Below are 57671 nucleotides of genomic sequence, written 5' to 3'. Positions count from 1 at the left end.
CTTCAGGGCCTGTCGGGGGTGCGGGCACCGGTGGTGCGGGCCGGCGTCGGCATGGGGGGCTGGTTCTCCTACCGGCCGCAGATCCAGCCCGGCGAGCTGAAGCCGGGGGTGGACGTCGACGCCTACCTGCGACGGCTGCAGGACGCTGGGGTTCCGGCGCACTACCCGTCGGTCGGCTCGCTGGCCGGCATGCCACTGTTCGCGCATCCGGTCCCGCTGCGTGCGGCGGCCGGCACCTGGCGGCCGCGGCGGTGCGGGCCCTTCCGTGGCGAGAGCGCCTACAACGCGGGCCGGATCAGCGTGAGCGTCACCGGCGAGGACACCAAGGAGACGATCGACGCCTACGCCACCGCCTTCGCCGAGGCGTCGCAGGCCCTGGCCCGGCCGGTGGCGGCATGACCGCCCGGGCCGCCGTCCCCACGGCGCCCGCCGAGCCCGGCCGGACGGGCCTCGTACTTCCGGCGCGGCGCCAGCTGTTCGGCTGGTCGCGGGAGATGGCCGCGCAGCGCGGGGAGCTGGAGCGCGGGTGGACGGCGGCGCTCCAGGCCGGCGGCGCGATCAGCCCGCCGTCGGGTGTCGCGGCGGCGCAACATCTGGCAGACGGCGGCGGGTTCCGCCTTACGGCCGCACTGGAGAACCAACTTCCGGCAGCGGCGAGGGCGTTCTTCGACGACCGGGTGGTGCGCGAGGGCTGGGTGTATCTGCGGGGCTTCGGCTACTACGCGGCCGACGCGCAGATGTACCTGCCCGGCCGTGCTCCGGCGCCGGGCCGGAGGTTCGCCGCCGTCCAGCAGCGGTGGCCCCGGTACGCGGAGTTCGCCCGCCCGCTGGCGGAGCCCGCGGCGCGGGAACCGGCTGGGTGGTACGCGTGGTTGGCCTGGCTGGCGTTCCTGGAATCGGCGATGCAGGACGTGTGCACCGCGCGGTGGAGCGCCGCGGTCCTTGGCCACGGCGGGGCGGCCGGGGTGCTGGACGAGGTTCTGGAGGGGCTCGGCGCGCTGCTGGCCGAGGCGGCCTGGAACCGGTGGCAGCCGCAGGGTTGTCCGGCCGGTCCGTGCGAGCCGGCTACCTGGGCGGAGCGGGCCACCGCGTTGAGCTCCGATGCCCGGATCCCGGAGGTCCTGAGCGAGCTGGCGCGGGCGCTTCAGGGGCTCGAGGTCGCGGCGGACGCGGTGCGCGCCGTGCGCGAGGGCGACGTGCTGTGGCAGATCGCGGCGGTTGCCCAGACCCGTTGGCCGGCGCTGGCCGCAGCGCATCCGGGCGCGCCGGTGCTGCTGGTCAGCGAGGCGTTCGGCGCGATGGCCGCGGGCCCGGTGCTTGCCGGGATGCTGCCGGCCGGTCAGCGCGGCCGGGTCCGCCTCGCGCTCGCCCGGGGTTCGGTCCACGAGGAGGAGATGGCCCGGGTCTCGGGCACCGCGTGGCGCACCGGGCGCCTGGAGGCGGACGGGCAGGTGGTGGTGCACCTGGACGACAGCGTGTTCACCGGCCGCACTCACGCCGGACTGCGCAGGGCCCTGACCGGTGTCCCGGCCGCGGTGTACCTAGTGCCGCTGACGCTGGACGTGGGCACGCCCTTCAACCACCCGGAGGAGATCACCGCGCTCGGCCGCGGGGTCGGCGAGCACCTGGCCGGCCTGGAAGCTGCCGTGCGCGCCGTGGGCGGGGCGCTTCCGCCCGCGCCGAGCCTGTGGGCGCGCCGCAAGACTCCCACCCTGGCCCTCGGCGCCGCCGGCGGCGGTCCGGCGGACCGGTGGGAGGAGGCGTTCGCGCGGGTGGCGGGCGGCTCGGACCGGCTGCTGGCGCTGCTGTGGGACCGCTACGCCCCGGAGGTCCGCGATGCCTGACCGCCCGAGCCCGCACACCTCGGCCGAAGTGCCGGTAGACGAGCTGGTGTTCACCGCGGCGGCCGGCCGCCGGGCCCGCATGGTGTCCTGGCTGGCCTACCAGCAGATGGCCGCCGACGTGGCCGGGCAGATCCGCCGGGCCCACCCCGGGGCGGTGACGCTGGTGGGGATCTTGCAGGGCGGGTGGATCACCGCCCAGTCCCTGGCCGATCTCCTGCCCGGCTCGACGGTGCTGGCCGCCGCCGCCCGCCGCCGCGGCGAGCGCACTCACGGCCTGGAGCTGCTCGCCGCGGCCGACGGGCTCCTTGCCCCCGGTACGCCGCCGCCGGGGCAGCCGCTGATCGTGGTGGACGAGGTCGTCGACTCCGGCCGCACCGCCCGATTCTTCCTCGACCACCTCGCCCCGTATGAACCGCAGTTGGCGTGCCTGGCGGCCTCGGACACCGCGGACCCGGCGCCACACTTCACCGCCTGGTCCATGTCCGACCTGCCCGCACTGGTCCTGCCCTGGCGGGTCCTGCGCGACGCCGACCAGACCACCGGGTGCCTGCTGGCTGCCGGCCCCCTGACCACCGCCCAGCTCGACGAGAGGCTGCGTGACCTCGGCCATGACATCGACCCCGACCTCCTTGAGTCCCACCTCGACCATCTCGCCGCCCGCGACCGGCTCCACCGCGACGGGGGCCTCTGGCGCCTTCCCGGCGGGCCGGACGCTCCCTGATCCCGCGATCGTCAGCGGCGTCGAGCGTGTGGCCGCGTTCTACGACGCGGACCCCGAGCGGGAGTGGCAGCGCACCCGTTCCGGCCCCTACCACCGGCTGGAGACCGAGGTCATCCACCAGCAGGTCCTGGCCGGGCTGCGCCCGGGAAGCCGCATCCTCGACATCGGCTCGGGCCCGGGCGTCCACGCCCTTCAACTGGCCCGCCAAGGGCACATGGTCGCCCTGTCCGACCTGTCCGCGAACAGCCTGGACAGCGCCCGCGCCCGCTTCCGCCAGGCCGGTCTGGAAGGGCACCTTCTGGGCACACAGCACGGCCCGGCGCAGCACCTGACGCCGCCCCCGGGCCAGTTCGACGCGGTGCTGATGTTCGGCCCGCTCTACCACCTGCTCGACGACGCAGACGCCGTCGAGGCGGTGCGCCGGGCCGCGACCGCGCTGGCGCCGGGCGGCCGGCTCCACGCGATCTTCCTGACCCGCACCTCGGTACTGCGGGACCTGCTCAAGCGCGGACGCTTCACGGAGATGACCGCCCTGTCCGGCGGCGGATACCTCGACCACGGCCGCTACGAACCGCTGCCGGCGGTGTCGGCCGACGACTACATGCCGCCCACCCGCACCCACCGCCTCACCGAGGCCGAGGACCTGCTGGCCGCGGCCGGACTGGAGGTCACCGACCGGTACTCGCTGGAGGGCGTCGCGGCGTGGATGCGCCCCTACGTCGACCCGTGCGCCGCCGACCAGGCGGCGTTCACCGCGCTGAGCCGCGCGGTGCGGGAGACCACCCAGGTGAGCGAACTCCTCGAAGCGGGCGATCACTTCCTGCTGTCCGCCGCACCGGCCGGACTGCCGCGCCCTCGCCCCCGGTCCCGCACCGAGGCGGGACGGGCGGACGTCGTCGGGCGCCACCGCGGCGTGCTGGCCGGCGCCGACGGCCGCATCACCTTCGCCCCGGCCCTCATCCGCCACCGCGGCCGCCGCCTGCTGGCCGTGACCACCGGCCCGGCCGACGCCCGTACCTACATCCCCCGGCAGCTGCCCGGCCGCGCCCCCGAGCCCTGGTACACCGGTGGCCGCAACCGCATCGTCCTCACCGTCCTGTCCGAGCCAGTCGGGCCGGTGTCCCTGGACGGTGCCCGGCCGCTGCCGGTCCCGGACGGCTGCGACGACGTCACCGGCGTGAGCCTGGTCGTCCACCAGGAGTCGCTGCACGCCTACTTCAGCGCCCGGTCCGACGGCGGAACCTGGTCGATCCACCGCACCGTCAGCCGCGACGGCGGAACCACCTGGGCCGCCCCCAATCTCGCCCTCGCCCCCGCCGCCGAGGACGGGGCGACCGACGGCGAGCACGTGCTGCTGCCGGCCGTGCTGCACCGCGGCGGCGCCTGGTGGATGTGGTACGCCGGACGCGACGGCCACCACCGGCGCATCCACCTGGCCACCTCCACCGACGGAATCGTCTGGCAGCGCCACGGCGTCGTCGTCACCACCGGCCCGGCCGGAGCCCCGGACGCGTACGCCGCCGACTGCCCCGCCGTCGCCCCCGCCCCGGACGGCGGCCTGCTGATGATCTACGGCGCCGGCACCTCCCGCTCGCTGGCCGCCGCGCACTCCCGCGACGGCCTGACCTGGCGACCGCTGGGCACCGTCCTGCACCGCGGCGGCCCCGGCAGCCCGGACTCCCGCTACGCCTTCTACCCCGCGCTGCTGCCCGAGGGCGGCGGCCGGATCCGGCTGCTGTACGCGGGCGAGGACGACCAGGCGCGCTGGACGGTGCTGGACGCCGGACTGCTGGACGCCGCGCTTCTGGGCGAGCGTCCCGCTCCGCTGCCGCTGACCGACGAGATCGCCGCGGCCGTCGACCGCGTCCGCGACGAGGTTCCCGCCTCGTACTGGGACAGCCCGGAGGACTGCCACGCCCCCGCTCCCGCCTACGCCTCCCCCGACGGGACGCTCACCCAGCTGCGGCCGAGCAGCACGCCGGTGTTCGCCGCCCGCACGACCGCGGGCACGGTCGTGGTCAAGCCCGGTCGCGGCCGGGCCTTCGCCGAACGGGAGCACACCGGTCTGCAAGCCCTGGCCCGGCATCTGCCCGTGCCCGCCACCGCGCTGCACTACCGCGGCGAGGACGCGACGCTGGTCTCCCAGGCCGTGGACGGCTCCCCCCTGCGCGACCTGGCCGCCACCGACCCGGGGCGGTTCCTGTCGGTCCTGGGCGAGGTGGCCGCCCGGCTGGTCCACGGCGCCACCGCGACGCTGACCCCCCGCCGGGAGGACGACGTCGACCACTCGCTCCAGACGCCCGCGGTGCTGTCCGGCTGGGTGGAGGACCTCGCCCGCCGGCTGCGTCCCTGGGCGGATCACACGCTGCACCTCAACGGCGCGCCGACGCAGCTCAGCTGCCGCTCGCTCATCCACCTCGCGCGCCGCTCCCTCACCCCGCCCGCCCCGGGCGGCTGGCTGGTCCACGCCACCGGCGACCTCCACCTGGGCAACGTCCTCGTCCACCCGACCGAGCCGCGCTGGTGGGTGATCGACGCCGAGTTCGCCGGCCTGCACGACCTCGACCAGACGCTGGCCAAGCTGGCCGGCTCCTGCCTGAAACACACCGGCCTGCTCGCCGACGCCGCGGTCCGCGAACACCGCGGCGTCCTGGAGGTCACCTGCCCGCTGGCCGATCCGCTGGGCGGACAGCTCCTCGGCACGACCTGGCTGCTGGACCGGTTCGACGGCCTGCCCCTGGACCGGGCCCGGATCCTCGGCCTGCTCATGCCGGACTTGTACTTCCGCCTCACCCGCGACGAGAACGCCCCCACCGCCGCCGAGGGCCTGGCCGCCCTCGCGCTGGCCGCTCGGATGACCGGCCACGGAGCAGCCCAGTGAACCCCCACCCCCACCAGCCGACGCCGCCACTGCCCGCCGTCACCACCGTCCTGTTCGACATCGACAACACCCTGATCCCCACCCGCGCGATCTGGCAGCGCGCCCTGGACGCCGTCGCCGCCCGCCTCGCCGACACTCACCCCGGTGTGAGCGCGGCCGTCATCGCCTCCGCCTACCTGCACACCTCCGACCGACTGTGGAGCGACTACGACCGCGCCCTGGCCCCGCTCGGCTCGCACACCGCCGCCCGCCGCCACGTATGGGAAACCGCTCTGAGCGAGGCCGGGCTCGAACTGAGCGAACGGCAGCTGAACGCCCACGTCGAGGACTTCGCTCACCGGCAGATGCGCACGATCCGCCCTGTCCCCGCCACCGTCGACGCCTTCCGGCGCCTCGCGGAGGTCTACCAGCTCGGCGTCGTCACCAACGGCGACGCCGACCAGCAGCACGCCAAGCTCGAACAGGCCCGCCTCGACCCGTACTTCGAGACCGTGGTGTGCGCGCTGGGCAACGGCCACCGCAAGCCACACCCCGCGCCGTTCCACCGGGCCTGTGACGACCTGGCCGTCCGGCCCGAGCAGTGCCTGTACGTCGGCGACGAGTGGGACACCGACGTCGTTGGCGCCCGCGCCGCCGGTCTGCACCCGGTCTGGATCACCCCCACCGGGCAGCCCCCGCCCGGGTCGGCGCCGACCACCCGCTTCACCAGCCTCGCCTCCTGCCTGACCGTGCTGTGCGACCACGCCGCGCGCCGACCGATCCGCGAAACGGAGCCCACGTGACCACCACGGCTACCACTCTCCCGCCCCCGCCCCGGGCGAACACGGCCCACCCCGCCGACTCCACCCCGCCCGTCTCCGGGAGCGCCGTCGCCTGCGATCTGCTGGGCCTGGTCCGCATCCCCGCCGCCGAGCTGCACCTCGCGGCCAACGCCGGCCTGGACCCCGCCCTGCTGGACACCTTCCTCCCGGCCGCTGGCGGACTCCGGCCCGCGGCGGGCGCGCGCAACATCCGGCTCAGCCGGGGCCCGGCCTACTACCAGCCCCGTACGGCGCTGCCGTCCTGGGCGGCGCTGGGCGAAGCCCTCGGCCGCCTGGACCACCGGGCGCCGGGGCAGGCCCCAGCACTGCGGCACGCGCTGCTCGACAACCTCCACAACCTCGCCGCCGCCGGCGCCTACACCCTGTGGCACGGCCTCACCGACCGCCCCAGCCGCACCGACGATCCGCGCCCGGCCGCGCTGGAACGCCTGCTGGAGACCGCCACCTCCACCGCCGCCGCGCTGCACGGCCACCCCACCGCCGCTCCGTTCGCCCCGCACCCCGACGACCTCGCACTGCTGCACGCCCACGAGGCGGGCTGGCGGACTTTCCGGGAGCTCGACAACCCGGTCAAGATCGGCAACGAGCTGCGCTTCCTCGCCGAACACGTACTGGCACCCCGGCCCGACATCACCGCCGTCCTCGCCCCGCTGTACGGGTCGCTGTCCCTCGCGCTGGCCGCCCAGACCGTCCTTCCCGCCCTGCTCGGCCGACCGGTCGACGTGCACCTGGTCCGCCTTGGGTTCCACGACCAGGGCAACGTCGCCTACCTCGGTGCCGGCGGCACCGTCCGCCACCGCGCCACCGCACCCCGCGCCTACCGCGACCGCCTGACCGCCGCGGCCCGCGACACGACCGTGCTGGTCATCGACGACAACGTGGGCTACGGCGACACGCTACGCGCCAGCCGCCAACTGATCGAGCAGCTCGGCGGTCGGGCCGTCACCCGCAGCGTCGAATCCGCCTGGACCCTCTACCACCGCTCAGGCCGGCACGACATCGCCGACGCCGCCGACCTGCCGAGCCTGCGCCCCAACCTGCACCACAGCATCCAGACCCGCCTGACCGGACACCTGCTGTGCGGCGACACCGCCGCCTACCTGAGCGACGGTGCCCACCGTACGGCGGGCACGCTGCACCGGCAGATGGCCGCCAGCTTCGACCTCGCGGTGAGCACCGGCACCTGGACCACCGCCCAACTGGCCTCCATGCGGGCCGAACTCGTGCACGTCGCCTCCTGGAACGAACCGCCCGTCCCCCGCCCTGCCGCGCTCGCCGCCGCCTGAACCCGGAGGCGCCCACATGCCCACCACCCCCACCCCGGTGACCGCCGCGGCCACCCTGCCCACTGCCGCTCACGCCGGGCCGACCGGCCCGTGGCGGGTGAACGTCGACGTCCGCCACGGCACGGTCACCTCCCTCCCCGGCCTGCCGCCGGGACAGCTGCTCGCCGACCTCCTCGACGACGACGTGCCCACCGCCGTCATCGACCTCGACCGCTCCACCGGCACCAGCACCAGCACCGCGCTGCTGGAGACAGCCGTGCGCCACCACCCCGGCCGGCTGTGGGCCGGCGGCCGTCTGGCCCCGCGCGACCCGGCCGTCCGCCGCCTCCTGGACGCCGGCGCCGCCGGTGTCCTGCTCGGCTCCACCGGCCTACTCCCCGACGGCCGCCTCGACCCGCACGCCTGGCCGGACTTCACCACCCTCGCCGACGCCGGACAACTGATGCTGTCCCTCGACGCCGTGGACGGGCGGATCGTCACCGACGGCTTCACCCGCACCACCAGCGTGACGCTCACCGACGCCCTGGACGCCCTCCTCGACGCCACCGGCGGCACCCAGCCCGTCCTGATCACCGACGCCCGCGCGGCGACCCACCGCACCCCGCCCCCCTGGCAGGTCCTCGACCGCCTCACGGGCCGCCACCCGCGCGCCCACCTGTGGTACGCCGGCGGCCTGTCCGGCTGGGCCGACCTGACGCGCCTCTGGCACGCCGGCTGGGGCGCCGTCGTCGGCCACGCCTACCTCACCGCTCCCCGCGGCTTGCCCGACCCTGAAGGCCGCCTCCACCGCACCCCGCCCACGGAGAACCCGACATGACCCAGCCCGCCCCCGCGCCCGCCCCGACGCCCCACGGTGACCCGTGGTGGATCAGCAACTACCGCGGCACCGGCTACCTGGAGCGCTACGGCAGCCACGACGGCGCCACCACCCGACGCGACGTCGCCTTCCTCACCGCCCGCCTCGCCCTGAAGACCCATCACACGATCCTCGACCTGTGCTGCGCCTTCGCCCGGCACACGGCCGAGCTGACCCGCCGCGGCTACACCCACACCACCGGCGTCGACCTGTCCCAGGACCTCCTCGACCACGCCGCCGCCACCACCGCGGCGGACGGCGAGCGGATCAACCTGCTGCACGCCGACGTCCGCAGCCTTCCCCTAGGAGACCGCTGAAAATCTTGTCGAGGGGTTGTGCGGCCGCAGGCCGGACGGCCCCTTTCGCTATGCGGTGGCCGGGGCGAGATGCCAGATGTTGTTGGTGTGGGTGAGTCCGAGGGTGATCAGTCGGCGGAGGTTGAGAGCGGCGGCGCGGTGGTGGAGCCAGATGTTGTTGGCGATGACGCCCCGGTAAGGGACCCGGCGGTTGCCCTTGGCGACGAGCCAGGCGATGGCGCGTTCGACGGGTGGCCGCCATCGGCGGTACTCGTCCTGCCAGACGGTGTCGGTGGCGGCCTGGGCCCGGGCGGCGGCCAGCAGTTCGTACTGGGGGTGGACGTTGAGGGTGCGTCCGGTTTTGGAGGTGGTGCAACGCGTCCGAAGAGGGCAGCCCGTGCAGACACGCTTGAACTGGGCGGTGCGGGCGCCGTCCGCCTTGATCTGGCCAAGGCCGGCGGTGTGTCCCGCAGGGCAGGTCGCGGTGCCGGCGGCCAGTTCGATCCGGAAGTCGTCGATGGTGAAGCCGCCGGGGACTGCCTGCCGCAGCGGCGGCGGCTTGATCACCAGGGTGTGGCCGTCGGCCTGCAGTTGTGCGCGCAGATCGCCGGTTCCGTAGGCAGAATCGCCGAGCACGGTTAACGCCGTGCCCTCTTCCTCGTCGGCCAGCAGACCGCAGGCGACGGCGGCCTCGTGGTTGTCGGGGCCATAGCCGCTGGTCAGGGCGACGGCGGTGAACAGGCCTGCCTCCGGCTCGAAAGACGCATGCCCTTTGAAGCCGTCCTGGTGACGGCTGCGGTTCTTGTGGATGTGCCGTGCGTCGGGGTCAACGGTGGACACCGTCCGGTCGGCCACTGTGCGCTTGGCGATGCGCCAGCGTCCGTCGCGCCCGTCGGAGTCCTCGGCGGGTTCCACGTCCTGCCCGGCGACCAGGGCCAGCAGGCCGACCGCGTTCGCCGCCTTCTCGCCCAGGTTCTGCTCAGGCAGGTGTCCGAGCAGGTTGAGGGCGTCGGTGACCAGCGCGTCGACCAGCGCGGCGCGGGCCGTCTCGTCGTCCCAGGCGATCCTCGGTTTGCCCGGGTCGCTGTAGTCATGCGCCTGGCAGTGCTCCGCGGCCACTTCCCCGGCGCCGGGGACCTCGCGGATCACCCGGCGGACCGCGGAGATGATCTGGGTGACGGTGTCCTGGGTGGCCACCGCGTCATCGAGCACCGTGGAGTCCAGCGCGCGCCGCTGCTTGCCCTTGAGCACGCCGGTCGCGGCCACGACTTCCTTGACCTTGGTGAAGATCCGCATCGGGTCGGCCGAATGACGCAGGCGGCGCCGGAAGTACGTCAGCAGCGACGGATCAAACGCGGTGTCGTACAGCCCGAGCCCGCACGCGGCCTTCCACCGCAGGTCACACCGCAGTTCCTGGACCGTCTCGAAGTCCGACAGCCCCTGAAGGCTCTGCAGCACCACCGTCGCGGCCAGCACCTGCGGCGGCAGACTCGGACGGCCGTTGGACGACGGATACATGTCCGCGAACATCCCCAGCGGGAACAGCACCTCGCGATGTTCCGCCAGGAACGCGAACGCACTGCCGGCCGGAATCAACTCCCGGCACGTTTCCCACACATCCGGCCCGACCATCTCCCCGGCCCATTCCCCCTGCATGCCTACAAGATTGGCCCCGACTCCACCGAGCCGGGGCCAGAACCCGAGATTTTCAGCAATCTTCTAGACGACGGCTGCGCCGACGCCGTCCTGCTCCTGTTCAACTCCTTCGGCTTCCTCGACACCACCGACGAGGACCTCGGCGTCCTCCGCGAAGCCTTCCGCGTCCTGCGCCCCGGCGGCCGCATGGCCATGGACCACTTCACCCCGCACCCCGACACCACCGGCATAGAAACTCGCACCGTCCGCAGCGACCACGCCGAAACCACCCAGCACGTCACCTGGGCCCCCGCCACGCGCAGACTCAACCGGCACACCACCACCGCCTACGACGACGGCACCACCGACACCAGCCACAGCTCGGTCCGCCTCTACACCCCCGCCGAACTGACCGAACTGCTGCACGCGGCCGGCTTCGTCGTCGACGAGCAGTTCGGCGGCTACGACGCCCGCCCCCTCACCGCCGACAGCAGCCGCCACCTCGTCACCGCGCACCGCCCCTGAACCGCCGCACGCCCAGGACGGCCGTGCGGCGCCAGAAAACAAGGCCGGGCCCGGCCGCTTTCCGCGACCGGGCCCGGCGTCGTTTCCGGGAGGGAGCGTACTCAGATCAGGCGGACCGGGAGCCCGTACCGCTTGGCGAGCTCGGCCTTGATCTCCCCGACCGGGACGGTGCGCTCCATGCGCGGCGAGTACAGCAGCGAGCTGACGATCGCCGCTGACGCACCCGCTTCGGTGAACGCCGCCGCCGCGTGCTCGGCTGAACCGGCGCCGCCCGAGGCGATCACCGGCAGGTTGACCGCCTCGGCGATCCGGCGGGTGATCTCCAGGTCGTAGCCCTCGTGCGTGCCGTCCTGGTCGATGGAGTTGACGCAGATCTCCCCCGCGCCGAGCTCCTCGCCCCGGCGCGCCCACACGATGGCGTCCATACCGGTGGCCTGCCGGGCCCCGTCGATGAACACCTCGTACCCGCTGGGAATCTCGGCCGTGACCGGGACGCGCTTGACCTGCATGGACTGCACGATGCACTGGCGGCCGAACTCGGCCGACCCCTCGGTGATGATCGAGGGATTGCGCACCGCCATCGAGTCCAGACTGATCTTCTCCGCACCGGCGGCCAGCACCGCGTGCATGTCATCCAGCGACCGGATCCCGCCGCCCACCGTCAGCGGCACGAACACCGTCTCGGCGACCTTGCGGATCGTGGCCAGGTCCGCCTGGCGGCGCTGCGCGCTGGCGAGGATGTCGTAGAAGATGATCTCGTCGATGCCGTCCGCGTATACCGACGCAGCGACCTCGGCGGCGTCACCGACGTCGATGTTGTCCTCAAAGCGGCGGGCCTTGGTGACCCTGCCTTCGATGATGTCGAAGCAGGCGATCAGCCGGGTGGTCAGCCCCGTCGTCGTGCTCAGACCGGGCACAGTTCCTCCTGCGGGGTCTTGGCAAACCGCTCGAGGAGATCCAGCCCCAGCGGGCCAGACTTCTCGGTGTGGAACTGGGTGGCCATGATGTTGCCGCGCGCGACGGCAGAGGTGAACGGCAGGCCGTACTCCGTGGTCGCCGCGATGTCCCCAGCGTCTGCGGGGTCGGCGTAATAGCTGTTCACGAAGTAGAAGTGACCCGCTTCCGGCAGGCCGGCCAGGAAGGGATGGGTCGAGGTGCGGTGTACCTGGTTCCACCCCATCTGCGGCACCCGCACGTCGGCACCGTCGAACGCGCGCACTGTCCCGGGCAGCCAGCCCAGACACGTCGCATCCTGCTCCTCACTGGTCTCGAAGAGGACCTGGAGGCCCACGCAGATACCCAGGAACGGCGTGAGGCCCTCAATAACCCGGGCGTGAAGTGCCTCGGGCCATCCGGCCTCGGACAGGTAGGTCATCGTGGTCCCGGCTGATCCGACACCCGGAAGGATGATCCGGTCGATGCCATCCAGTTCCGATGGCGAGGTGAGCAGACGGTTCGGCACACCGAGGAAGTTCAGCGCGTGAACCACGCTCTGGCTGTTTCCGGTGCGGTAGTCGATCACGCCGACCACGGGTCGGTCGTCCTGCATGAACGCCTCAATCTAAGGGCCGCCGAAGGCGCCCCGGTTGAAGTAGCTGGCCGCCGTCACATAGACGGCAAAGGTCACTGTGAGTCTATCGGCGGCCACCAGCCGATGCTGCTTGTTCCGCCCAGGCTCTGCGAGTCAGGACGAAGAACTGTTCTCTTCACCACGCCGACCGGAGCCATCGAGGGAGCAGGCGACGTTGCCGACCAGTGGACGGCCAGTCAACCGGCTGCGCCGTGCTCAGTCTCCGGCACCGGGGGCAGCCAGTACACGCCATTGTCGGAGAAGGACGTGTGGATCGGCACCTCTGCCCCCGCCGCCCGCACCGCCAGCCCTCGCGTCATCGACGGCCACGGCACCCTCTACCACCGCACCCCCATCGCCGAGAACGCCGACACCGACTCCACCCGCTGTACCGGTCCGCTCAACCCGTACGCGGCCTCCAAGTTCGAGCTCGACCAGCAGATGCGCACCCGCCATGCCGCCGGTCTCGACTGGATCGGGCTGCGCTACACCAACGTCTTCGGTCTCGACGAGTCCGACAAGGGCCCCATGGCCTCGATCCTGTCTCAGCTCCTGCGCCAAGCCGCGGGCACCGGGCACATCCGCGTCTTCGCTGACTCCCTCACCGCCGCCCGCGACTACGTCTCCGTCGAGTCCGTCACCACAACCATCCTCCACCTCGCCACCACCCGGCTCCCAGTGTCCGCCGCGGTCTACAACCTCGGCACCAGCTGCGCCGTCTCCTTCGCCGAGATCGCCCAGTGGTGCGCCCGGCTACACCGCGAAGCCACTAGCCAACCGCTGCACGTCGAACTCGTCCCGAATCCCGTGCCCAGCGCCTATCAGTACTTCACCTGCGCGGACATGACCGCACTCGACAAGGCTCTGTCCGACAGGCCGACCGAGCCAGACGCCAGCGTCCAAGCGCGCGCCGCCGAGCTGTTCACGACATTTCGCAGCCGTGCGACAGGGTGAACCTGCCCTGCCAGGCTCGCCTGGGGCCGCTCAACCGCAGCGCCGGAAAGCCGTGTTCCTTGATCGAGACGGCACCCTGACCGAACCCCGCCACTATCCCGCCCGCCCTGACGACCTGGTTCTCCAACCGGACGTCGGCGCGCAACTACGCGCCCTCCAACACGCGGGCTGGGCTCTTATCGTCGTTACCAACCAGAGCGGAGTGGCACGCGGGTTCTTCACCATGACCACCATGGACGCCATGCACGAACGGCTCCGCGCGCTCCTCATCCGCTACGGAGTTCGCCTGGACGGCATCTACGCCTGCCCCCACCATCCCGATGGCACGGTGCCCAGCCACCGCAGGCGCTGCCCGTGCCGGAAGCCTGCGCCCGGCCTGTTCCACCAGGCCGACCATGACCTCCACCTCGACCTCACTCAATCGTGGACTGTCGGCGACTCGCCCTGCGATATTGAGGCAGGCCGAGTGGCCGGAACGCGCACCGCACTCGTCGGTAGACACCCGTACAGCAATGAATCCCGGGGCCTTCACTGCGAGACGACGACCGAGGCACTTCATGTCGTGCTTGGAGCAGACGACAGGGCGAAGTAGGCGGGCGGGAGTCCCACCGTTGGCGCCCGGGCCCCCTTTCGGAGGCGAACCACGCCGCCAGCGCGTACGGTGCGCGACTGGTACTTCCCCGGCCGCACGGCGGGCTTGGAGGAGTCCGTCGCTGCCGGCGCCTCAGCGTCCGCCGGGGCGGCCACGGAATCGCGTCCGTGCTTTTTCAGTGATGCTGGCATCACTGAGGAAAGGTCTCGCTCGAGTCCAGTGCTCGCGCAGCCCAGTTCGCTATCGAGGCGGCTTTCCATTCGGCGGAACGACCGAACCCCCTGCCTTCAGTGAGATGCCATCCAGCAGCCTTCGAGCTTCTTCCGGCAGCTACGAGCTCTTCGGAGGGAGGGGCGGGTATCCCTCCGAGCGTAGAAAGGCATCCAGAACCCAGGTGACCAAGTTCCCGGGAGTGGACTCACTGTCGTTCTCGACGCAGTACCTAGCCAGTCTTTGCTTGAGATCCAACACTTCCGGCACTGCGTAGTTGAGCTGTTCCCTTGGAACTCTGCTACGGCTCAAGAGGTCAGCGGTCTCGGGGTGAATCTTCAACCCCCCTTCGAGAGAACCCGCTTCCTCTTGCACTCGAATCAGCGCTACGAGCTCTTCGGCGCGCCGGAGGAGCGGGGACCTTTGTTCCATCTTGCAGTCCTTCTCTCTACACACCTATAACTAGCAACCTAGCTATAGAAACGGCTAGGGGCCTAGCCGTACGACTAGGCGTAAGCATAGCGATGGAACGACAGGAGCGCCCCTCATCGCGCAAGTGTCGGTGAGGGGCGCTCCTGAAGCGGGAGCACCTAGTACTGCATGACACGCAGCCATCGATCCACGGCCACGGTCACGATGTCCCCAACGGGGACCTTCGTGAGCCGGTTCATCACCCTGTACATGGCCAGCCTCTGGCCAAGCTGGAGAGCTGACGGCGTTTGCCACTTCAGCTGCTCTCGGTCAATGAATCGCTCTTGAAGGGCATCTTCCGCCTGCGCCACGTCCTCAGGCGTCCCCGGACCCACGTAGGTGTTCCACGGGGGGAGCATCTCGTCGGGCGTGGGCTTCCCGCCCCGAAGGAACCAGTCGACAGCGACCGCTACGAGGTCCGCCGGAGGGATGTGGTTTATCCCCGACACAACCTTGAGCACCTCGATGCGGTAGGGGATCTCCAGCTTCTTCGGGACCGAGGCGTTGAGAGTCTCCCGCGTCATGAAGCGCTGGTTCAGTACCTCTTCCGCACGTGGAACGTTGCTTGACGGTGGCACCGCATGGTGGTCCCACATCGCAGCATTGAACGAGACGGCTTGTGCACGGTTCGCGAAAGCCGCGACAACCAGGTCTCCATGGCTGACCGTAGGCGCAGAAGCTGAAACCGTCTGGGCTGCATCCGCTGGTGGCTCGGAGCCCTCGGATGGCCCAGACCCGCCGGTCTGCGCAGGGACTGTGTCCTTGGCAGCCCCCTGAGACCCGTCCTCCTGCGTCGTCGGCGCCCGCTTCGTGGTGCCTGCCGTCATGTCGGGGTGGGGCTCCACAACAGGCTCGACCTTCTTCGGAAGGTGCGAGGCGGGTACCGCAGTGCCCGGTGGCTCGGCCGTCACCGCCGGTTTCTGGTGAAACGGCCGCGGCGCCTCTCGCCGCACTCGCGTTCCCGACGCCGGAGAAGCGGCTGCTGATCCATCAGCGGCAACTTCCGACTTCGCTGTCGACGGGCTCTTTCGCTGGCTGGCAGCCCGCTTGGCTCGGAGGGCACCAATGCCGCCCCCCGGTACCTCCGTCTCTGGGGCTTCCGATTCCTGCTCAGCGGCCATAGTTGTCAACCGCCTTCGCAACAGCGTGCATTTCCTCAACGAAGGACGCGGTCCGTGCCGAAGGGGGGCTCGCGCAGATCGGAGTCCTGGTGCGTCGATTCGGGATCCAGCTGTAGTTGCTGACAGCCGGCCCAACCTGCGCCTTGTACTTCAGCGCCAAACGCTCGAGCTCGTCGAGAGCCCAAGCCGCAGGGCTGCGTCCAATCTTGTAGGGAATCAGCAGGAGCGGGTAGTCCGTGAGGGTACGCAGCAGCCCCTCCAGAGCCCGCAACTCGTCGTCACCGAGCACTACTGGAACCACTGTTACGCGAGCAGCCGCCATCGCACCGTAGGTGGACTCACTGCCGCCAGGGTGGGTGTCGACAACAAGGCGGCGTTCGAGGTCCGCGGCCCAGCGGATCAGCGACTCCGCCACGAGCTGTGCCTTGGGCTGGTTCCGCTCGAAGTCCGTGTGACCAGGGATCAGGTCCGGCTTGCGCCCGCCTCCGGAAAGCGGCTTCGGTGTCCGCCCCGTCCGAAACGCCTCCAGTAGTGGTGCCTTCTGGCGCGTCTCTTCCAGGTATCCCCAGGCACGGGTGACACCGCCCCAGTCCCACTCGAAGTCCGTCAGAACGGCCTGGAGGATGGCCGCCAACTCCTTGGCCGTACGGCTCTTCCCGACTCCGCCCTTGAAGCCAGCCACCGCGATGACGTCAGGTTCCTGAACGGGCGGCACGTAGGGAGCCGAGTTGGCTGCCGCTACACCTGCAGCCAGATCAGCAAGCGCTTCGTTCGTCACGTCTGCCCACCCCCGGTCAGGCGGTTATCGTAGGTGCTCACGACTCTTCTGCTCCTTGCGCTGGTTGAGGGTCGGCTTAGTTGACGCCCATCGGGGGCCACTTCCCCGGTGGGCGTCTTTTGTTGTCCGGCCGACAGAACGCCGACCGCACCGCGTCCATCTTGCCCGAAACGTCACACCCTTCGGATGCGTGGAGCGCGCTGTACGTGACTCTAGAGCAACCAGTGGAGCTGAAGTGGCACTCTGGAGGTCTCGCTTCCGTCTGCGTTCCCCAGCTGTGGGCCCTCGGCGAGCCGCACAGGTACGACCAGTGAGACATCTGGGTGAGCCGCCACCCTCGCCGGTGCCCCAGGCGCACACCTCTCGAGGTCGGGTAACCGCACCCTTTGGGCTGACCCAACCAATGGCCGGAGGCCGAGGCCTGCATCACCGAGCGGGTCCGTACACGTCGTGTACGGGAGACGCTACCAAGGGCGTGGTCGCCTACGGTCCCGCCGGGCCGTTGGAGTGAAGCGCAATTCGAGGTGCCGCAAGGTCCGGAGCGGCGCGGCAGACGGACAGACGAATATCGATAAGTAGACAACATGAGTGCGCAAAGGTGTCATCTAGTGTCGGGCGCCTGCTGGTCAAGCCCGTCCAGCACGGGTATGGAGCGTGGGAGAGCAGTGAACCTGCCGTACCAACGGCGCGTATCCCACAAGTTCGTCCAGCACTCGAAACCGCGAATGGTGACCCACCATCAGCCCCGGTAAGACAGACACACCGTGGGGGTGAATGCGCAGCGGTCTCGCAAACACGTCGTGTATGTTCAAGCCAGGTAGACAGGCCGCAGAACAGGCGGACCTGAAGCATGCCTTCGGCGCGTCCGAGGCCAAGACTGTCGTGAGGGGTATAGATGGGCAGGCCCACGTCTCGTCGCCTCTTGTCAGGTACCCGAGTCAGTGAACTCACGGGGCTGCACGGGGTAACCCTCGGCAAGCTCGTGAGTGAAGGGTTCCTCGAACGGGATCCCGGCTCGCTCAAGTACACCGGCATCGAGCTGGTGGTCGCCCAGGCTCTGGCCCAGCTCCAGACCCGAGCATCGAAGCCGGAGGCGGAGCGCGACCGCAGGGTCATCACGGTGATTCGCCAGGCAATGGCAGCAGGCCACATCGGTGACGCTACCGACGTTGTTGTCGCTGACGATTTCGTACAACTCGCCCACACCCAGGGAGAGCGACTCGATGCGACCGCCGGCCTTCGCGACTACCGCGTCCTCGGGGTGGGTGCCTGGATCGCCGAGTTCAAGCGTCGGGAGCCAGAAGCGTTCGACGTTGACGCCTTGATACCAGCTGCGTAGCCACCGAAGCCAAGGCAGCAGGCCCACTCCCGGGGGCCGAAGCTGATCTTGAGAAGTTCGCGTAGTACCGCCCTTCCGACATGGCGGAGCTACGGGCTCAAATGCTTGGGGCGGGCCCTCCCGAGGCCCGCCCCTACACACATGGGTGGGGTTTCCCCACCAGAAGGGAGCGTTCAGAGAACAGAAACCAAATCACTCGCCGTCGGCCCTCGACCTCGCCAGTCCAGCCGAACGGTTCGCTCAGTACGCCCTCATTGCTCCAGGAGCCACCTTAACCGTGACAGCCACGATTTCACTAGCGGACGCTGAGAGCTTCACTCCCACGGGACCGCCAAACGCAACATTTCGACCAAAAGGTGAAGATCATCTGGGGAACCCAGATGCGGTCCTCGCCTTCGCTCAGGCCCTGTCAGGGACCGGCCGTGGATTCTCCATTAATCCGGACAATACATCTGGGAAGTGGGCGAGTCTCGAGACGCTTGTTGGGAGCAGGACTGCGTTCGCCGTACGCCCACACCCCCGCTTCCTAGTCGTCGACCTGGACGTTGCGGGACTGGACCCCGAAGCCGCTCACCTCCGGCGTTCCGCCTTCGAACGGCTGCGCTGGGCTGCAGACATGGCGGACATTCAGCATGTCCTCGTACTCTCCGGCAGACCAGGGCACAAGCACCTCATCTTGCTCTTCGGGGCCAGCGCCCCATCGGTTCGGGCCGCGGTCGAACGCCAGTGTCGTCACGCCGGTTTGGACATCCGAGCCAAAGGGGTTCGCCCCCCGCTGTCACCTCACCGCTCAGGCTTCCCCTCGACGGTCGCCGGCAGTCGCGAAAGCGCCTTCTCTGTTCTCAGGTCTGGATCACCTGGTCGATCCCAGCTGGCTGCCTTGGCCCGGCATCTGGGCCTAGCAACACTTTCACAGCGCATGGAACGCGTTCTGCGTGAGGGGCACGCGGCAGGCGGGTACGAGAGCCCATCCAACGGTCGCATGGCATTTGCCCTCGCGGCAGTTGGCGCTGGCTATGGCCGTGAATATCTCAAGACAGCCCTCCAGGACCCAACCAACGCCCTCGGAGAAACTTTCCGCGCCAGGATGCCTCGCTGGCAGGACGCAGAGGTCGAGCGACTATGGAGCCTGGCCTTGTCGCGTTCGGATACGTGGGGAGCTCCCCGCATCCGAACGCGGAAGGAGGCTTTGGCCCGCGTTTCTCAGTGGATCGCATCACTTGATTCAGAAGCATGGAGAGGTGTTGCGGGCGGGACCGACAAAGCCGTTTGCGAGGCACTCGGCCGCATCGCCTACAGCCAGGGCGGGGTCGATTTTGCCGCTGGTCTCTCAGTTATCGCCATTGCGGCTGGAGTGTGCGAGGCCACCGCCAGGGCATCGCTGAAACGCATCAAAAGCCGAGGGTTTCTGAGACTCATCGAGACGCACACTGCCACCACTGCTGCCAGATACCGCCTGGAGATGCCGACTTTCTTCTCAGGAACCTCTGACGCTCAATCACTTGAGCCCCCTTGTGGAATCGACACCTCCACGGGAGTACCAACCGGTCTTTCCGATCACGTGGACCTGGGGAGTGACGCTGCTCGCTGGAGAGCGATCGGCAAGCCGGCCATGCTGGCGTGGCGTGTTCTTGATGGCGTCCACGCGGCGCCTGTGGCCTCTATCGCTGCAGCACTCCAGGTTTCGCAGACGGCAGCTCGGCTGCGCTTGCGCAAGTTGCAGCAGCATGGGCTGGCAGAGGTTGTCAATGGACTATGGATCCGCGCCTTCGGTGACCTCGACGTCCTCGCAGCCAAGTTCGGCACTAAGGGAGATCGGGCCCGGCAGGTACAGCGGCTCCTGCAGCATCGAGAAAATCGTCGCACTCTTCGTGAACTCTGGAGTTCCGCCTTCCGATTCTTTGTGCAGCGTGCGCGTACAGAAGGCCCTCCGGAGTCAGAAGCTGATCCACTTCCCGAATGGATCAGTCGGAACGTTCCTCAAAAGGTCATCTCCTCATGGCAGCTAAAAATTCACGTTCGTCAGGGGTAAGTGTCTGTTAGTCAGTAAATACACACACAAAATTTAAGATGATCTGTTGCATGTCTAGCTCGTTGGCCCTAGCCATCGGGCTCGAAGTGCTGCCCGAACTCAGTCCTTTACTCTCGTACCTTGCGCCCACCTTGGCCAGCAACTAGTGAAACTCGATCTGCACCCGTCCCACAGCAACCTCATCATCGAGGTCTAACCCCGAGATGGATAAGGAAAGGTTCTGACTTAGACCCCACCAGTAGCCCCGCGGGGGCGGGGGCGTGAAATAGGGATTGAAGTTGGAACCAGGAGCCTCTTTAGGGAAAGCGACGTTCTTCTTTCTGAGGGATATCTGTCCCTGAAATGGAGTGCCGCAGCCGTGGGGTTTGCTATGGGTACTTCGCGTGAAACGACGCCCATGAAGACGTGGCTCTACTGGTGGCGGCCTACGTAGCGGGAGCTTGCTCGGATGGGTGCTGTACAGGCGAGTGTGACGGCCAACCAGATTGCGCAGCTGAGGGCCAGGGTCGCGGCCACCGGGATCTGCCCGCCGAGGAGTACGACCAGGACCGCCGCGTTCATCAGGCCGGCTGTGGTCCCGGCTTCGTTGCGCGTCTGGTTGTGGCCGGTCAGGCGGGTTGTGATGGCGCCGATCAGTGCGGCGCCTCCGAGTAGTGCGGGGGAGAGGAAGGTGATGGCCGCCAGGACGCTCCACCACGGAGCGGGGGTCCACCACATGAGGTACACGCTGATGATGCCTGTGGCGGTGAAGGCTGCGAGGACGTTGCCGCCCGGTTCGGTGTCCGGCTTGGCGGGCGGTACGCACAGCATCCTCAGGCCGAGGCCGGCGGCTGCGGCCATGCTCGCGACCGCCCACCCGGAGATGTCGGTGAACAGGGACAGCTGTGCCCACAGTCCGGCTGTCCCGGCCAGGGTTGCTGCCCAGGCGCCGCTTGTTGCTGGGGCAGGCCGCGCCGGGGTGGCCGCAGGTAGGCCCGTGTCGCTGGCCGGGCGCGGGCCGGCCGGAGTGGTGGGGCAGGCCGGGGGAGTGGCGATCCATGAGGGGCGCCGCATCGCTGTCTGCGTCTCTGCGTTCCACACTTCGGTTGCCGTAGCGGACCGGGGCCGGATGGCGAGTGCGGCCAGGCGCTGCTCGGCCTCCGCGGCGAGAGGCCGGCTAGCCGGGTCGGCGCGCAGCAGCTGCAGCACCAGTTCCTCGAGGTCTGCGGGGACGTCGGGGCGTGTGCGGCGTACGGGCGCCGGTCGTGCGCCTTCGGTCCAGGCAGTGCCCGGGCCGAATGGCGGCTGGCCGGTGAGCAGTTCGTACAGCACACAGCCGAGGCCGTAGAGGTCACTTCGTCCGTCGGCCGTCTCTCCCCGCAGCTGTTCGGGCGCCATGTAGGAGGGGGTGCCCACCACGGTGCCGGGCAGGGTGAGCGTCTCGTTGCTGGTGCTGAGGTGGGCGATGCCGAAGTCGACGAGTGTGACCACGCCTTGCGAGGAGAGGATCACGTTCGACGGCTTGATGTCCCGGTGGACCACTCCTGCGGTGTGTGCATCCCGCAGCCCTCGCAGGATCTGCCGGCCCCACGACACCACGTTCGCGACGTCGGCCAGGCCGTGGGCGAGCACCGAGTTGAGGGGAGCGCCCTCGAGCAGTTCCATCACCAGGAAGCCGACCCGAGCGCCGTCGAGCATGCCCTCGCCGGCGTCGTGCACGGTCACCACGTGCGCGCTGCGGAGCCGTCCGGCAGCCAGTGCTTCTCGTTCGAACCGTGCGCGTTCTGCCTGGGGTGCGCAGGAGAGGTCGACGACCTTGAGGGCGACCTCTCGGCCCAGGCGGGCGTCGACGGCCCGGTGGACGACGCCCATTCCGCCTGTCCCGAGGACCTCGCGCAGCTCGTAGCGGCCGACCAGCTGCTTGTCCTTCACCATCACGTTCACCTTCCCGGCGACAGCGGTCCCGCGGCGTGGCCGGCGCGGTGACACGAGCCGCCGCGGGGGATGCCTGCACGGCGGCGGCAGCTCCCGACCGCGCGCCGGCGCCCCTTCTTCTGGGGCGCCCGGGCGGGGCCGGACTGTCTCCGCCGCGTCAGTGTTCCAGATAGCCCTCTGCCGCTGGTGCTACGTCTTCCACCGGGGTTCGGCCAGGCACTGGCTGTTGCGCCAACGGTGCGGCCGTCACAGCCTGGCGCCTTCCTTGCGGGCTCGGCCGCGTAGGAGCGGGGGAGAGGGATCAGGGCCGGGGTGGCGGTACGCCCGTCAGCTGTGTGCGGGGAGAGAATGCCCAAGAGGCGCTGCGCGGTGAGCTGCTGGTCTGCTCGCCGGTGTCCGAGCGAGGTGAGGAGTTGCGGTGTCGTATGAATGGCCGTGGACGGTGCGCCACGTCTACAGCGATGCGGATCGTGGGCTGCGGCCCTACCTTCGGTCGATGCACGGGATGCTGGAGCACTACCGCAGTGCCGGCCTGATCCGCGAGCACCTGGACCTGCCGGTCTCGACGGCCGGCGATCTCGTCGGGGCCCTGTCCGGGCCGGGCCCCGACGAGTTGCTGATCGCCGATCTTCACGGAGATGTGGGGCCGGAGGGGGCATGGCTGGGCCCCAGCAGTACCGGCACCTTCGTCCTCCTGGACAGTCTTCCGGCGCGTTCCTGGTCGGCGTCGGCCGTCATCCTGACCAACTGCTACGGGGCGCGCGAGCAGTTCCTCCGTGCTCTGGGCCGTCTGAGCACCGTTCCGGTGGCGGTGGCCGGTCACTTCGAGGTGGCCGCCAAGCGGGACACGACCCCTGTTGCGCTGGGCAAGGCGCTCTTGCAGCACAGTGACGCCGGAGACGCGGGCGGCGCCTTTAGTGCCATGGAGGTGGCGGGGCACAACCTGCGGCTGAGTTCGGCCAAGGCATGGGTCCCTGACCTGATCGAACCCGCGGATGTGGTGAGAGCGGCGTAGCGACCGGCGCGGGGACCCCGCGGAGCGGCACCCGCCCGTGAGGGACCCGTACGCCTGCAGATGCCTGCTCGCGGCCGGAGGATTGCCCTGGTGCGCCGGGGGTGCGCCCGCGCTGTTCTTCTACGGCGGAGGTGGGGTCGCTGTCGTCGCCGGCAGAGCGACAGGGCCGAGCGGAAGTGATCCGCTCGGCCCCGTCGGTGCGTGGGGGGTCAGGCTTCGTCGCGCAGTGCTCCGGGCCATCCGCCGCGCAGGCCGCTGAGTTGGGCTGCGGCGCGCACCGTGGCGGTGACGTAGGCCTCGGGGATCTCACCGAGCTCGGCCTTCTTGAGCAAGAGGACCGAGGCGGTGATGGTGTCGTCCCAGAAGACGGGGGCTGCGCAGCTGTGCCACTGGGCCATGCATTCCTGGTAGCCGAGTGCGTAGCCGCGGTCGCGGATCGTCTGCAGGGAGGAGAGGAGCTCGGCGTCGTCCCTGATGACGCCGGGGCCTACGTGCGGGGGGATCTCCTGCTCGATGACACGCCGCACGAGGCTGTCGCCGAGGTAGGCCAGGATGGTGCGCCCCGAGGCGCCGGTGCGCAGGGAGCGGGTGACGGACAGGACGGCGGCGGTGGTCATGTTGAGCTCTTCGAGGTCGGACTCGCCGACGCCCATTTCGACGCACTGGCGGCCGGGTACCTCTCCCGTGGCGCGGGTGTAGAGGAACGTCAGCCCGTTGTCGGTCTTCTCGTGCAGGCTCGTCAGGACTGCTTTGACCTTGTCGGTCGGCATCTGGGCGCTGTAGGCGTCGTCGATGGCGTTGAAGCCGATGGCCGCGCTGCCCTGTCCGAGTTGCCAGCGGCCGCGGGTCTTGCCCGGGGCGCGGCGGAAGATGCCTTCGTACACGCCGGCCGCGAGGATGCGGCTGACGGTGGCGTCGTTGAGGCCGGCGGCCCGGGCTATCTCGCCTGTGCCGTGGTCGCCAGGGCCGAGATCCTTGAAGGCGAGCTGGACCTGGAAGACCCGCTCGGAAGCGGTAACTCCGCGCACCACGCTGCTCTGTTCAGCCATAGACCATGCTCCCTGTGGGGGTGTGCTCCTCCCGCCGGAGCACGTTACGCGTCATGCGTTGCGGAGCCGGGTCTCCGCGGCAGGTGAAGATCCATCGAATCCTAACGGGAGGGGTCGAGGGAAAGTTTGCCGGTCACGGTGCGGCTGGCCAGGTCACGGTGCGCCTGGGCGGCGTCGCCCAGCGCGTAGGTCCCTCCGTTGATGATCCGCAGCTGGCCCTGCGTGATCATGGTGAAGAGGGACTTCGTGGAGAACGCCTGATGGGTGGCGTCGACGTTCGGCAGCCAGAAGCCGCTGACGGTGAGGGACTTCTTCAGCAGGGTCTGCAGCAGGTCCTCGCTCTTCAGGCTCGGCCAGATCCCGCTGGCGTAGCCGAAGGTGGCCACGCGTCCGTTGCGCTGCATGACGTCGAGCGTGGTGGCGAACAAGCTGGCGCCGGTCATCTCCAGGGCCGCGTTGATGCCGTCGCGGCGGTTGCCGTTGGCTTCCTGCGCGGCGGCATTGATGCGCTGGGCCAGGTCCTCCTCGGTGGAGGAGTCGACGACGGCCTTGGCGCCCAGGTCGAGTGCGAGCTGGCGCTTCTCCTCGGTGCTGGCCATCGCGATGACCTTGGTGCCGTTGGCGGCGGCGAGCTGCACGGCGAGGGAGCCGACACCGCCGGCCGCGGCCGGGATCAGGACGGTCTCGTTCGCCCGGATCTGCAGCTGGGAGAAGAGCAGATGGTAGGCGGTATTGCCCTGGAGGGCGACGGCGATCGCCTGGTCGTCGTCGACGGTGTCGGGGATCTCCCAGTACTGGTTGTTGCGGACTGCCGCCTTCTCCGCGTAGCCGCCGCCCTGTACGAGACCGGCGATGCGGCGTCCGTCCTCGGTCACGCCGACAACTTCATTGCCTGGAATGTACGGCGTTGCTACGGGAGCGAGATAAGTGTCATTTCTGACGTGTACGTCCGCATAGTTCACTCCTGCCCTGGTGACATTTACCAGTGTCCGTGCAGGAGTGACTTTTGGATCCGGTTCATCCGTAAGTTCCAGAACGTCCGGACTGCCGAAAGACTTCATGGTGACGGCGCGCACGGGGCCTCTTTCATGTGCAAAGGGATAAGACCTGTCTTGACAGGTTAGGCCAGGCTTCAAGGGCTTCTCACCTGCGGGGATGTCTCGTGGATCTTTCTCACACGCAACTCGGCCGAATTGGTGGAACCTGGGCAGGTCAGGGCTCCAGCTGTCTCGTCAGCTGCAATTCCCCGGGCCATTCCCATGGGGTGAGAAAGTTGAGAGGTGAACCTTCTCGCTGGGGGATGTAGATGGTTGCTATTTCGCGAAAGCGAGGGAGATAGTGAGTCCACCCGTGGCCGTAGGTGATCATGGAGCTGCGCTAGGTTGACTCTCCGCTGCCTGGAGGGGCCGGTCCGCAGGAGCCTGGGTGGGGCGAAAAATCTCAACGGAACAATCGGGCGCATGTTTGTATGGGGTCTGCGGGTGTGACCTGCAGAAGGGGCGAGGAGGATCTGGTGACCGGGCGGATCGATCGACCGAGATTCGACGGTGGTGCCGGCTGCGAGGCGCGGCACGGCAGCTACGACGAACGCCAGCAGCCCAGAAGCCGGTGGAGCGGAACCCTCGAGCAGTTCGCGATCCAGCGCGAGCGACGGCGCACCGGCCGGGCCATCCGCCGGGACATGGGCCTGTCCGGGGTCCGCGACATCGACGGCCTGGTCAAGGTGGTCTCCGAGCGGCGCCAGAAGCCCATCACCGTCTCCTGCAGGCCGCTTCCCGCGCAGATCAGTGCGGCATGCGGATCCAGCCGTGATTTCGACTTCATCGTGGTCGACGCGCAGTCCAGCAAACTGACGCAGCTCCACGCCACGATGCACGAACTCGGCCATCTCCTGTGGGACGACCCGGACCGAAGGCTCCAGGGCCCCGGGGAGGCGCACCGGCGCATGCCCGAGGAGCTCGTCCGGGAGCTGTTCCCCGGGCTGAAGCCGGAGGCGGTCACGGCGTTCTTCATGCGTTCGCACTACGCCGACCAGCAGGAGCGTCGCGTCGAGATCTTCGCGACCGTCATGCTGGAGAGCCACCTGAGCTTGCGCGGCTCCACCGGGGACTTCCTCAGGTCGACCTTTGCGCACCGGAGGGCCGGTGTCTGACCTGATCACCACGGCCGTCTACCTGCTCATGGCGGTGGTGTTCCTGGTGATCGCCGGCTGGAAGGGGCTGGCCTTCCTTCGCGAGCCCAGCCTCACCCTCGCCCTGATGACGGCCGCCTTCTTCCTCGGCGGCCTCGTCTACGCCATGGCATCGCCGGCCGGCTACCGCTACATCGGCGACGTCTTCAACCAGCCCTGGGCCGCTACTCTGCCGATCTACGTCGGCATCCTGCTCTGCTACGCCGACACCCACATCCTCACGCTGCTGTGGACTCCGGCGAGTAGGGCACCGCGCAAGCGGATCCGTCAGCTCGTCGCCGCCTGGAGCGCCGCCTACGCAGTCGCGATCGCGGCGATGACCCTGACCTTTGTGCACGCCCGGCTCGACGGCCCGGCGGACCCGATGAAGTTCAACACCCAGCAGGCCAACGACCCGGCCGCACTCGCCTTCCTGGCGATCCTGCTGACCGTCCTGTCCTGCGGCACGCTCAACACGTTCCTGCGCGCACGCCGAACCGTCCCGGAGGACCCGAGAATCGCGTATGCCATGCGCTGGTTCGGCGGATCCATGCTCGTCACCTTCGGCTACGTCATCTGCTCCGCGCCCGCCATTACGGCCGCAGCACTGGGGTACCACCAGCTGGAGGGAGTCGGCGTCGCCGGGGCCGGCTTCGGCATCCTCGGCTGCCTGGGCACCTGCTACGGCATGACAGGTGCCGCCGTGACGGCCTGGCTCAAGGAGCGCCGCGATATCCGGCTTCTGCAGCCTCTGTGGGACCTTGTCGTGCGCGACGTCGACCAGAGGTTCGCCTTCAGCCCGGCCAGCGCCGAGCCGCCGCGGTGGGTCAACGTCCGCTTCGGTCTGCACCGGAGGATCATCGAGATCCTCGACGGCATCCGCGAACTGCGTTCCTGGGCCGATGCCGAGGTGGGCCAGACGGTGAGCGATGTCCGGGATGAACGGCTCGCGGGGCGGGACCTGGAGGCGATCAGGACGGCGGCCATCCTGTGGGACGCCGTCGCGCGCTACCAGGCATCCCGGACCCCAGAGTCCTCCGCGCACGACATCGCGATGCCCGGGCCGGCCGCCACCGCGCAGGATCTCCCGGGCGCAGACATCGAAGCCCAGGACGAACGCGACCGTCTCGTCCTGGTCGCCCGCTACCTCAACCACCCGCTTGTGGCCAAGGCCGTGGACCTCGCAGCGCAGCGCCGCAAGGCCGGCCCCGCCGCCCCGGCGCCCACCTGCGGCGCTGCTCCAGAGCGTCGGTAGGGTCACTCGGGCTTCTGCCACGGCGCGCGACCACCGTGCCAGCAGCCAACGGCCGTCAGGCCCGAACGAAGGGGGACACCCGTGCGCCGGGCCGTCGTACTCGGAGGATCTTTCGCGGGGCTTCTCGCAGCCCGGGTTCTCCACGACTTCGCCGAGGAAGTCACCATTGTCGAACCCGACCACGAACGGGCACCTGCCACGCGCTCCGGCGCACCGCACCGCGATCAGCTGCACGCTCTGCTGGCGATGGGCCACGAACAGCTGGAACGCCTCTTCCCCGCCCTGACCGACGAGATGGTCGAAGTCGGCGCGCAGCTGGGCAGCGGAGAGCAGATCCAGTTCTACACCGACGGCAGACTCAAGCCCTCCGTCCCCGACGCACGCATGATCGGCGCCACCCGCACCTTCATCGAAGACCACATCCGCCGACGCGTCCTGGACCTTCCCAGGATCAAGGTCCTGCCGCACCGCTCGACGGGGGTGCGCGTGCACGCCGGCCGGGTGGACACCGTCTCCTACGTCACGGCCGAGGGCCACCGCGACGAACTGCCTGCCGACTTCACCGTGGATGCGATGGGACGCTCCAGCCGGCTGGGCCGGTGGCTGGAGAACGAAGGGTGGCCGGCCCCACGGGTCGAGCGCATGCAGATAGACCTCGGCTACGCCACCGCCCGCTTCCACCGCGGCCACGAGCTGCCCGACACCGTCGTCGCGCACTCGACCCCCGGCCCCGCCAGCAACTACCTGCCGTCCGTGTGCGAGCCCGGGGCCCTGACCGCCGTCGAGAACGACCGGTGGAACGTCGTCCTGGCCGGGTACACCGGCTACCGGCCCACCAGCAACCCTGCCGCCTTCCTCACCCGCATGCGCCGCTGCGTGGCCCCCATCCAGCAGGTCGCCGACCTGTGCGAGATGGACGGCGAACCCACCACCTTCCACGTCCGCGACAGCCGACGCCGCCACTACCAGGACGTGCCCCGACTGCCCGGCGGTCTCGCCGTGGTCGGCGACGCATTCGTCTCGGTCAACCCCATCTACGGGCAAGGGCTCACCCTCAGCGCCCTCCATGCCTCGGCCCTCGACCGCTACCTGCGTACCGGTGCCAGCCCCCACCGGCCGGCGACCGGCTACTTCCGCCGCGCCAACACCGTGGTCAACGCCGCCTGGACGCTGTCGACCACCGCCGACCTCGCCCAGCCGCACGTCACCGGCCCCTACCCGCTCGGCTACCCCGTCGTCCGCTGGGCCGCCGACCGGGTCACCGAAGCCTCCATCGTGGACGCGCAGATCAACCGCACCTTCATGGACGTGCTCCACATGCGCCGCCACCCCCGCGCCCTGACCCACCCCCGCATCCTGCTGCGCACCGCACGCACGCTCGCCACCCGCACCGCTTAGGGAAGTCCCATGCCCACCTGGAAGAACACCCTGCGCGCAGCCGGCATCCTCCGACCCGACCTGTGCGACGACTACACCCAACAGCGCTCCCTGGTGAAGGAGTTCGCCAAGAAGGAGTACCTGGCCGTCCGTCTCCTGCTGCCCGCGGCCCTGCATCCCCCGGTCATCGCCGCAGTCGCCTTCATGCACGCGACCGACGAGCGCATCGACACCGGCGCCGTCAGCGACCGCAAACACGCCCTGACGGAATGGAACGCAGCCACTATCGCGGCCACCGACGGCCCCCATCCCAGCGCCATCGCGACGCTCCGGACGCTCGCGGACGCCGTTCAACGCCACCCCGGCCTGCGCCGACGCATCGACACGTTCCTCAGGGGCGCGCACCTGGAAGTCGACTACACCGGCTTCGCAACAGAGCAGGACCTGCAGACGTATGTGGCCGGATACTCACTGCCTGCCTTCATGCTCACCGCCGGTTTCCTCGCCCCCACGCACCCCGGCGGCGATCAGGCATCCTTCGAGGCCGCCTGCCGGGCGTTGATCGAGTCCATGCAGCGCGCCGACTTCCTCGACGACCTGGCCGAGGATGGGGCCGGCGGCGTGATCGGCATTCCGCACCAGGACCTGGCACGCCACCAGCTCACCATCGCCGACATCGCCCCCGGTGCGCCCCACCCGGTACGGCGCTCGCTCACGGCGCTCGTGCACGAGCAGGCGGACCTGGCGCAGGACCAACTGAACGCCTCGGCCCACCTTCCGCAGCTCGTCGAGCCCGCGGTGCGCCCCTTCGTCACCGCCCTGTGGCAGCTGCAGAACCTGAAGCTGTCCGCGGTCCGCAACAAGGGCGGCAACCTGGTCGACGGGGGAGCGGAGGCACCGATGCCCGCCGTCCTGAAGATTCTGGCGTCTCAGTACTGGATCGCGCGCCGCGCACCGGCGTAGGCACGTACAGGAAAGTCCGGGCCGGGCGGCAGCGGTCAGTTGCCGCGCCGGCGCCACATCTTGGCCGAATGCATCACCATGTCCTTGAAGGACGTGCGCTCGGCCTCGGGGATCCTGCGCATTTCCTCGCCGATCTCGCGGGCCTCGAGAATCTCGGTCGGCGCCGCGCGGCGCTGCGCCTCGGCCTCGTCCAGCGCACTGCGGACAGCCTTCGCCAGGGCATCGTCGCCGACCAGCGGGCTGCCCCCGCGCAGGGACAGGTTGGTGAGTTCGATCCCCTTGAGCTCGGCCATCAACATGACGCCCTCGACCGTGCGGTCCAGCGCACTGACCAGGGCGTCACTGCCGTCACGGGAGAGCCGCCCCGCCGGGACGTCGAAGAACGTCTCCAGCTTGCTCGCTACGTCGAGGCCGGGCTTGCGCGTACCTCGCAGGAGGTTCTGGATGGTGGCCACCGTGACGCCGACGTAGTCGGCGATCTGACCCTGCGTGTAGCGCTTGCCGTCCTCGCGCAACTTGGTCGGCAGGAGGTACTGAAGGCGCTCAGAGAAGGGCAGGTCGATCTCTTCGGCCGCAACGGCCTCGCCGGCGAAGAGACGACGGATGACCTCCTCGGGGAGCGCGGCCCGCTTGGCCACTTCCGGGAAGTCGAGGAGCTCGTCGACCGTCATGCCCAGCTGCTCGATCTGGTTCTTGAGCGTGGCTACCTTCTCGGCGACGTCGTTCACCCCGCCAGTGGCGCCGGATGTTTCCATGGACGGGCGGTCTCCTGCTCGTTGCTCGAAAAGTGCCGTGATCTTGGCGTCAGCACCTTAACCCCGGCGACAGCACTCCACATCACGAAGCCCAGCTTTTGTATGCCTACAGATGCTGCGCGCGCCACAGTACTAACAATTGTTGACATGGCGTCTCGTGTGCAGCATGATCGCTGTCCGTGGCCGAACTGTCCACCCCGGTCCGCCGGGGCGTCAATTTTCGGTCACGCGCTGATACCCGCGAGGCATCAACTGACGACACGTCGCACGTCGGGCCTGGTGGAAATCGGGTCAGGGAGAAGAGATCGGCAAGGCGGATCGGATCCGCCGTGAACGGGCAGGGGGTGCCGCGACCGCATGGCTGCACACACGGGGAGTGAGCGCCGCCAGGCCGCGGTCGTGGGCGAATGCCGTACCAAGCGTGCCCTCATGGACCTCCCTCGTCTCCGGGCCGATAGGGCCTGTTGTGCCCCTTCCCTCAGACGCGCCCGGCACGCAGCCCCACGAGTGGCCGGCTGACATGCGGCGCCTGCACTAGTTCGAGCAAGATCTGCTGAGGCCATCGCGTCCGGGTACGGACCGCAGGGGTGCCTCGGCACGGGGAGGGGGACAACATGAGCCGTTCTGCAGTCATCGCGCACCACGGCGCGACGGGCGGCGCCCAGGTCAGTCGGATCTGGGGGAGGGGCGAGAAGGCCCAGCGGGTCGCCGAGGCCTTCGCCTCGACCACCGGACCCGCTCAGGGCGAGATCCTGATGCGCAGCGTACCGAGGCCGGCCCGGCGCCTGAGCGACGCTCTCGCCGAGAACACCCTCCTGGCTACCGCGCCCTCGTACCTCCCCGGTGCTCCCATCCCCGACGGTGGCGGAGCGGGCGTGGGCCTCTAATCCTCCCGCGGGCAGACAGGGCCGGGCCCCCGCACCCGGCAGCCGCAACCGAAGGATCCTCACCACATCGCAATCTCGCCAGAACAGGCCCGGAGCCGCGGGCCCGCAACGAGGAGAGCACATGCCGACCCTTGGCTCGGTGCCCACCGAACAGCCTGAACTCGAACTCACGTTCGCTTGGCCGCGTTCCGCGGCGCCCCACCAAGCGAAGAAGATCACCGGCCTGACGACCCTTTCCCTGGAAGCGCTGCTGGAGAGCGGGCCGCCGCGCACCCTTCCCGCAGGTGCTCTGGTCCTGGTCACCGGAGCCATCCCGTTCCGGATCCGAGGCCGCGTCGCAGTCGCCCTGGAAGGGCTTCTGCAGCAGATGGCGCTCGACGAGTGCACCGCCCTCGTCGTCTCCGCCGCACAGGGAGTGCACCAGCCCTTCTCCCAGTCGATCCGGGATATGTCCGACCAGATCGACATTCCACTGCTGATCACGCACGCGCCTGCCGCGCAGTGGGCAGGCCTGCACGCCAGCATCCAAAAGCGCCGGCTCGTGGCCGCCGAACGCCGGGCCGCCCAGTTCAACGCCCTCGTCCAGCAGATGCCCGCCCAGCTGGCCGACCCCAAGGCCATGCAGCGCATCGCGGACTGGCTCGCCCGCGCACTCGACGTGCAGGTCCTGGTAAGCGAGCCGGACCGGGTTCTGGCTGCGTCGCCACCCACCGCCGCCGAGCACCTGGTGCAGGCGATCGTCCGCCAGTCGGTCGGGAGCAGCATCGCCGAGTCCCCCTCCACCCCTCACACCCAGCTGATCTCCCTGGCGCCGTCCGCCGGTGCCGACACCTTCCTGGCTGTCGCCCGCCGTACGCCGTTCGAGGAGACCGACCTGCGCCTGCTGCGGCACGTCGCGAAGCTGCTCGGCCTTATCGACCAGGCGCGCCGCGAGTACCGCGCCGCCGCCGAGGCCTCCCACGCCGCCCGCACCGCAGCGGTCGAGCTGCTCCTGGACGGCGAGGTGGACAAGGCGCGCAGGGTGATGGCGAATCTGGCACCCGGCCTGCTCGAGCCCGACACAGCCCGGCTCTTCGTTGTCGAGAGCGAGCCCGCCCGCCGAACCGTCGCCGTGCGGTACTGCGAGACGGCCACGGCCGGCCACGCCCTGGTGATCGCCGACCCCCGTGAACCCGGCCGGATCCTCATCATCCAGCCGGTCCGTCCGGGTGCTGAGCCCGATGAAATCGTGGCTGCCGAACTCGTCCGCCTGGTCTCCGCTCCCGGCCCGGTCACGTCCCTGGGCGGCAGCGGGGTGTACTCCATGTCGATGCTCGCCGAGGCCCGGCACGAGGCGAGCACCGCCCAGCGCTTCGCCCTCTACCAGCCCGACTCCGTCGCCCTGTCCGTCCAGGACACGGACCTGGTCGGCCTGCTCTCACAGCACGAAGCGCAGCGCTGGGCACGTCACCTTCTTGAGCCGCTCATGCAAGACGACCAGTGGGAGCAGCTTCGCGAGACTCTGCTCACGGCCCTCGCCTACCCCTACACGGTGGCCGCCCGCCGCCTGAAACTGCACCGCAACACCGTGACCCGCCGAGTGGCACGCGCTGCAGAACTGCTCGGCATGGACTTCAATGCCATCGGCGACCGCATCGCCGTCGGTCTCGCGCTCGAACTCGTCACCCACCGGGAGCTGCCCGCGGCCCCCCGCGGCGGCGAGGCGCCCACCCTCCGGACTCTGCTCGAAGCTCCGCAGCTCCACGCCTGGGCCGATACCCTGCTGCGCCCTGCCCGCGACGACCGCCGGGACCTGCTGACCACGGCGACGGCCTGGCTCACCTTCGACGCGCACCTTGAGCCGACCGCGCGGGCGCTCGGGTTCTCCGAAGTCACGGTCCGCTCCCACCTCAGGGCTCTGGAAGTCCACACGTCCCGCGACCTCTCGTCCCTGAGCGGCATACGCGACCTGCAGTTCGCCCTGCGCATCGCCACGGGCGAGCCGAACATCACGGACGGCGGCCGCACACTGTGCGCGGCCGCCTGAGCCGGGCCGCGGTTGCCGTATCTCCGCAGCGCTGACGGTGCGCGCCGGATCCGACCGGCCGGCCACGCGCCCCAGTCGTCCTGATGGTCGACGCGGGCGCCTGACACGGTGCCAGTCGGCGAAGGCCCCTGCGGCGAACTCGGGCGGAAACGGGCCCAGTTGGCGTTCGGGACGCGTCCACCCAGGTGACGCAGTGCACGCCCGCGGCGAGCCCTCGGTCAGGCCGCACCGAGTGCGAGGAGCGGAGCCCCGCACCCCGGCCGCACCCGGCGCGCGCACCGAGAGTATTGCGGTCACGATCCCGGCCCTGGTGTACCCAACGCCCCCATAAGTTCTCAGCGTTGTCACGCGGCGGAAGCAGGGGCCCCGGATGACGACCTCACCGGGCGAACGGCTCGCGGCGGCAGCACCCACGCGGCTCCGACTCGCAGAGCTTGAACCGTCAACTACCGTGTTCGGCAGGCGGATTGGGGTGCTTTCTGAAGCATCATCGGGTGGCAATTCTCTGCCAATGGTGGAACCAATGTGCATTACCGCTCGGTCAAAGCTCCTGATAGTGCACCTTGTGACCACGACCGACGCTCATGGTGCACAACCCATAGGTTGTGCCGGTCAGATGGTGCATGTGCTCAATGGTGGTGCTATCCGCATATGCCTAAAGTTGCCAGTGCAAGCCCAGCCGGACCCGCTCTTCGAGGTCGAGCAGGCAACAGCCGAGCAAGACATGGCGTACCAGGCGGCCGCCCCGTACATGGGGAGTGCCGTCGGGCGGCGGGCTCGGAGAACGGGGACGGGGGTCTGCGGCGAGCAGACAAGGTGCGAGCGGCGGGGAGACCGCGGTGAGCACCAGGAGGCGGGGCCGGGGGAGTGGTTGGAGCCACCCCACCCGACACCCGCACTCGCCAGTGCGTGACCAGGCCCTTGTACCGGGCCTGTGCAAAACGACTCTCAGCAGAGTCACCACCAGCAGATCTGAGGAACTACTGGGGCCTTCCACCGGCGTGTTGTCGCACGCCGGCGGAGCTCAGGATAGACCAGCGCGGCCCGCTGCAACAGCGTGGACCCTGGCTTCTCCTGGCATCAAGGCCCCCCGAGCCAGCGGGGCGGACAGCATGATCAGCAGGCACACGAACAACCAGCCGGCGCGACGCATCGCCGTGACGGCGCACAGCGGCCGACACTCCTTTCCGGAGCGGGGCCGCATCCACGAACTCGGCGCTGCTGAGCTCGGCGGTTAGCTCCCGCCGACGCCCGACGGCGCGTCCGAGCCGCTCACGGATTACCAGATCCGTGACTGGCCTCCGCCCGGGGAGGATCTGCTTCCCCTGAGCGAATGCCGCGCGGCAGGAGTGAAGCGGCCTCCCAGCAGCTGCTCCTGCCGCGCGCCGCACCCCTGACGCCCGTCGCCCAGTGCCCGACGTCTTCATCCCGGCGCACGCCCTGCCACCCCGCACCGCAGCAGCGCACAGCCCTCTGCCTTGCCGGGGCCCCGGCCGTGCTGCCTCCTGTGAGCACGCGCGCACCGAACCTCGTTCGGATGCCCGCTGAGGCGGGACGACCGCTTCCCCCTCGCGCCGTGAGGTGCTCCCGCACCGGCGGCTTCCTGTCCATATCTGCGACATAAGGACCCTTATGCAGCTCCGAGCTTCCGCACGCCTGGCTGCCTCCGCAGTTCTCGCGCTTTCGGTGACGGGCGGACTGGCCGTCACTACGGCCCCGGCGGCCAGCGCGGCCCAGATGCCGTCCAAGGGCTCGCTCTACAGGCACGACTGGGGCAAGAAGGTCGCCTCGAAGTCCGGCTGGATCAAGCTGCAGCTCGGCCAGAAGTCACGCAGCGGCCTGGCTAAGGGTTCCACCGGCTGGGTCGCCTCGAAGTACCTGTCCGACTGCGTCCCCATGCAGCTCGACTGACGCACATCTCCTCCCCACCTCTCGCACCCGTGCCGGAGAGATCCGGGACACCCCAGCCCCTTTGGCCCCTCCTGACGAAGGACGCCCCATGAAGCTCCGTGCCCGTACCCCCGCGCGGCTGATCACCTCCGCCGCCATCGCCCTGTCCGCGACCGCCGGACTGGCAGTGGTCACCGCACCGGCCGCACACGCGGTCGGTGAGAACAGCAAGTGCACCGTGAACTGGTCCCACGGCGAGGCCGGCACGGTCTCGAAGAACGGCTGGAACCTGCGGACGGGGCCGACCACCGGCTACGTCAGCCGCGGCGTCCTCTACCGCGGGGACACCGTCAAGCTGCTGTGCAGCCGCGGCAACTGGGACTACACCGAACTTTCCAAGCGCTCGAAGTCCGGGATGGCCAAGGGCACCCGCGGCTGGGTGCGAAGTGACGGCCTCTACCAGCTGGGCGGCTGACCGGCCCCGGCCCCCACACCCACTCGTTCTTCCGGAGGATCATCGCCATGCCCGCGCTCAAGCGCACCGCCGTCACCCTGCTCACTGCCGCCGCGGTCACCGGCGCCACACTCGCCACCGCCACCACAGCCTCCGCGGCGAGCTACCACTGCAAGACCAGCAGCGCCTCCGTCGACAACCCGGCCTACTCCGGCCCGTGGGCGGACAACTACAACTTCGACGTCAAGCTCTGCGCCAAGCGCTCCGGCGGCTACATCTACACCTACGCCAGAGTCGACTTCGAGGGGCCCGTCTCCTACGTCAACATGACCGACACCCTCGATGGCGCCCGCTTCCACCTCCAGACCAAGAAGTCGACCTCCGGCACCGACCCCGTCGTGAAGTCGGCGAACTACACCGGGATCGAGTACAAGCTCGAGCACGGCAACACGGCCGGCAACGGGAGCTACACGACCGGGACGATCAAGTACAAGGCCGGCTCGGGACGCTACCTCGCCGACGGCTACATCCAGCTGGACTGGAACCGCGACGGCCGGGGCTACGGCAACACGTACTTCAGCGCCTCCCCGACCGTGTAGAGCCGCCCAAATCCCCGGCCTGAGAGCGCTCTTCGCTCCGGACCGGCACCAGGCGCAGCCAGGCCCCTCGCTTCCACCCCCCTGGGGCGATCCCCCGTGCCCTCCGGCACGGGCGCGGGCCAGCTGCTCAGGGGGCGTCGTCCGCCCACGACGACGCCCCCATCTCCCCCGTCCGGCGCCCGAACCAGCTGACGCCGGCCGCCCCACCAGGAACGTCTCGCATCCGCCTTCCCTGGAGCGTCTGTGTCAGCCACCACCGTGCCCGCCCCCACCAGCATCGCCCCCTCACCACAGGTTCCGCCGGGCCGGTTCCCGCCCGCGATCTGGGCACTGCTTTTCACCACCCTGATCGCGCGCGCCTTCGGATTCGCCTATCCGTTCCTCAGCTATCACCTCAAGGACCTGGGCTACAGCACCCAGAGCGTCGGACAGGCTCTCTCCGTGTTCGGGATCGGCTGGCTCATCGGCCAGTTGATCACCGGCTGGGCAGCCGACCGGATCGGCCGTCGGCGCACCCTCGTCATTGCCATGCTCGCCTCCGCGGTCTGCCTGCCCCTGATGGCGCAGGCACAGGCGTTCTGGGCGGTGTGCGCGGGAGCGATGGTCGCCGGCATCGTCTACGACGCTCCCCGTCCCGTCGTGTCCGCCGGAATCGCCGACCTGATCACCGACGACGGTCAGCGGGCGGCCGTCAACGGCTGGCGCCACGGGGCGGTGAACATCGGCGCGGCCGTCACCGGAGCCGCAGGCGGCCTCCTGGCCGGACTGCTCGGCTTCACGTCCCTGTTCTACTTCAACGCCGCTGCCTGCGCCGCCTGCGCGCTGATCGCCCACCGCTACCTGGACCGCGATGCCCCAAGGACAGCACGCACCAAGGGGCCGGTTACCCGCACCCCGCTCGGTTCCGCGCTGCGCGACGGACGGCTGTGGCTGCTCTGGGCGGCCAGCGTCGCCGGTCTGACCTGCGCCGCTGGGATGTTCAGCGCGCTGCCCATGCTGATGGAGAACGACGGGCTGTCCGCGGACGCCTACGGGTGGTCGCAGGTCGCCAACGCCGGCGCCGTCGTGGCGCTCACCCCGCTCCTCAACCCGTGGCTGCGCCGCCGTTGCCACGGTCCGGAGCCCACCGTCGGACTCCTCGCCTTCGGGGCTCTTCTCCTGGGGGCCGGCATGGGCGGCGCCGGACTCGCCGACACCACGCTCGGCTACAGCATCGCCGTCGCCGCGGCCGTCCCCGGCGAGATCGTCTTCTTCATCGCCGCCAACGACATCGTCACCAAGATCTCTCCGCTCGATGCCCGCGGCCTGTACGCCGGGATCTGGGGCACGAGCCTCGCCCTCGGAGTGATCATCGCCCCGGTCCTCGCGGCCGCATGCCTGACCTCGGGCGGCGACGGCCTTGCCGCGCTCAGCACGCTCGCCGTCGGCGCCCTGGGGGCGGCCCTGTGCCTGCCCCTCCTCGGGCTCACCCACCGCCGCACGGCCACCGCCGCCCGCCCCCTTCCGGCGCCCGCCGCATCCTGACCGCCGAACCGGAGACCCACCCATGTCCCTGATGACCCTGCGCCCCACCTTCCGCACCGTGACCAGCTCCTGGCACTCCTCGGTCGCCGCTCTCCCCGCCGAACGCCGCCCGGCCACCCCCTTCCACAGCCGCGAGTGGGCCGCCGTGTGGCAGTCGGTACGCACCGAACAGGTCCGTGGCCGCCACCACCTCTTCCTCCAGGACGGCCCGCGTCAGCACCGCATGTCCTTCTACCAGGTCAACGACAGCCCGCTGTGGCGTGCCATGGAAGGTGACGCCGGCGTCAAGCACCCCACCTTCGACGCCGAGGTCCTGTACGCGCCGTCGATCTACGGCGAGTACGGCGGCCTGCCCGGTGCGACCGTGCCGGTCCTGGCCGAAGCAGCCGACCGCGGCCGCGCGCTCGCCCGTGAGCTCGGCACCGAAGCCCTGGTCATCGCGAACATCCCGCCCGCCGAGCGCACTCTGTGGCGCGAAGCCCGCACACCCGACGCCGAAGTCGTCCTCTCCTGGGCCCACCGTGCCCGCGTCGGAGACTCCGTCGAGGAGTTCATCGCGAACTTCCCCTCCAGCCAGACCGGGCGCGAATTCCGCGAGCAGCACCGCCGCGGCACCGACGCCGGCCTCACCCTCAAGATCGCCGGCGGCACCGAACTCCTGCCCCTGTTGCCCGAGTTCACCGCCCAGGCCCGTGCCACCAGCGAACTGCACGGCCCCGCCCTGTACGGGACCGACATACTCGCCCCCCTCACTCGCGTACCCGGCGCCGTCGCACTGCTCGCCGAACACAGCGACGGCACGCTCGCCGGCGGGTTCCTCTGCTTCCGCTACGGCTCGGCGCTCTACCTGTGGGCCACCGCCGTCGACCAGTCCCGCACCGAAGCCCTGCACACCTACGACTGGCTGATGTACGAGAGCGCCCAGTACGCCGTCGCCACCGGCGCGAACGTCCTGGACGCCGGCCGCGGCAACTACGCCTACAAGGCGCGCCTCGGGATGCTCCCCGTCGCCCTCACCTCCGCGGTCTACCTCACCCGCCCCAACCCGCACCTGATCAGCCGCCTCGGCGCGCTGCACGCCGGCCTCAACGAGCACGTGCTGCGCGCCTGGAACAAGGCCTGACCCCTCCTTCGCGTTTTCCCGCGCCGAGCAGTCCCCCCGCTCGGCCACCGGCCCGGCCGCAGGCCAGCGCCGCCCGCCCACGCATGTCAGGACATCACGTGCCCCACGCCTCGCACTCCCCGAAGTCACCGCTGCTCGTCGTCCTGGGAGCCGGCAGCCGTACGTATCGCGGATACGGACTGCAGCACATCGCGGCCCGCTACCCCGTAGCCCTCCTGGACGAGGCGCCCCCCGCATGGGCCGAGGAGCACGTCGCCCTCTCCCGCGCGGTCGACCTGACGGACGGGCAGGCCGTCCGCGAAGCGGTGGAGATGCTCGCCGCCGAACGCGGCGTCGCGGGAGTGCTCACCTACATCGAGAACCACGTCGTGCTCGCCGCCCGGGTTGCGGGCCACTTCGGGCTGCCCGGCACCACCCCGGCATCCGTGGATGCCTGCCGGGACAAGTACCTCAGCCGCTCCCTGCTCGCCGCAGCCGGTGTGCCCTCCGCCCGTTCCTACCTTGTGGCGGACGTCGACACCGCCGTCGAATACGCCCAACTGCTGGGCGGGCCGGTCGTTCTCAAACCGCGCTCCCTGGCCGGCAGCGCCGGCGTCCAGCGCGCCGACACCCCCGAGCAGGTCCGCGCCGCCTTCCAGACAGCCAGGGGAGCCGGCCTGTTCGGCCTGGAGCGTGCGAGCACGTCCGGCGTGCTGATCGAGGAGTACCTGGAGGGCCCCGAAGTCAGCGTCGAGTGCGTGGTCCTGGGCCACGGCACCATGCACATCGCCGCGATCACCCGCAAGTACCTCAGCGACGAACCGTTCTTCCAGGAGACCGGACACCTCGTCGACGGCGCCGACCCGCTCCTTGCCGACCCCCAGATCCGTGCCGTCGCCCAGGCGGCCCTGGAAGCCGTCGGCATCTCAAGCGGCGTCATGCACGTCGAAATGCGCCTGACCCGCGAAGGCCCCCGCATCATCGAGCTCAACGCACGCCTGGGCGGCGACCTCATCCCACACCTGGTTCTCCTGGCCACCGGGCTCAACCTCCCGCAGATCACCGCCGACCTGGCCGTCGGAGCAGACCCCGAGCTGGTGCCCAGCCACAGCCAGAGCGCCGCCGTCCGCTTCCTCTTCGCAGATATAAGCGGCCACGTCACGGCCGTGAACACCGGTGTCTTCGCCCCCTGGCTCGACCGCTTCGAGTGGACTGCCGCCCCCGGCAGCCACGTCACCGCACCGCCGCACGCCACCCTCCACGACCGGACAGCACTCGCCGTCGTGACCGGTGCCGGCCCGGACATCTGCCACCAGCGACTGCACCTGGTCGAGCAGCGCAGCGGCATCCACATCCAGCCCGACACCACCACCAACGCCTGCGTCGCCTGATCCGCAGCGCCCCACCCGACCCACCTTCCGGGAGTACCGCACCATGGCCCTCGCCGCCCCCGCCCCCGCGGCGGCCCCGCCCGCGCACCGAAGCCGCACGGCCGCCGTCGTCGCACCGGCCGACGCCGGCGACCTCTACCTGCCCGCGCTGGCCCGGCACGGCTGGACCTCCGTGGCGGTCACCACCCCCGCCGCCCACCCGCCCGCAGACGGCTACCTCCGACACCTCACCCACCGCGGAGGCCTGCGACGCACCGCCGCCCACCTCGCCAACCTCGGCGTGCAGGCCGTCATCGCAGGATCACCGGCCGGAACTGAACTCGCCGACCGGCTCGCCGACCATCTCCACCTCCCCGGAAACGCTCCCGAGTCCGCCGGCATCCGCCGCGACACCGGCCTCACCGGCGCCGCACTCCTTGACGCGGGGATCACCGCCCCACGCAGTATCCGCACCACCCGCCTGACCGACGCCCTGAACTGGGCCGCGTTCATCCAGGTGAGCGGACTTCTCCTCCAGCACCCGGACCCCGCCCACCAGCACCCCGGCTACTTCTGCCGCACCACCGAAGACATCACCTATGCCTGGCACCGCCTTCAGCACTCCACCAGCCAGCCGCTCGTGCTGCGCGAGCACCTCACCGGGACCCAATACCGCATCCACACCCTGACCGGGCCGGGCCACGACGGCAGCACCGACCACACCATCAGCTCGATCTGGTCCGAGGTCCGCACCCCCGGCCAACAGGTCTGCCGCGCCGACCTGTTGAGCCGCAACGGGCTGCTGGCCCGCGCCCTCGCCCTCTACACGATGCGTGCGCTCACCGCCCTGGGCGTGCGCTACGGCCCGGCCCACGCCACGGTCACCTTCATCCCCGACCGTGGACCTGCCCTGCTGTCCGTGCGCACCGACCCCTACACCGACTTCGCCTCCGACGTGCTGCGCCGGGCCACCGGCCACGACCCCATACGCGACACCGCGCTGCTGCTGACGACCGGCCGCCGCTACGAGAACCCCCCGCAGCGCCAGGCCCACGTCACGAAGGTCGCGCTCCTGCCCCAGCGCGACGGCGCCCTGGACCCCGCCCTGCTGCGCACCATCACCACCCTCCCGACCGTGGCCGTCACCACCGAACTGCACCCCGGCACCCCCGTCCTCCCAGGCCAGATCGCCGGATGGCTCCTCCTGGTCGCCGACGACAGCCGCGCCATCAACCAGGACCACCACGTGATCCGAGCCGCCGAGAACCTCGGCCTGTACGGGAGCCCCGCATGACGTCACCGCCCCTGACCCACGCCTCAGTCCCGGACACCGTGCACCTGCCTCCCGAGCTGCACATCGGGGATGCCCCGGCCGACCCGGCCGCGGACACCGCCCAGCTGCTGGACCTTGCCGGCGCCCTGCGCAGGGAAGCCCCGCGCGTCCTCGGCTTCCCCGGCAACCTCGCCTTCGACTTCTCCGACCTCGCCCCGGCCCTGTCCGTCCTGATCAACAACGTCGGCGACCCGACCAGCCGCGACGCGAGCGACGTCCACACCAAGGCCCACGAACAAGCGGTGGTGCGCTTTTTGGCGCAGACCGCCGGTGCCGACCCCGATGACATCTACGGCTACGTCACCACAGGCGGCACCGAGGGCATCCTCCTGGGGCTGGCCACCGCACGCCGTCACCTTCCCCACGCCCACGTCTACGCCTCCGACCAGGCGCACTACAGCGTGGCCAAGGCCGCAGACCTCCTCGGGCTCACCCTGGTCACGCTGCCCAGCAACGACGACGGCACCCTGGACCCCGAGTCGTTGAAGGTCGCCTCTTTCTTCCACCGCCGTGTACGCGCCTACGGCGGCCGCGGGCCGGGCGCCATCGTCGTGGCCACTATCGGCACCACCATGCGCGGCGCCTACGACGACGTCACCGAACTCCGCAAGTGGGCCGGGTCGGCCGGCGACGTCTACGTCCACGCGGACGCCGCCTCCGGCGGACCGATCGCCGCACATGCACCCTCCGCTCCGCGCTGGGGCTTCGCCCACGGGGCCGACTCGGTCAGCATCAGCGGCCACAAAATCATCGGCGCCCCCGTGCCCTGCGGCGTCGTACTCATCCGCAAGAACCTCGTCGCCGCGCCGACCATCGCGAGCGAGTACACGAACGCCTCCGCGCGGACACTGGGCTGCTCCCGCAGCGGGCTCGCCGCCCTGTTCCTCTGGTCCGCGCTGCGCCGGCTCGGCCACACCGGGCTGCGTGCCCACATCCTGCGCTGCCTGGAAACGGCCCAGTACGCCGTCGACCAGCTCACCCGGGCCGGTGCCCGCCCCACACGTACCACCGACTCCCTCACGGTCTGCATCGACCGCCCCGCCGAGTGGGTCGTCCGCAAATGGCACCTCGCGTGCGAGGGCGACACCGCCCACCTGATCACCGTCGGCCACGTCACGCGCACCGCCATCGACGAGCTCTGCCGCGACCTGCGCACGCCTTGACCAGCCCGCCCGGAACCCACGAGGAAGACCTGCCCATGCCCCTGAGCACACCGAACACCGCTCAGCGCAATGTGATCAACACCTGGCTCGACAACTACATCACGCGCACACACCCCCTGCTCGGCCGCGAGGGCGCCGTCTGCCCCTACGTCCCTGCGGCCCGCCGCCAGGGATCCGTCCAAATCCAGGTCGCCACCACCCTCCCCGCCGGAGACCCGCGCCCCCGGGACCGTTTACTCACCACTCCCGACGCCGCCCGTACCTGGCTGCGATCCGTCTTCGACGCCGCGCTCCAGGAGTTTGAGAACCACCCCTGGCCGCCTCGGGCCCGCCAGCTGAACTCCCTGGTCGTCGTACTCCAGGACCTCGCTCCCGAGCACTGGGGAGGAAATCGACCGCACGCACGCCGAGGTCAAGTCCGAGGTCATGGCGCGCGGCCTGATGGCCGGCCAGTTCCACCCGCGCTGTCCGGCCCCGGCCGCACGCAATCCGGCCTTCCCGGTCAACCGCTCGCCCGTGCCCCTCATCGTCATCCGCCGGATGGCGCGCCACGACCACCTCTTCGCCGAGGACCCCGTGCACATCCGGGCCTACGAACGCCCGCCGTGGCCGGAGCAGCCGGCGGCTCCTGGCTCGTCCCCGCCGCAGCCGCGGCCTGCGCTCTGCTCCTCGCCGTCACCCTGCGCCCCTTCCTCACCCCGGCAGCCGCACCCCGAACGCAGACGTCATGACCACACAGCCCCGCCCCCGAGGCCCGCCGCCCCGCCTGCGGCCTCCCCCCCCACCCACACCCAAAGGAAAGGTCAACATGACCCCCCTGAAGCACATCGGACGCCTCGCGGCGGCCGGCGCCGTCGGTGCCGCCCTGCTCGCCACCAGCGTGGCCATCGCCCCGGCCGCCCAGGCCGCGGACTCCAGCACCGGAAAGATCTCCTGCTCCGCCGCGAAGGTCCGCAAGAACCCCACGAAGAACTCCACCGCCAACGGCATCGCATACCGCGGCGACAAGATCGTCTACGACCAGTTCGCGTACCGGAAGAGCGAAAAGGCCTGGTACACGCGCGGAACGGTCACGCGCAAGAGCGACGGCGCCAAGATTCGCGGCTTCGTGCCCTATGGCTGCGCCAACCCCTACGGCACCAACCCGGCCCCCACGCCGCCCATCCCGAAGTAGGCCCCGGCCGCCCGCGGGCGTGCGACACCTGCGCTTCCCAGCGCACACCGCACGCCCGCACCCGGTCCACACCCTCACCCTCACCGAACAGGAGTCCCACCCCATGCGCATCACCCGCACCGTTGCAGCCTCTGCGGTCGCCGCGACCGTCGCCCTCGGCGGGGCTCTTTCCCTGGCCGCGCCGGCCCAGGCTGCGCCGACCACCCAGTGCAAGACCAGCACCAAGAGCTTCAACCTTCCCGGGAAGCCCGACGTGACGGTCAGCCTCAACATCTGCAGCAAGTACACGGGCACCAGCGGCGGTTACCGCCACTACAAGGCCTGGCTCAACAAGGCCTCCTGGAACGGAACCTCCTGGTTCACGGGCGGCACCCGGTTCAACGGCTTCTCGATCCTCATGTACGCGAACAGCGGCTCGACCTCGAAGAAGAACTGCAGCTACGGCATCTGCGAGCAGCGCGAGATCAGCTCGGAGATCAACAACTCCGAGAGCGGCTCCAGGACCTACCCGACCGGAGCCAGCGGCTACGGCGAGGTCTACGTGACGACCAAGCAGAGGAACTGGAGCGCGGACGCCATCGCCTACTACGACATCACCGACGACGGGAAGAACGGCTACTCCTGGAATCTGGCCAACACCGCCGCGGTGTCCTGACCGCACCGCACAGGCCCGTCCGGTGCCGGGGTGCCGTCCCACCCCGGCACCGGGCTCCTCCCGCCAAGACCGATTGAAGGCCTCTCATGAACCGCACCCGGCAGACCGTCGTCGCCACGCTGATAGCCGGATCCGCCCTCCTCGGCGTGGCCGCCTGCTCCGACAGCGACGGCAACGACACCACCGCAGCCGCGAAGGCCAGCCCCGCCAGCGCCACCTCCAGCAACGCCGCCGCACCGGCCGCATCCACGGCCGAGAACTCTCCGCAGGCCGCCGACGGGCCGGCCGTCGCCCAGCTCAAGGGCGGCAACGGCATCGGCGGACAGGTACACAGCGTCCAGCGCAAAGACGGCATGGTCATGGTGAAGTTCGAAGTCACCAACCGCAGCGACGAGAACTACCTCACCGTCGACTGGCGCGACGGAACCGAGGTGTACACCCTGGCCGGCTCCTCGATCGTCGACCGTGCGCACAAGAAGCGCTACATGGCGCTGGTCGACACGAACGGCCGCTGCCTGTGCAGCGAGCACACTGCCTCTATCGACAAGGGGCAGACCCGGCAGCTCTACGCACAGTTCGAGGCACCGTCCAACGACGTGAAGCAGGTGGATCTCGCTCTGGGCACCCTGAGCGTCGTCACCGTGCCCATCCAGGAGGGCTGACCGGTGCGCTCCCGAACTGCCGTATTCGCAGCGCTGCCCGCCGTCCTCCTCATGTCGTCCGCGCACGCGCACGCGGACGACCGGAAGAACACCGCGGACATCCCGGCCCGCCACTACGACATCGTCTCGCGCGTCGAGAGCCTGGACGGCGCCGAGCGAACCGTGGACCAGGACAAGCGGGTCACCTACGGACTGCAGTCGAAAGTCCTCTTCGCCAAGGACAGCGCCCAGCTCTCCGAGCAGGCCCAGAGCCGCCTGGGCGACATCGCCTCGAAGATCGCCACATCAGGGACCGCCCAGCCGGTCCTGGTCAACGGCTACACCGATGACCTCGGCAGCGCCGAGCACGGGCTGACCCTGTCCCGCAAGCGTGCGGAAGCGGTCCTCCAGGTCCTGGCCAAGGACCCACGCCTGGCGACGATCCGCTTCAAGGCCGCCGGGTACGGCGAAAAGCAGCCGATCGCCGACAACAAGGACGAGAGCGGACGCGTCAAAAACCGGCGCGTAGAGATCGTCGTCACCCGCAGCTGACCAGCCCTCCCCCCCCCCGAGCCACCGGCGCCGACACCGAGTGGCCGCGCGCCCGCCGTCCTCGACACACGCAACGGACCTCGCCATGCCTCTTCCCCTGGAAACACCAGGACCAGCAGCGCACGCCCTCGACCGGATCTTCCACACGGCCCGGTCAGGGCAGCGTGCCGCACTCGCGGTGTACTACCCGGTCGGCTTCCCCGACTTCGAGCAGAGCCTGCACACCCTGCAGGCCCTCGCCCAGTACGCCGACGTCGTCGAGGTCGGGCTGCCGTTCAGCGACCCGATGATGGACGGTCCCACGATCGCGCAGGCCACCCGCCAGGCGCTGACGTCCGGATTCCGGCTGGCGCACCTGTTCACCGCCATCCGTGAGATCCGCGCCAGCTCCCGTGCCGCCGTACTCGTCATGACGTACTGGCAGCCCGTCGCCCACCGCGGCGCGACACGCTTCGCGGCCGAACTGGCCGAAGCCGGCGCCGCGGGAGCGATCATCCCCGACCTCCCCCTCGAAGAAGCCGGCCCCTGGCTCACCGCCGCCCGCCACCACGGCCTCCATACCGTGCCCGTGGTCGCACCCAACGCGAGCGATGAACGCCTTGCCCGAATCTGCACCACCGCGGGCGGCATGATCTATGCCCCGGCCGTCGCCGGCGTCACCGGCCATACGGGTCCTCTCGCCTCGGGCCTTCCCGCCTTCGTCGCCCGGCTGCGCGCCCTCACCGGCCTACCCATCAGCGTGGGCATCGGGGTGTCGAGCGCCGCACAGGCCCACCAGGCCGCCCAGTACGCCGACGGCATCATCGTCGGCTCCGCCCTGATCCGCCACATCCAGAACGCCCCAGGACCCCGCGGGACCCGCGCCGCCCTCGCCCTGGCCCGCGACCTCGCACACGGCGTGCACCGCCTGCCCGCCGCCGCATAGCCCCCGAACCCGTACACCACACAAAGGAGCTCACCGGCGTGCCAACCGCGACCGCACCGAGCCTGCCTCTGGACAAAGAGGTCAGCTCGCCCGCCCCCGGCGCTGCAGCAGGAAGACTGCGCCGCATGGGCCAGGGGCTCGCCCTGCCGATCGCCGCCATGCCCGCAGCCGGTCTCCTGCTGCGCCTGGGCCAGGACGACTTGCTCGGCCGGTTCGACTCCTGGCACCGAGTGGCGGCGATGCTCTCGGCAGCGGGCGGAGCGGTTCCTGGCGATTGCTCCGCTGGCCCACAAGAAGGAGAGCCTGGTGAAGAACTCGGCCCTGCAGATAACCCCCGGCGACTCCGAATCGCTCTACAACAAGACCCCCCGTGCGGTCGTGGTCACCAGCTTCCAGGGCGAGGCCGTCGTCCACCTTCCCCTCCAGGGCAAGCCGGAGATCCTCGACTACCGCTACTCCCTGGTCGATTCCCGGTGACCGTACCCAACTCACCACGATCAAGGGAGACTGCGGTGCCCCTGGCCCTCTCGCTCACCACCGACATCCACGAGACGATCATCGTTCTCCCGGGCGGCGGGATCCACGCCCAGGGCCTGCTGCACGAAGGCCCCGAGCCGGCGGAGAGCCTCATCGAGGATGTATGCAGCCCGCTGCGCACCGCGGCCGCCCAGCAGAGCAGGACCATCCGTCTGAGCATCGGTCATCCCGACGGCCACGTCGAGCAGCACCAGATCGCAGCCGACGGCACGATCCAACCCGCCCATCGTCCGGAGCCGACCGCCAACACCACCGATCCGATCTGGGCCCAGGGCATTCCGGAGGGCACCGATCTCCTGGACACCGTTCGCGCAGCCCATCGGGCCGGACAATGGCGCGCGGCACAGCAAGCCGCCTACCGTGCCACTCAACACCTCGCCGCCCAGTACGGACGCGACCACCCGTACGCGGGCATGGGCGTCGAGCTGCAGGCGTACTTCGCCCTGATGGCCCAGGACCACGCGGCCGCGGCCACCCTCTACACCGAGTCCGCCGTGGCGATCCACCGGCTCGGCGGCCCTCCCTCGCAGAGCCGCCACTGCCTCGCGAGTGCCGTCTCTGCCTGGCTCCACTCCGATCGCGACACCCGTCCCGGCGGCACGGGCTTCGCCCTCGCCCATGCCCTGATCCGCATCACCCCCCGCGACGATGCAGCCCTTGCCGCCCTGCTGCGCCGGCTCTCCAGGGAGCGGTCGTGATGACCGTCTCCGCGCCGCTGCCGCTTGGCTCCCACGCCCCGCGCTACCGGAACGTCACCGGCGGCGGTGGGGTCCGCACGGGACGACCGCGACGCCCCGATCCGCTCACACCGCCGGACACGCTGACGCCACGCTTCACACACGCCGCCGCGCAGCTCCCCCGGATGACTCAGCACGCTCCGAGACCGAGCGCCACTCCCTTCACCGAGCCCGCCGCCGACCTGGTCATCGAGCCGGTCACAGCGTGGCCGACACGCAACAGCAGCTGGCTCAACAGCCCCTTCCGCGTCCCGATGGACCACCTCGCGTGACTACGTCTGCACACATCACACCTTTTCCGGCCCCGACTTCCTCCCGGGAGGACTCCCCATGACCGCTCCAGCCGCGCAGCCCAGCCCCTTCGACCCCGCGTATGCCGGTCAGGATGGGGTTCAAGCGCCCGCCCATCACCCCGGCTGGCAGCCGGCCGTGCCGGCCTGCCGTCTCTGCGGCGCGCAGCCGGCCGCTGCTGTCGCCGTCCGGGCGCACCAGGGACTGCTCCTGATGATGCGATTCCACAAGATCGACGGTCCGTTCTGCCGGTCCTGTGGCACCGCTGTCGTGCGTGAGCTGACGACCAAGACGCTATGGCAGGGATGGTGGTCCCCGTTCTCTCTGGTCTTCTTCAGCCCGTTCACCCTGGTCTGGAACCTTCTCGCCAGCCGCAAGCTCGCTGCCCTGCCGGCACCTGGGCCGCCCGCGCTGGGAGCCGCCCGCGTTCAGGAGGGGAAGCCCGTCCACCGGCGGCCGATGGCGTACGTCGCGATCGTTCCCCTGATCTGGGCGGTGTGGTTCATCACCGGCATGATCACCCACGCGTGAACGCCCGAGCGCGCAGGCCGTACGCATCCTGCCCCTGCTCGAGAACCAGGGACAGAAGCAGGGGCGAGGTGCGGGGCGGTGCCAATTTCGTAGAGAGCGCACGCAAGCGCCAGTGAAGGCGTGGAGGACAGGACAGTGAAGAAGAAGGCGGCGCCCATACCCGGCACGGCGGCGGTGCCCGTCACTGACCCGGGCCTTCCCGAGAGGGCGCAGAAGTTGCTCCACGAGGCGCAGAGGCATCCGTTCCGCTACGCAGGCGGCGAAAGGAGCCCTTTGCGAGCAGCAGTGCCCCAGTTGGTCCGCGGCGCCATTCTGATGGCAGCGGTCGCCCTGATGTGGTGGATCACCGGCAGAGGCCAGGCGCAACCCGACGAAGTACGGGGGGTCTCCGATGTCTTCGACCAGGCCGTGCAGGACCTCTTCGAGACGCTGCACAGCGGGATCGAGGGGGTCTGGTCATTCGGTGCTACCGGAGTGGCCCTGATCGGCGGCATCACGGCGATGGAAACGGCCGGCCGCAACGCGACGTTGCGGGAACTGGCCGAGGCCAGAACGAGGTACGTCCAGCCTTCGGAGCTGGTGGAAGAGGCCCGCACGCTCCTCGCCCGTGCTCAGCAGGCGAAGAAGACCGTCTTCGCCTCCTCCGTCCACCGCTGCGACCTGATTGATCGCCAGCGCAACGAGGCAGCTCTCCCGCGTCAGGAGTGGGAGATCGCCGAGGCGCTCCTTGAATACAGCCGTCTGATGAAGGCGGAACCCGATGATCCCCGGAGCAGCAGGGTCACCGCCGCCCTGCAGCTGCGCCGGAGGTCTCTCAAGACCAGCCTGGACGGAATCGAACGGCGGGTCCTGGCCCTGGAGGCGTACGCCGACGAAGTCTCCAAGGCCGACGATCGCTATCAGGAACTGCAGCAAATACAGCAGCTCACCAAGGGCAGCGAGGACGTACTTGAACTGCTGGCCCGAACCGCACGCGACGATCTCGCCGTGGCGGAGATGGAAGAGATGAACACCGAGGCCGTCGCCGTTGCTGCCACCTTCACCGCCGCCCTGGAATCCGCCAGGGAAGCCGCCGTCATTGCCCTGCCCGTTCCCCCCAAGGCTGCCTGAATCGGGCTGCGCTGATCGTGGTTGCCCACGGCGGAATTGGGGGGGGTGGGCTCGCAGCGAAGCGTGTCGTTGGCCCGGGGGCGGAACAGCTTGCAGGTTCAGCGTCTGGCGCTCATGGCGTGTTCACGCGGTGGGGTCGAAACCCTCAGCTTCATCGACGAGGCACTCCCCGGGAGCCAGCCCCTCGTACGCCATCTGTACGGCGTCCCGGTGACGGTCGACCAGGTATTCGCACGCCCACCAGCCGCCGGCGCACCCGTTGAGCAGGATGTTGATGGCTTCCTGGTCTCCGTCGCCGACGGTGTGCGACTCCTCGATCTCGAGAGTGTCGGCGTCCCAGCGGCCAATCAAGAGCACGGACATGGAATGTTCCTTTCTTCGATGGGGCCAGGCGGCTGGTGACGGCCCGGCCCCACATGCGGCGTGGTCAGAGGCCGACGGAGCGGAGGTACGCGTCGATCCGGGCCGCCTGCTGGGCATCGAGCTCGGCGTCGCTGTCGGCCGGGACGTCCGAGAGCCAGCCGCTGACGGCATCGGCGTCCTCGCCGTAGCACTCGTTCACAACGGCATCGAACGAGGCCTCGGGGTCATCCAGAAGTGTCAGGACGGCGTTCACCGCCAGGTTGTCGATGTCGTCCGCGTGCTGCTCGCGGATCGTCCGGGCGGCGTTGTCGACACCCGCGTTCACGGCGGCCGAGACCTGTGCGCGGCTGTAGTGCATGCCCGCGTACAGGTCCGACGTGTCCTCGACGTCTTCGCCCCTGTCGTCGGCAGCCTGCGCGGCCGCGATCTCAACGTGCCGGGCGTACACATCCGCCCACCGCGCTCCGGTGCTGTCGAGGTAGGTCAGGGCGGCGGCCGTGGCCCAGGTGAAGCGCTCGGCGGTGACGGGGCGGCCCGACTCGTCTGCGGCCATCTCCATCCCCGCTTCGAGTGCGGCGACGATGTCGGGGTGGGTGAAGGTGCTCGTTATGACTGCGGTGCTCACGGTGTTCCTTGATTCGAGTGTCGCGGTGGTGCGTTGTGCCAGGGCCGGCCTGGCATCGTCCGGCCCGGTGCGCGGTCCGGTCCTGCGGCACGCTGGGGCTGTGTGGCTCAGACGAACGTGGGCAGCGCGGAAAGCATGAGGTCGATACCGACCCCGCAGACTCCGGCCCTGACCGGCGTCGTCGGTCCGGTCGGGCCGTTGATGTCGTGGGGCATCACCCAGCCCTGGAGCGGGCCGCCGTCTGCGTCCGAGAACCGGACGAGGCCGTCTTCGTCGGCCTCGACGGTATGGGGGAAGGTCGCGACGATTCGGCGGGCCGCGCCGCCGCAGCCGCGCGGCGGGCGGGACCGGACATGGCCCGGGCCCGGATGCGGAGGGAGGAACGGGGCGAGGAAGCGCTCCAGTGCCCCCAGACCTCCGCTGAAGCTCACCGAGCCGGTGGCCGACGTGCCACGCAGAACGAAGCGCACGGACGCATCGCCGCACTGCCAGGACAGGCCGGTGGCCTCGTCAGCCTGGTCGAACCGCACGGCAGATGTGCCGAGTTCGCGGAGCAGAGCGTCGATCTCGGAGAGGTGCTGGCGTCGGTGCTGCCGTTGCTGAGGGGGCGACAGGCGGATGATGTGGCGGTCGATGCACGGCAGCAGCGAACGCAGCGCTGCTCCGGCGACCGTTGTAGGGGCGCTGCCTGCGACGGCGAGCGAGGTATCGGAGGCGGGCGCCGCAGCGGTCAGCGTCGTGTTGCCACTCTCAGTCAGGAGGATGAGGAAGCGGCGCTGGCCGTTGGCCAGGCGGGCGGCCGGGTAGTCCGGGTGGTCTTGGCGGGCGGCCGTGCGGACGGTCCATTCGTCTTGGTGGCGCTTGGGGAGCAGTGCGGCGACCTCGGCGGCGAGCGAGGTGGAGGCGAGGGGGCTGGTGTCCATGAATCTTCCTTGGTGAGGGACGACCGGAGAGTAGCGAGAGGGCGGCGGGACCAGGACGAGGGATAGGAGGGCAGCCGGGTCGCGGGGGAGATCCAGGAGGACGGTGGTGTCGCCCTGGTCCGCCCGCTCGACCCAGCCGGACGTTGCGATCTCCTCTGCCGCTGCGCGGAGGTCTTCGGCGGTAACGCCGGTGCAGTGGTTGACGCGCTCACAGGTCGGGGAACGGGGTGCCGAGCCCCGGCCTGCGGGCGCACCAGCTGTCAGGCCGACAGGGATGCGAAGGCGGCCTCGGCCTCCTGGACGGCGGTGAGGCGTGCCTGGGCTGCCGATTCCTGTCGGCGGAGTTCGACGACCGCGTCGACGGGAGCCTGGCGCAATTGGTCCACGCGGCTCTTCCCGGCGGCCAGGCGCAGCGCGTCCACATTGCTGTGATCGCGGTAGGCGATGGCGAGCGCCCGGATGGCGGTGCTGATCCATGCGGCGGTGCTCGCGGGTACGGACCGGTCGGGGGCGTCCGCCCGCTGGATGCCGGGGATTGCCGCTGGGAGGGCCGGGGTGAGCGACTGGGTGTCGGTGCAGTTCCAGGAGCCGCGCAAACGGATTCCGTTGACGACCGGCTCGTTCTCCCGGCCCGCACCGACAGGGAGTGGGGTGGTTCCGAGCTGCACGCCTACGCCGCTGGGGAGGGCGTCACGGCTGTACCGGTCGGGGCCGACCGTGAAGTCTCCGCGCACGCGGCCACCGCCCGTCACGGTGTAGGTGATCGTTCCGTCGAGCGCGTTGAGCCGGGGGAGGGCCGTCATGATGCCTGTCGTGCCATCGGCGGGATCGAGGTAGTCGATGTGGACCACGCGCGGCAGTGTGGGAAGCCGGGGTGCGTCGGCCTGGGCAACCGCCTCCAGCTGCTGGAGAAGGGTCCAGTGCGGTGCGATCTGGGCACGGATGGCGTCCAGTTCGCGCTCTGCGGCCTCGCGTGCTGCCTGGGCCGGGATGTCAGGCTGCTGCTGGGCGTGACGTACGGCGGCCCGGATGAGCCCCTCACGGTTCGGCCGGGTGGCCCAGTGGGTGACGACGGCGTGCACGACCTCGGCCAGGTATCGGTGCGTGCTGCGCGGGACGGTGCCCAGCGTTCCGTCCGAGCGGACCCACTGGCCGCGCGCAAAGAGCTGGTCGGGCAGAGCGTCGACCGCGAGCGGGCCGCATTCGCCGCGTACCCGGGTCCGGCGAATCCTGGGCTCGTCTATCCGCTCGGGCTGCGGCTGTGCGGGGTGGTCGCCGTAGACCACCCGGACGTGACAGGCGTCGGATCCGGGGACCGTCTCGGGGACGACGATGAAGCTGCCGCGAACTTCGTCACCGGCGAGCTGATAGCGGGCCTGGCCGGTGAACCGGTCGAACGTCCCGACGGCGGGAACGGCGGCGTCGCGGATGGGGAGCTGGAGCTCGGTGGGGGAGTGGAAGGACAAGGGAGTCTCCTGGATCAGCGTTCGTCCCTCGGGGTGGGGCGGGCCGTTGCAGCGCCCGTGCATTACCGCCCCGAGTGATTCCAACTATACCGAAGTAAAGACAATTAAGCAATTGGATTCTGAGTGTTTCGGTACGGCCCGTATAGTGAGGGCTACCGACGCGGGGTGGAGCAGCTCGGTAGCTCGCTGGGCTCATAACCCAGAGGTCGCAGGTTCAAATCCTGTCCCCGCTACTCATCACTTTGGCCCCGGCGTCCGCGCCGGGGCCAAAGTCGTTCCGGGCCGAAAAAGTCACGCCGTCGATGTCACACGGGCACCCGATTCGACACCTCTATGCGTAAGCGAGCACCCGCTCGGGCCGCTCGGAGCCATGGAGATGCCGTGACCGTCTGCTTCACCACCTACAACCTGCTCGATTTCACCGGCCGTGACGACCGCACCGACCACCTCCGCCAGGCGGTCGCCGAAGCCCGGCCTGACGTGCTCGCGGTCCAGGAGATCGTCGCGGACACGGCCGCCGGCGCGGCTCGTCTGCTGCACCAACTCGCCGACTCCCTCGGCCTGCTGTGCGCGGTCGACGCCCGGGGAACCACCGCCCTCGCCTCGGGTCAGCACCGCTACCACGTGGGGCTCCTCTGGCGTCCGGGCATCACCCCGGTCCCCGGCGCCTGGCGGGCGTTCCAGGGCGGCGACTTCCACCACGCCCTGGCTCGCCTGCAGCTCGACATCGGAGCCCACGAGCCGGTCACATTCGCCAGCTATCACGCAGATCCGTTCCGGCCCGCGCGACGGTTCGACGAGGCCCACCGCGTCGTCGCCGCCCTGACCCGCCCGCCCGGGCCTGCCGCGATCGGCGGCGACTTCAACAGCATCTCCGCCGACCCCACAGCACACGGCGACTACTACGATCCCGACCCCTATGCACATCAGGAGTGGTACGACGATCTGCTCTACCAGGTCGAGTGGAACGACGAACCCGACGCACCGCACCACGCCGACCGGCGCGCCGCACAGGCCCTGCGCCGAGGCGGACTTCTGGACGCGGCAGCGGAGTTCGACGCCCCGTGGCAGCCCACCACCGGTCACTGGCCTGTCGCAGACCCCTTCGGGCCACGCCGCATCGACATGGTCCGCACGACCCGCCACCTGGTGCCCGCGCTGGCCGGCTACCGGGTGCTGCGCACTCCCGCAGCTCTGAACGCATCCGACCACCTGCCGGTCAGCGTCGACCTGGAGCCCGCTCTGATTCACGACGCGTCGGCCGCGGCCGCCACCCGCTCCCGACGGCCCGCACCCGCCGCCAGAAGCTACGGCCCGACAACAAATTCCGTGGGCCCGCACGCGCGCATCGCAGGACCGCTGATCCAGACGGGCAGCATCGGCGACATCCGCCTGCCATGAACACCACCCACTCGCACCGGACTTGACCTGGAGCCGCCATGAAGACCGTCCCCTCGTTGCCCTACTCCACCTCCACCGTCCACCGCCCTTTCGAGCCTCTTGACTCCGGCGCCGTAGACCAGCTGCGTCAGGCCGTTCAGACCCTTCTCGCGGAGGCCGCAACCTTCGACGTCAACAGCCCGATATCCGCCCTGACCCGTTGGCGTGCAACTGCTCTGGTCATCATCCAGTCCCTCTGCACACCCGGTGACATTGCGTGGCAGGTACTGCGCCTCGAAGCACCGTGGTCCCTGACAGACACAGCCGAAGCCGGAGTGCGTGAGCGGGAGCTCGCCGAAGGATGGTCGATCACCTACGGCGTGCTGGAGGGCCTGCTCCCTCTGCTGCCCTCCATGAGCGAAGCGGACTTTGGCCCGGAACTCCCCGAGCCTCGGGGGTTGCTCCCCGTCGGCGAGAGTGATCAGAGCGTCGACTGGGCCAGGGTTTCCTTCCCCGGGCCGCCGGGCAGTGTCGGTCTCACGCTGCTGGGGGCCCCGCAGGTCAGCGGTGCGCGAGGACAGGTCGAATCCAACCGCGCCTCGCGGCTGACCGAGTACGCGATCTGGCTCTACCTCAACCCCGGCACCGACCGCCACGCCATGGACGCTGCGCTGTGGCCGGAGAACACGACGCGGGCCGACAGCCGAAATACAGCCATGAGCCGGCTGCGGGCCTGGCTCGGCGTTGCCCATTTCCCGAAATGGACTCAGGAAACCGGGTACATCCTTGCTCCCTCGGTCACCAGCGACTGGAATCAGTTCTGCAACCTCGCAGACTTCGGCGAGAACAACGACACGCCGACGGGCACGCGATGCCTGCGCGCCGCCCTGCAGCTCGTCGAAGGACCGCCCTTCGCCGATGCCGTCCGCCCGGACTGGTACGCATGGGCAACCCCGTACGTCCAGGAGATGACCGAAGCCATCGTGAGCGCCGCGCGCGAGCTGGCTCACCGGTATCTCAAGGACGGCGACCTGGCGGGTGCCCGGTGGGCCATCAAGCGTGGCTACCAGGCTCTGCCCGGCGGGCTGCAGCAGTTCCGGACCGCGGCCGACGGCGTCACGGACCCCTATTCTGAGGCCGACGGGCTGCGACATCTGGCCGACCAGCTGAAGCACACACCCGCTCCTGTCCCGCAGGCGCACCAGCAATCCCTGCTCGGCTGAGTGCGCCGGCCGCGGAAGCCCACCGATGCCCGTCGCAACGGCCAGCTCCCGCGGGGCTCGGGTGGCTGGTAGCCCACGGGCGCGAGCAGCCCCGGTCGCCCCTCGCGCACCGTTCGCTGGCGGCGCGGCATGCGTTGTCAGTGGTGAATGTCAGGATTGACCGTCCGGTCGGGCCGCCGTACGGCGGCCCGACGATACGAGATACGGAGTTACCGAAATGAACCGCAGTGAACTGGTAGCCGCGCTCTCCGACCGCGCGGAGGTGACCCGCAAGGACGCCGACGGCGTGCTGACCGCCCTCGCCGAGACGGTCGGCGAGATCGTCGCCAAGGGCGACGAGAAGGTCACCATCCCCGGTTTCCTGACCTTCGAGCGCACCGCCCGCGCCGCCCGCGAAGGCCGCAACCCCTCTACCGGGGAGGCCCTGACCATCCCCGCCGGCTTCGGCGTGAAGGTCTCCGCGGGCTCCAAGCTCAAGGATGCCGCCAAGGGCGCGTAGGGCCGCTCGGTCCGGGGCCGGTTGCCGCGTCACCTGCGGGACAACCGGCCCGGCCGCTGCCCGTGAGCGTCACGACTCCTCGACGTGGTGGTCAAGGGGGACCAGCCCGCTCGCGCGCAGGCTTGCGGCGAGACTCTGAGCCTCCGGGCAGGCTTCCGCCTCCATCCCGGAGGGAAGTTCCGGCTGTTCGGGCGTCGCACCTGTGCCGGGCTGGGGCAGAACCCGTGCCTCGGCGATCCTCTCCTCACGCGCGAGTGCGAAGCTGAGCGCATCCTCCTCACCCTCGAACGCGTACTTGCGGACGGTTTTCTCCAACTCACCGAAGAGTCCGGCGCGGCGGGTCATCGTCCGGAAACGCTTCTCCATGCCGAGCAGTTCGCGGGCCATGAGGAACTGCTGCTCGTCGTCACCGCAGACCTCGCGCAGGACACTGATCATCTCCGCCCCGTCGACGAAAGCGGTCTCCTGAGACGGGTCGGGATACGGTTCCCCGGTGGCGGCCTGGTAGATGCCGGGCAGCGAGTCCTCGATCTCGTGCTTGACGTACACCCACTCGTGCCGGATCGCCCGCAGCTCCTCCAGAGTGATCAGCGTCAAATTCCGGACATAGCTCGGCCCATTCGCTCTGATCCACGTCTGCGCCTCCAGCAGCCGGCGCAGCCATTCCTCTCGGGCCTGCTGGAGGTAGGCGCCGTGTACGAGCCGGCCCTTGAAGGGATGCAGCCGCCCGCTCATGCGGCGGAAGTCCCGCAATTCCCGGTCGTCGTCGACGTCCAAGGCGTTGCGCAGCTCCAGCAGCGGCAGCATCCACTCCTTCTCCACGTCATTGCTGATCATGGCGGCCATGGAGCGGTCTTCCGTCACGAGTGTGCAGGTCCAGCAGCCGAACCGGCTGTCGCCGCACGACGGCGTCGTCGAGTCGACGACGAGCGGGCATTCCGCATCCGGCGACGCTCCCTGGTACATCGTCAGCAGGTCCTTGTTGCTGTGGCCCCAAGGGTTCGAGTACTGCATGAGCAGCTGCCACACCTCGTCGCTGGTCAGGTCTTCGACCGGCGAGTACACCAGGGAGTTGGGCAGTGAGGCGTTGGGGCTGAGGCGGTCCCGCACCCGGCGACGCTCGTGCCGTGCCATGGCCCGGGCCCGGGCCCCCGACTCGGCCTTGCGGGTGCCCAGGACCAGGACGGTCTCACCGTGCTCGGCGACCACGGCACGGATGAACGCATTCGAAGGTTTAATCTTCAACCGTTCCGTGCACCAC

At 69.9% G+C, this 57671-nt stretch carries 57 protein-coding genes, 1 tRNA gene and 2 pseudogenes (2 of these 60 only partly in view); 45 read left to right on the top strand and 15 right to left on the bottom strand.

Annotation, left to right across the window (positions count from 1 at the left end):
- The 8 genes in view from OG413_RS44045 to OG413_RS44010 are tightly spaced (at most 16 nt apart) and all read left to right on the top strand, a layout consistent with a single transcriptional unit that may run on beyond the window.
- Positions 1–399 carry the 3' end of a DegT/DnrJ/EryC1/StrS aminotransferase family protein gene (locus OG413_RS44045; RefSeq protein ID WP_266815649.1) on the top strand. It extends 810 nt beyond the left edge of the window, so 399 of the gene's 1209 nt are visible here — the last part of the coding sequence; its start codon lies beyond the left edge, outside the window; its stop codon occupies positions 397–399.
- Complete coding sequence (locus OG413_RS44040) at positions 396–1844, top strand: hypothetical protein (RefSeq protein WP_266815648.1); 1449 nt, start codon at positions 396–398, stop codon at positions 1842–1844. Before OG413_RS44045 ends, OG413_RS44040 begins: the two co-directional genes overlap by 4 nt.
- The gene (locus OG413_RS44035; protein ID WP_266815647.1) at positions 1837–2565 is read left to right on the top strand and encodes a phosphoribosyltransferase; all 729 of its coding nucleotides are present in this window, start codon (positions 1837–1839) and stop codon (positions 2563–2565) included. Before OG413_RS44040 ends, OG413_RS44035 begins: the two co-directional genes overlap by 8 nt.
- Positions 2474–5446, top strand: a complete 2973-nt coding sequence (locus tag OG413_RS44030) for a methyltransferase domain-containing protein (protein ID WP_266815646.1) — start codon at positions 2474–2476, stop codon at positions 5444–5446. The genes OG413_RS44035 and OG413_RS44030 overlap by 92 nt, the downstream gene beginning before the upstream one ends.
- On the top strand, positions 5443–6228 hold the full coding sequence (locus tag OG413_RS44025) for an HAD family hydrolase (RefSeq protein WP_266815645.1): 786 nt from the start codon (positions 5443–5445) through the stop codon (positions 6226–6228). Before OG413_RS44030 ends, OG413_RS44025 begins: the two co-directional genes overlap by 4 nt.
- Complete coding sequence (locus OG413_RS44020; protein WP_266815644.1) at positions 6225–7553, top strand: hypothetical protein; 1329 nt, start codon at positions 6225–6227, stop codon at positions 7551–7553. Before OG413_RS44025 ends, OG413_RS44020 begins: the two co-directional genes overlap by 4 nt.
- Before the next feature lie 16 nt (positions 7554–7569).
- Entirely contained in the window at positions 7570–8370 is an 801-nt protein-coding gene (locus OG413_RS44015; RefSeq protein WP_266815643.1) for a HisA/HisF-related TIM barrel protein, read from the top strand.
- Positions 8367–8726, top strand: coding sequence for a class I SAM-dependent methyltransferase (locus OG413_RS44010; protein WP_266815642.1), 360 nt, complete (start codon positions 8367–8369; stop codon positions 8724–8726). The genes OG413_RS44015 and OG413_RS44010 overlap by 4 nt, the downstream gene beginning before the upstream one ends.
- Positions 8727–8774: 48 nt before the next feature.
- Here the strand turns inward: OG413_RS44010 and OG413_RS44005 are convergent, their stop codons facing one another.
- Positions 8775–10361 carry an IS1182 family transposase gene (locus OG413_RS44005; RefSeq protein WP_266815641.1) on the bottom strand — a complete coding sequence of 529 codons (1587 nt, stop codon included), beginning with the start codon at positions 10359–10361 and terminating at the stop codon, positions 8775–8777.
- A gap of 63 nt (positions 10362–10424) precedes the next feature.
- Complete coding sequence (locus OG413_RS44000) at positions 10425–10562, bottom strand: hypothetical protein (RefSeq protein ID WP_266815640.1); 138 nt, start codon at positions 10560–10562, stop codon at positions 10425–10427.
- Here OG413_RS44000 and OG413_RS43995 point away from each other — a divergent pair.
- Positions 10548–10865: a hypothetical protein gene (locus OG413_RS43995; RefSeq protein WP_266815639.1), complete on the top strand. Its 318-nt coding sequence runs from the start codon at positions 10548–10550 to the stop codon at positions 10863–10865. The two genes, OG413_RS44000 and OG413_RS43995, sit on opposite strands and share 15 nt — an antisense overlap.
- 101 nt (positions 10866–10966) lie before the next feature.
- On the opposite strand, the gene hisF is transcribed toward OG413_RS43995, so the two are convergent.
- Positions 10967–11782 carry an imidazole glycerol phosphate synthase subunit HisF gene (gene hisF / locus OG413_RS43990; RefSeq protein WP_266815638.1) on the bottom strand — a complete coding sequence of 272 codons (816 nt, stop codon included), beginning with the start codon at positions 11780–11782 and terminating at the stop codon, positions 10967–10969.
- Positions 11770–12414 (bottom strand): imidazole glycerol phosphate synthase subunit HisH, encoded by a 645-nt coding sequence (hisH, locus tag OG413_RS43985; RefSeq protein WP_266815637.1) that lies wholly within the window; start codon positions 12412–12414, stop codon positions 11770–11772. The genes hisF and hisH overlap by 13 nt, the downstream gene beginning before the upstream one ends.
- A 273-nt stretch (positions 12415–12687) precedes the next feature.
- On the opposite strand from hisH, the gene OG413_RS43980 reads away from it, so the two are divergent.
- Both OG413_RS43980 and OG413_RS43975 read left to right on the top strand, forming a co-directional pair.
- Entirely contained in the window at positions 12688–13389 is a 702-nt protein-coding gene (locus OG413_RS43980; protein ID WP_266815636.1) for an NAD-dependent epimerase/dehydratase family protein, read from the top strand.
- Between the two features lie 52 nt (positions 13390–13441).
- The gene (locus tag OG413_RS43975; RefSeq protein WP_266815635.1) at positions 13442–13981 is read left to right on the top strand and encodes an HAD family hydrolase; all 540 of its coding nucleotides are present in this window, start codon (positions 13442–13444) and stop codon (positions 13979–13981) included.
- A gap of 800 nt (positions 13982–14781) precedes the next feature.
- Here OG413_RS43975 and OG413_RS43970 read toward each other — a convergent pair.
- Together OG413_RS43970 and OG413_RS43965 are read right to left on the bottom strand one after the other, a co-directional pair.
- Entirely contained in the window at positions 14782–15186 is a 405-nt protein-coding gene (locus OG413_RS43970; protein WP_266815634.1) for a hypothetical protein, read from the bottom strand.
- Positions 15187–15772: 586 nt separating this feature from the next.
- A complete protein-coding gene (locus tag OG413_RS43965; RefSeq protein ID WP_266815633.1) occupies positions 15773–16561 on the bottom strand; it encodes a ParA family protein in 789 nt (262 codons plus the stop codon).
- Positions 16562–17483: 922 nt separating this feature from the next.
- Here OG413_RS43965 and OG413_RS43960 point away from each other — a divergent pair.
- Together OG413_RS43960 and OG413_RS43955 are read left to right on the top strand one after the other, a co-directional pair.
- Positions 17484–17900: a hypothetical protein gene (locus OG413_RS43960; RefSeq protein ID WP_266815632.1), complete on the top strand. Its 417-nt coding sequence runs from the start codon at positions 17484–17486 to the stop codon at positions 17898–17900.
- Positions 17901–18882: 982 nt separating this feature from the next.
- Positions 18883–19932, top strand: coding sequence for a hypothetical protein (locus OG413_RS43955; protein WP_266815631.1), 1050 nt, complete (start codon positions 18883–18885; stop codon positions 19930–19932).
- Between the two features lie 411 nt (positions 19933–20343).
- On the opposite strand, the gene OG413_RS43950 is transcribed toward OG413_RS43955, so the two are convergent.
- Positions 20344–21846, bottom strand: coding sequence for a serine/threonine-protein kinase (locus tag OG413_RS43950; RefSeq protein ID WP_266815630.1), 1503 nt, complete (start codon positions 21844–21846; stop codon positions 20344–20346).
- Between the two features lie 418 nt (positions 21847–22264).
- On the opposite strand from OG413_RS43950, the gene OG413_RS43945 reads away from it, so the two are divergent.
- On the top strand, positions 22265–22861 hold the full coding sequence (locus OG413_RS43945; protein ID WP_266815629.1) for a hypothetical protein: 597 nt from the start codon (positions 22265–22267) through the stop codon (positions 22859–22861).
- Positions 22862–23070: 209 nt separating this feature from the next.
- On the opposite strand, the gene OG413_RS43940 is transcribed toward OG413_RS43945, so the two are convergent.
- Positions 23071–23910: an IclR family transcriptional regulator C-terminal domain-containing protein gene (locus OG413_RS43940; protein ID WP_266815628.1), complete on the bottom strand. Its 840-nt coding sequence runs from the start codon at positions 23908–23910 to the stop codon at positions 23071–23073.
- 101 nt (positions 23911–24011) lie between these two features.
- A complete protein-coding gene (locus OG413_RS43935; RefSeq protein WP_323138046.1) occupies positions 24012–24971 on the bottom strand; it encodes a zinc-binding dehydrogenase in 960 nt (319 codons plus the stop codon).
- A 452-nt stretch (positions 24972–25423) separates the two neighbouring features.
- On the opposite strand from OG413_RS43935, the gene OG413_RS43930 reads away from it, so the two are divergent.
- The 4 genes from OG413_RS43930 to OG413_RS43915 all read left to right on the top strand — a co-directional run bounded on the left by OG413_RS43930 (position 25424) and on the right by OG413_RS43915 (position 29675).
- Positions 25424–26062 carry a hypothetical protein gene (locus OG413_RS43930; RefSeq protein WP_266815626.1) on the top strand — a complete coding sequence of 213 codons (639 nt, stop codon included), beginning with the start codon at positions 25424–25426 and terminating at the stop codon, positions 26060–26062.
- Positions 26055–27335, top strand: coding sequence for an MAB_1171c family putative transporter (locus OG413_RS43925; RefSeq protein WP_266815625.1), 1281 nt, complete (start codon positions 26055–26057; stop codon positions 27333–27335). The genes OG413_RS43930 and OG413_RS43925 overlap by 8 nt, the downstream gene beginning before the upstream one ends.
- An 81-nt stretch (positions 27336–27416) precedes the next feature.
- On the top strand, positions 27417–28733 hold the full coding sequence (locus OG413_RS43920; RefSeq protein WP_266815624.1) for an NAD(P)/FAD-dependent oxidoreductase: 1317 nt from the start codon (positions 27417–27419) through the stop codon (positions 28731–28733).
- A gap of 9 nt (positions 28734–28742) precedes the next feature.
- Positions 28743–29675 carry a squalene/phytoene synthase family protein gene (locus tag OG413_RS43915; RefSeq protein ID WP_266815623.1) on the top strand — a complete coding sequence of 311 codons (933 nt, stop codon included), beginning with the start codon at positions 28743–28745 and terminating at the stop codon, positions 29673–29675.
- Between the two features lie 35 nt (positions 29676–29710).
- On the opposite strand, the gene OG413_RS43910 is transcribed toward OG413_RS43915, so the two are convergent.
- Positions 29711–30403 (bottom strand): helix-turn-helix transcriptional regulator, encoded by a 693-nt coding sequence (locus OG413_RS43910; RefSeq protein WP_266815622.1) that lies wholly within the window; start codon positions 30401–30403, stop codon positions 29711–29713.
- 641 nt (positions 30404–31044) lie between these two features.
- On the opposite strand from OG413_RS43910, the gene OG413_RS43905 reads away from it, so the two are divergent.
- The 23 genes and pseudogenes from OG413_RS43905 (at position 31045) to OG413_RS43805 (ending at position 49931) form a co-directional block, all read left to right on the top strand.
- Positions 31045–31317: a hypothetical protein gene (locus tag OG413_RS43905; protein ID WP_266815621.1), complete on the top strand. Its 273-nt coding sequence runs from the start codon at positions 31045–31047 to the stop codon at positions 31315–31317.
- Between the two features lie 121 nt (positions 31318–31438).
- Positions 31439–33343: a CdaR family transcriptional regulator gene (locus OG413_RS43900; protein WP_266815620.1), complete on the top strand. Its 1905-nt coding sequence runs from the start codon at positions 31439–31441 to the stop codon at positions 33341–33343.
- A gap of 1632 nt (positions 33344–34975) precedes the next feature.
- A complete protein-coding gene (locus tag OG413_RS43895; protein WP_266815619.1) occupies positions 34976–35254 on the top strand; it encodes a cell wall hydrolase in 279 nt (92 codons plus the stop codon).
- An 88-nt stretch (positions 35255–35342) separates the two neighbouring features.
- Entirely contained in the window at positions 35343–35708 is a 366-nt protein-coding gene (locus OG413_RS43890; protein WP_266815618.1) for an SH3 domain-containing protein, read from the top strand.
- A 47-nt stretch (positions 35709–35755) separates the two neighbouring features.
- Positions 35756–36286: a hypothetical protein gene (locus tag OG413_RS43885; RefSeq protein ID WP_266815617.1), complete on the top strand. Its 531-nt coding sequence runs from the start codon at positions 35756–35758 to the stop codon at positions 36284–36286.
- 243 nt (positions 36287–36529) lie between these two features.
- A complete protein-coding gene (locus OG413_RS43880) occupies positions 36530–37810 on the top strand; it encodes an MFS transporter (protein WP_266815616.1) in 1281 nt (426 codons plus the stop codon).
- A gap of 22 nt (positions 37811–37832) precedes the next feature.
- Positions 37833–38933, top strand: coding sequence for a GNAT family N-acetyltransferase (locus OG413_RS43875; RefSeq protein WP_266815615.1), 1101 nt, complete (start codon positions 37833–37835; stop codon positions 38931–38933).
- Between the two features lie 98 nt (positions 38934–39031).
- Positions 39032–40303, top strand: coding sequence for an acetyl-CoA carboxylase biotin carboxylase subunit family protein (locus OG413_RS43870; RefSeq protein ID WP_266815614.1), 1272 nt, complete (start codon positions 39032–39034; stop codon positions 40301–40303).
- A 43-nt stretch (positions 40304–40346) separates the two neighbouring features.
- Entirely contained in the window at positions 40347–41576 is a 1230-nt protein-coding gene (locus OG413_RS43865; protein ID WP_266815613.1) for a glutathione synthetase, read from the top strand.
- On the top strand, positions 41573–42778 hold the full coding sequence (locus OG413_RS43860) for a histidine decarboxylase (RefSeq protein ID WP_266815612.1): 1206 nt from the start codon (positions 41573–41575) through the stop codon (positions 42776–42778). Before OG413_RS43865 ends, OG413_RS43860 begins: the two co-directional genes overlap by 4 nt.
- Positions 42676–43137, top strand: a pseudogene (locus OG413_RS47205) (DUF6875 domain-containing protein); the annotation flags it as partial. The gene OG413_RS43860 and the pseudogene OG413_RS47205, both read left to right, overlap by 103 nt.
- 31 nt (positions 43138–43168) lie before the next feature.
- Positions 43169–43363, top strand: a pseudogene (locus OG413_RS47200) (DUF6875 domain-containing protein); the annotation flags it as partial.
- Between the two features lie 20 nt (positions 43364–43383).
- Positions 43384–43509, top strand: a complete 126-nt coding sequence (locus OG413_RS43855) for a hypothetical protein (protein ID WP_266815611.1) — start codon at positions 43384–43386, stop codon at positions 43507–43509.
- 77 nt (positions 43510–43586) lie between these two features.
- Positions 43587–43952, top strand: a complete 366-nt coding sequence (locus tag OG413_RS43850) for a hypothetical protein (protein ID WP_266815610.1) — start codon at positions 43587–43589, stop codon at positions 43950–43952.
- Between the two features lie 103 nt (positions 43953–44055).
- A complete protein-coding gene (locus OG413_RS43845) occupies positions 44056–44607 on the top strand; it encodes a hypothetical protein (RefSeq protein ID WP_266815609.1) in 552 nt (183 codons plus the stop codon).
- A gap of 86 nt (positions 44608–44693) precedes the next feature.
- A complete protein-coding gene (locus OG413_RS43840; protein WP_266815608.1) occupies positions 44694–45269 on the top strand; it encodes a hypothetical protein in 576 nt (191 codons plus the stop codon).
- A 3-nt stretch (positions 45270–45272) separates the two neighbouring features.
- A complete protein-coding gene (locus tag OG413_RS43835; protein ID WP_266815607.1) occupies positions 45273–45800 on the top strand; it encodes an OmpA family protein in 528 nt (175 codons plus the stop codon).
- A gap of 85 nt (positions 45801–45885) precedes the next feature.
- Entirely contained in the window at positions 45886–46725 is an 840-nt protein-coding gene (gene trpA, locus OG413_RS43830; protein ID WP_266815606.1) for a tryptophan synthase subunit alpha, read from the top strand.
- Between the two features lie 306 nt (positions 46726–47031).
- Positions 47032–47202, top strand: coding sequence for a hypothetical protein (locus OG413_RS43825; RefSeq protein ID WP_266815605.1), 171 nt, complete (start codon positions 47032–47034; stop codon positions 47200–47202).
- A gap of 35 nt (positions 47203–47237) precedes the next feature.
- On the top strand, positions 47238–47960 hold the full coding sequence (locus OG413_RS43820; RefSeq protein WP_266815604.1) for a hypothetical protein: 723 nt from the start codon (positions 47238–47240) through the stop codon (positions 47958–47960).
- Positions 47960–48271 carry a hypothetical protein gene (locus tag OG413_RS43815; protein ID WP_266815603.1) on the top strand — a complete coding sequence of 104 codons (312 nt, stop codon included), beginning with the start codon at positions 47960–47962 and terminating at the stop codon, positions 48269–48271. Before OG413_RS43820 ends, OG413_RS43815 begins: the two co-directional genes overlap by 1 nt.
- A 58-nt stretch (positions 48272–48329) precedes the next feature.
- On the top strand, positions 48330–48821 hold the full coding sequence (locus OG413_RS43810) for a hypothetical protein (protein ID WP_266815602.1): 492 nt from the start codon (positions 48330–48332) through the stop codon (positions 48819–48821).
- A gap of 273 nt (positions 48822–49094) precedes the next feature.
- A complete protein-coding gene (locus tag OG413_RS43805) occupies positions 49095–49931 on the top strand; it encodes a hypothetical protein (RefSeq protein ID WP_266815601.1) in 837 nt (278 codons plus the stop codon).
- Positions 49932–50054: 123 nt separating this feature from the next.
- Here the strand turns inward: OG413_RS43805 and OG413_RS43800 are convergent, their stop codons facing one another.
- The 4 genes from OG413_RS43800 to OG413_RS43785 form a co-directional block, all read right to left on the bottom strand.
- Complete coding sequence (locus OG413_RS43800) at positions 50055–50294, bottom strand: hypothetical protein (protein WP_266815600.1); 240 nt, start codon at positions 50292–50294, stop codon at positions 50055–50057.
- 64 nt (positions 50295–50358) lie between these two features.
- Positions 50359–50919 (bottom strand): hypothetical protein, encoded by a 561-nt coding sequence (locus OG413_RS43795; protein WP_266815599.1) that lies wholly within the window; start codon positions 50917–50919, stop codon positions 50359–50361.
- A 107-nt stretch (positions 50920–51026) separates the two neighbouring features.
- On the bottom strand, positions 51027–51842 hold the full coding sequence (locus OG413_RS43790) for a hypothetical protein (RefSeq protein WP_266815598.1): 816 nt from the start codon (positions 51840–51842) through the stop codon (positions 51027–51029).
- A 260-nt stretch (positions 51843–52102) separates the two neighbouring features.
- The gene (locus OG413_RS43785) at positions 52103–53308 is read right to left on the bottom strand and encodes a hypothetical protein (RefSeq protein ID WP_266815597.1); all 1206 of its coding nucleotides are present in this window, start codon (positions 53306–53308) and stop codon (positions 52103–52105) included.
- 159 nt (positions 53309–53467) lie between these two features.
- Between OG413_RS43785 and OG413_RS43780 the strand changes: the two genes are divergently transcribed.
- The 4 genes from OG413_RS43780 to OG413_RS43765 all read left to right on the top strand — a co-directional run bounded on the left by OG413_RS43780 (position 53468) and on the right by OG413_RS43765 (position 56410).
- Positions 53468–53541, top strand: a tRNA-Met gene (locus tag OG413_RS43780).
- A gap of 148 nt (positions 53542–53689) precedes the next feature.
- Positions 53690–54709, top strand: coding sequence for an endonuclease/exonuclease/phosphatase family protein (locus OG413_RS43775; protein WP_266815596.1), 1020 nt, complete (start codon positions 53690–53692; stop codon positions 54707–54709).
- Between the two features lie 38 nt (positions 54710–54747).
- Complete coding sequence (locus OG413_RS43770; protein ID WP_266815595.1) at positions 54748–55911, top strand: bacterial transcriptional activator domain-containing protein; 1164 nt, start codon at positions 54748–54750, stop codon at positions 55909–55911.
- 217 nt (positions 55912–56128) lie between these two features.
- Complete coding sequence (locus tag OG413_RS43765) at positions 56129–56410, top strand: HU family DNA-binding protein (RefSeq protein ID WP_266815594.1); 282 nt, start codon at positions 56129–56131, stop codon at positions 56408–56410.
- A gap of 69 nt (positions 56411–56479) precedes the next feature.
- Here OG413_RS43765 and dndC read toward each other — a convergent pair whose 3' ends face one another.
- Positions 56480–57671: the 3' portion of a DNA phosphorothioation system sulfurtransferase DndC gene (gene dndC, locus OG413_RS43760; protein WP_266815593.1), read on the bottom strand. 365 nt of this gene lie beyond the right edge of the window; only the last 1192 of its 1557 coding nucleotides appear in the window; its start codon lies beyond the right edge, outside the window; the stop codon is at positions 56480–56482.

Origin of the sequence: Streptomyces sp. NBC_01433, from assembly GCF_026340105.1 — a bacterium.
Classification (GTDB): Bacteria; Actinomycetota; Actinomycetes; order Streptomycetales; family Streptomycetaceae; genus Streptomyces.
Note: the sequence above shows the minus strand (reverse complement) of the source record. Positions and strands in the feature narration are given on the sequence as shown.

Coding starts and splice junctions, on each gene's coding strand:
- OG413_RS43890 (WP_266815618.1), top strand. CDS start 35,343: ATGAAGCTCCGTGCCCGTACCCCCGCGCGGCTGATCACCTCCGCCGCC.
- OG413_RS43845 (WP_266815609.1), top strand. CDS start 44,056: ATGCGCATCACCCGCACCGTTGCAGCCTCTGCGGTCGCCGCGACCGTC.
- OG413_RS43935 (WP_323138046.1), bottom strand. CDS start 24,971: ATGAAGTCTTTCGGCAGTCCGGACGTTCTGGAACTTACGGATGAACCG.
- OG413_RS43800 (WP_266815600.1), bottom strand. CDS start 50,294: ATGTCCGTGCTCTTGATTGGCCGCTGGGACGCCGACACTCTCGAGATC.
- OG413_RS43790 (WP_266815598.1), bottom strand. CDS start 51,842: ATGGACACCAGCCCCCTCGCCTCCACCTCGCTCGCCGCCGAGGTCGCC.
- OG413_RS43940 (WP_266815628.1), bottom strand. CDS start 23,910: ATGGCTGAACAGAGCAGCGTGGTGCGCGGAGTTACCGCTTCCGAGCGG.
- OG413_RS43865 (WP_266815613.1), top strand. CDS start 40,347: ATGGCCCTCGCCGCCCCCGCCCCCGCGGCGGCCCCGCCCGCGCACCGA.
- OG413_RS44015 (WP_266815643.1), top strand. CDS start 7,570: ATGCCCACCACCCCCACCCCGGTGACCGCCGCGGCCACCCTGCCCACT.
- trpA (WP_266815606.1), top strand. CDS start 45,886: ATGCCTCTTCCCCTGGAAACACCAGGACCAGCAGCGCACGCCCTCGAC.
- OG413_RS43770 (WP_266815595.1), top strand. CDS start 54,748: ATGAAGACCGTCCCCTCGTTGCCCTACTCCACCTCCACCGTCCACCGC.
- OG413_RS43915 (WP_266815623.1), top strand. CDS start 28,743: ATGCCCACCTGGAAGAACACCCTGCGCGCAGCCGGCATCCTCCGACCC.
- OG413_RS43840 (WP_266815608.1), top strand. CDS start 44,694: ATGAACCGCACCCGGCAGACCGTCGTCGCCACGCTGATAGCCGGATCC.
- OG413_RS43900 (WP_266815620.1), top strand. CDS start 31,439: ATGCCGACCCTTGGCTCGGTGCCCACCGAACAGCCTGAACTCGAACTC.
- OG413_RS43970 (WP_266815634.1), bottom strand. CDS start 15,186: ATGACGCGGGAGACTCTCAACGCCTCGGTCCCGAAGAAGCTGGAGATC.
- OG413_RS43885 (WP_266815617.1), top strand. CDS start 35,756: ATGCCCGCGCTCAAGCGCACCGCCGTCACCCTGCTCACTGCCGCCGCG.
- OG413_RS43905 (WP_266815621.1), top strand. CDS start 31,045: ATGAGCCGTTCTGCAGTCATCGCGCACCACGGCGCGACGGGCGGCGCC.
- OG413_RS43765 (WP_266815594.1), top strand. CDS start 56,129: ATGAACCGCAGTGAACTGGTAGCCGCGCTCTCCGACCGCGCGGAGGTG.
- OG413_RS43850 (WP_266815610.1), top strand. CDS start 43,587: ATGACCCCCCTGAAGCACATCGGACGCCTCGCGGCGGCCGGCGCCGTC.
- OG413_RS44005 (WP_266815641.1), bottom strand. CDS start 10,361: ATGCAGGGGGAATGGGCCGGGGAGATGGTCGGGCCGGATGTGTGGGAA.
- OG413_RS43815 (WP_266815603.1), top strand. CDS start 47,960: ATGACCGTCTCCGCGCCGCTGCCGCTTGGCTCCCACGCCCCGCGCTAC.
- OG413_RS43955 (WP_266815631.1), top strand. CDS start 18,883: ATGGCATTTGCCCTCGCGGCAGTTGGCGCTGGCTATGGCCGTGAATAT.
- OG413_RS44010 (WP_266815642.1), top strand. CDS start 8,367: ATGACCCAGCCCGCCCCCGCGCCCGCCCCGACGCCCCACGGTGACCCG.
- OG413_RS44035 (WP_266815647.1), top strand. CDS start 1,837: ATGCCTGACCGCCCGAGCCCGCACACCTCGGCCGAAGTGCCGGTAGAC.
- OG413_RS44040 (WP_266815648.1), top strand. CDS start 396: ATGACCGCCCGGGCCGCCGTCCCCACGGCGCCCGCCGAGCCCGGCCGG.
- OG413_RS43860 (WP_266815612.1), top strand. CDS start 41,573: ATGACGTCACCGCCCCTGACCCACGCCTCAGTCCCGGACACCGTGCAC.
- OG413_RS43875 (WP_266815615.1), top strand. CDS start 37,833: ATGTCCCTGATGACCCTGCGCCCCACCTTCCGCACCGTGACCAGCTCC.
- OG413_RS43810 (WP_266815602.1), top strand. CDS start 48,330: ATGACCGCTCCAGCCGCGCAGCCCAGCCCCTTCGACCCCGCGTATGCC.
- hisH (WP_266815637.1), bottom strand. CDS start 12,414: ATGCAGGACGACCGACCCGTGGTCGGCGTGATCGACTACCGCACCGGA.
- OG413_RS43950 (WP_266815630.1), bottom strand. CDS start 21,846: ATGGTGAAGGACAAGCAGCTGGTCGGCCGCTACGAGCTGCGCGAGGTC.
- OG413_RS43995 (WP_266815639.1), top strand. CDS start 10,548: ATGGCCATGGACCACTTCACCCCGCACCCCGACACCACCGGCATAGAA.
- OG413_RS43895 (WP_266815619.1), top strand. CDS start 34,976: ATGCAGCTCCGAGCTTCCGCACGCCTGGCTGCCTCCGCAGTTCTCGCG.